This is a genomic window from Pseudomonas sp. Root71 (assembly GCF_001429045.1).
Lineage (GTDB): Bacteria > Pseudomonadota > Gammaproteobacteria > Pseudomonadales > Pseudomonadaceae > Aquipseudomonas > Aquipseudomonas monachiensis.
This window is the reverse complement of the sequence record NZ_LMHY01000025.1, coordinates 115344-173014: the sequence shown is the minus strand read 5'-3', so window position 1 is coordinate 173014 and position 57671 is coordinate 115344. Positions and strand designations below refer to the sequence as shown.

At 58.3% G+C, this 57671-nt stretch carries 54 protein-coding genes, 1 tRNA gene and 2 pseudogenes (1 of these 57 only partly in view); 30 read left to right on the top strand and 27 right to left on the bottom strand.

All coding sequences use genetic code 11. The features are described 5' to 3' along the window. Positions 1-59, bottom strand: the 5' portion of a protein-coding gene (locus ASD95_RS17045) for a DUF58 domain-containing protein (RefSeq protein ID WP_056726082.1). 1270 nt of this gene lie to the left of the window's left edge; only the first 59 of its 1329 coding nucleotides appear in the window; the start codon lies at positions 57-59; the stop codon falls past the left edge of the window. Continuing rightward, positions 56-1057 carry an AAA family ATPase gene (locus ASD95_RS17040; protein ID WP_056726081.1) on the bottom strand — a complete coding sequence of 334 codons (1002 nt, stop codon included), beginning with the start codon at positions 1055-1057 and terminating at the stop codon, positions 56-58. The genes ASD95_RS17045 and ASD95_RS17040 overlap by 4 nt, the downstream gene beginning before the upstream one ends. Positions 1058-2415: 1358 nt before the next feature. Here ASD95_RS17040 and ASD95_RS17035 point away from each other — a divergent pair. Further along, complete coding sequence (locus tag ASD95_RS17035) at positions 2416-4926, top strand: putative bifunctional diguanylate cyclase/phosphodiesterase (protein WP_056726080.1); 2511 nt, start codon at positions 2416-2418, stop codon at positions 4924-4926. A gap of 2 nt (positions 4927-4928) precedes the next feature. On the opposite strand, the pseudogene ASD95_RS28770 reads toward ASD95_RS17035, so the two are convergent. The 5 genes and pseudogenes from ASD95_RS28770 to ASD95_RS17015 all read right to left on the bottom strand — a co-directional run. After that, positions 4929-5135, bottom strand: a pseudogene (locus ASD95_RS28770) (isochorismatase family protein); the annotation flags it as partial. 72 nt (positions 5136-5207) lie between these two features. Then, positions 5208-6371, bottom strand: coding sequence for a DUF4350 domain-containing protein (locus ASD95_RS17030; RefSeq protein WP_056726079.1), 1164 nt, complete (start codon positions 6369-6371; stop codon positions 5208-5210). Further along, positions 6368-7912, bottom strand: coding sequence for a DUF4129 domain-containing protein (locus ASD95_RS17025; protein ID WP_056726078.1), 1545 nt, complete (start codon positions 7910-7912; stop codon positions 6368-6370). Before ASD95_RS17025 ends, ASD95_RS17030 begins: the two co-directional genes overlap by 4 nt. Continuing rightward, the gene (locus ASD95_RS17020; RefSeq protein ID WP_056726328.1) at positions 7899-8876 is read right to left on the bottom strand and encodes a stage II sporulation protein M; all 978 of its coding nucleotides are present in this window, start codon (positions 8874-8876) and stop codon (positions 7899-7901) included. The genes ASD95_RS17025 and ASD95_RS17020 overlap by 14 nt, the downstream gene beginning before the upstream one ends. Further along, a complete protein-coding gene (locus tag ASD95_RS17015; RefSeq protein ID WP_056726077.1) occupies positions 8873-9598 on the bottom strand; it encodes an RDD family protein in 726 nt (241 codons plus the stop codon). Before ASD95_RS17015 ends, ASD95_RS17020 begins: the two co-directional genes overlap by 4 nt. Positions 9599-9798: 200 nt before the next feature. Between ASD95_RS17015 and sbcB the strand changes: the two genes are divergently transcribed. Continuing rightward, positions 9799-11229, top strand: coding sequence for an exodeoxyribonuclease I (gene sbcB, locus ASD95_RS17010; RefSeq protein ID WP_056726076.1), 1431 nt, complete (start codon positions 9799-9801; stop codon positions 11227-11229). Positions 11230-11327: 98 nt separating this feature from the next. Here sbcB and mvaT read toward each other — a convergent pair whose 3' ends face one another. Further along, on the bottom strand, positions 11328-11705 hold the full coding sequence (mvaT, locus tag ASD95_RS17005; protein WP_007933316.1) for a histone-like nucleoid-structuring protein MvaT: 378 nt from the start codon (positions 11703-11705) through the stop codon (positions 11328-11330). A gap of 336 nt (positions 11706-12041) precedes the next feature. Between mvaT and purU the strand changes: the two genes are divergently transcribed. After that, positions 12042-12890: a formyltetrahydrofolate deformylase gene (purU, locus tag ASD95_RS17000; RefSeq protein WP_007993692.1), complete on the top strand. Its 849-nt coding sequence runs from the start codon at positions 12042-12044 to the stop codon at positions 12888-12890. A gap of 86 nt (positions 12891-12976) precedes the next feature. Continuing rightward, positions 12977-13153, top strand: coding sequence for a hypothetical protein (locus tag ASD95_RS29460; protein ID WP_177336478.1), 177 nt, complete (start codon positions 12977-12979; stop codon positions 13151-13153). On the opposite strand, the gene ASD95_RS16995 is transcribed toward ASD95_RS29460, so the two are convergent. From ASD95_RS16995 to ASD95_RS30365, 5 genes and pseudogenes are all read right to left on the bottom strand, one after another. Continuing rightward, entirely contained in the window at positions 13140-14135 is a 996-nt protein-coding gene (locus ASD95_RS16995) for a lysylphosphatidylglycerol synthase transmembrane domain-containing protein (protein WP_056726075.1), read from the bottom strand. The two genes, ASD95_RS29460 and ASD95_RS16995, sit on opposite strands and share 14 nt — an antisense overlap. Continuing rightward, the gene (locus ASD95_RS16990) at positions 14132-14908 is read right to left on the bottom strand and encodes a DUF2334 domain-containing protein (RefSeq protein WP_056726074.1); all 777 of its coding nucleotides are present in this window, start codon (positions 14906-14908) and stop codon (positions 14132-14134) included. Before ASD95_RS16990 ends, ASD95_RS16995 begins: the two co-directional genes overlap by 4 nt. Then, positions 14901-16013, bottom strand: coding sequence for a glycosyltransferase family 4 protein (locus ASD95_RS16985; RefSeq protein ID WP_056726073.1), 1113 nt, complete (start codon positions 16011-16013; stop codon positions 14901-14903). The genes ASD95_RS16990 and ASD95_RS16985 overlap by 8 nt, the downstream gene beginning before the upstream one ends. A gap of 160 nt (positions 16014-16173) precedes the next feature. Next, positions 16174-16938, bottom strand: a complete 765-nt coding sequence (locus ASD95_RS30370) for a methyl-accepting chemotaxis protein (protein WP_442965745.1) — start codon at positions 16936-16938, stop codon at positions 16174-16176. Positions 16939-17031: 93 nt separating this feature from the next. Next, positions 17032-18063: pseudogene (locus ASD95_RS30365) on the bottom strand (HAMP domain-containing protein); the annotation flags it as partial. Positions 18064-18251: 188 nt separating this feature from the next. On the opposite strand from ASD95_RS30365, the gene ASD95_RS16975 reads away from it, so the two are divergent. After that, positions 18252-19730, top strand: a complete 1479-nt coding sequence (locus tag ASD95_RS16975; RefSeq protein ID WP_056726327.1) for a helicase HerA-like domain-containing protein — start codon at positions 18252-18254, stop codon at positions 19728-19730. Positions 19731-19823: 93 nt separating this feature from the next. On the opposite strand, the gene ASD95_RS16970 is transcribed toward ASD95_RS16975, so the two are convergent. Next, on the bottom strand, positions 19824-20279 hold the full coding sequence (locus tag ASD95_RS16970; RefSeq protein ID WP_056726071.1) for a DUF721 domain-containing protein: 456 nt from the start codon (positions 20277-20279) through the stop codon (positions 19824-19826). A gap of 307 nt (positions 20280-20586) precedes the next feature. Between ASD95_RS16970 and secA the strand changes: the two genes are divergently transcribed. The 4 genes from secA (at position 20587) to ASD95_RS16950 (ending at position 26416) form a co-directional block, all read left to right on the top strand. After that, positions 20587-23322 (top strand): preprotein translocase subunit SecA, encoded by a 2736-nt coding sequence (gene secA / locus ASD95_RS16965; protein WP_056726070.1) that lies wholly within the window; start codon positions 20587-20589, stop codon positions 23320-23322. Positions 23323-23442: 120 nt separating this feature from the next. Next, entirely contained in the window at positions 23443-24660 is a 1218-nt protein-coding gene (gene argJ, locus ASD95_RS16960) for a bifunctional glutamate N-acetyltransferase/amino-acid acetyltransferase ArgJ (RefSeq protein WP_056726069.1), read from the top strand. 179 nt (positions 24661-24839) lie between these two features. Continuing rightward, entirely contained in the window at positions 24840-25466 is a 627-nt protein-coding gene (locus ASD95_RS16955) for a glutathione S-transferase family protein (protein ID WP_056726068.1), read from the top strand. A gap of 2 nt (positions 25467-25468) precedes the next feature. Then, positions 25469-26416: a Nudix family hydrolase gene (locus ASD95_RS16950; protein WP_056726066.1), complete on the top strand. Its 948-nt coding sequence runs from the start codon at positions 25469-25471 to the stop codon at positions 26414-26416. A 106-nt stretch (positions 26417-26522) separates the two neighbouring features. On the opposite strand, the gene ASD95_RS16945 is transcribed toward ASD95_RS16950, so the two are convergent. Genes ASD95_RS16945 through ASD95_RS16935 form a run of 3 tightly spaced genes read right to left on the bottom strand, consistent with a single transcriptional unit; the run spans position 26523 to position 30106 of the window. Continuing rightward, complete coding sequence (locus ASD95_RS16945; RefSeq protein WP_056726064.1) at positions 26523-27104, bottom strand: cob(I)yrinic acid a,c-diamide adenosyltransferase; 582 nt, start codon at positions 27102-27104, stop codon at positions 26523-26525. A gap of 2 nt (positions 27105-27106) precedes the next feature. Beyond that, complete coding sequence (locus ASD95_RS16940; RefSeq protein WP_056726062.1) at positions 27107-29143, bottom strand: sensor histidine kinase; 2037 nt, start codon at positions 29141-29143, stop codon at positions 27107-27109. 45 nt (positions 29144-29188) lie between these two features. Further along, positions 29189-30106, bottom strand: coding sequence for a putative 2-dehydropantoate 2-reductase (locus ASD95_RS16935; protein ID WP_056726060.1), 918 nt, complete (start codon positions 30104-30106; stop codon positions 29189-29191). A 135-nt stretch (positions 30107-30241) separates the two neighbouring features. On the opposite strand from ASD95_RS16935, the gene ASD95_RS16930 reads away from it, so the two are divergent. Both ASD95_RS16930 and ASD95_RS16925 read left to right on the top strand, forming a co-directional pair. After that, positions 30242-30727 carry a YajQ family cyclic di-GMP-binding protein gene (locus tag ASD95_RS16930; RefSeq protein WP_053155306.1) on the top strand — a complete coding sequence of 162 codons (486 nt, stop codon included), beginning with the start codon at positions 30242-30244 and terminating at the stop codon, positions 30725-30727. Between the two features lie 136 nt (positions 30728-30863). Beyond that, a complete protein-coding gene (locus ASD95_RS16925) occupies positions 30864-31706 on the top strand; it encodes a mechanosensitive ion channel family protein (protein ID WP_056726058.1) in 843 nt (280 codons plus the stop codon). Positions 31707-31846: 140 nt separating this feature from the next. Here the strand turns inward: ASD95_RS16925 and ASD95_RS16920 are convergent, their stop codons facing one another. Continuing rightward, positions 31847-33175: an OprD family porin gene (locus ASD95_RS16920; RefSeq protein WP_056726055.1), complete on the bottom strand. Its 1329-nt coding sequence runs from the start codon at positions 33173-33175 to the stop codon at positions 31847-31849. A gap of 909 nt (positions 33176-34084) precedes the next feature. Between ASD95_RS16920 and ASD95_RS16915 the strand changes: the two genes are divergently transcribed. Together ASD95_RS16915 and ASD95_RS16910 are read left to right on the top strand one after the other, a co-directional pair. Further along, entirely contained in the window at positions 34085-34510 is a 426-nt protein-coding gene (locus tag ASD95_RS16915) for an HIT domain-containing protein (protein ID WP_056726053.1), read from the top strand. 3 nt (positions 34511-34513) lie between these two features. Next, positions 34514-34720: a SlyX family protein gene (locus ASD95_RS16910; protein WP_008052459.1), complete on the top strand. Its 207-nt coding sequence runs from the start codon at positions 34514-34516 to the stop codon at positions 34718-34720. Positions 34721-34784: 64 nt separating this feature from the next. Here ASD95_RS16910 and ASD95_RS30155 read toward each other — a convergent pair whose 3' ends face one another. Further along, positions 34785-35387, bottom strand: coding sequence for a cold-shock protein (locus ASD95_RS30155; RefSeq protein WP_056726050.1), 603 nt, complete (start codon positions 35385-35387; stop codon positions 34785-34787). 538 nt (positions 35388-35925) lie between these two features. Here ASD95_RS30155 and ASD95_RS28765 point away from each other — a divergent pair. The 17 genes from ASD95_RS28765 to ASD95_RS16820 all read left to right on the top strand — a co-directional run bounded on the left by ASD95_RS28765 (position 35926) and on the right by ASD95_RS16820 (position 49031). After that, entirely contained in the window at positions 35926-36261 is a 336-nt protein-coding gene (locus tag ASD95_RS28765) for a ribbon-helix-helix domain-containing protein (protein WP_082562985.1), read from the top strand. 136 nt (positions 36262-36397) lie between these two features. Beyond that, positions 36398-36619: an FmdB family zinc ribbon protein gene (locus ASD95_RS16895; RefSeq protein WP_056726046.1), complete on the top strand. Its 222-nt coding sequence runs from the start codon at positions 36398-36400 to the stop codon at positions 36617-36619. A 121-nt stretch (positions 36620-36740) separates the two neighbouring features. Continuing rightward, the gene (aspS, locus tag ASD95_RS16890) at positions 36741-38516 is read left to right on the top strand and encodes an aspartate--tRNA ligase (RefSeq protein WP_007977331.1); all 1776 of its coding nucleotides are present in this window, start codon (positions 36741-36743) and stop codon (positions 38514-38516) included. A gap of 128 nt (positions 38517-38644) precedes the next feature. Beyond that, positions 38645-39391 carry a YebC/PmpR family DNA-binding transcriptional regulator gene (locus ASD95_RS16885; RefSeq protein WP_056726044.1) on the top strand — a complete coding sequence of 249 codons (747 nt, stop codon included), beginning with the start codon at positions 38645-38647 and terminating at the stop codon, positions 39389-39391. A gap of 154 nt (positions 39392-39545) precedes the next feature. Then, complete coding sequence (gene ruvC, locus ASD95_RS16880) at positions 39546-40070, top strand: crossover junction endodeoxyribonuclease RuvC (protein ID WP_046042207.1); 525 nt, start codon at positions 39546-39548, stop codon at positions 40068-40070. Between the two features lie 114 nt (positions 40071-40184). Then, a complete protein-coding gene (ruvA, locus tag ASD95_RS16875) occupies positions 40185-40793 on the top strand; it encodes a Holliday junction branch migration protein RuvA (protein WP_056726042.1) in 609 nt (202 codons plus the stop codon). Further along, positions 40794-41855 carry a Holliday junction branch migration DNA helicase RuvB gene (ruvB, locus tag ASD95_RS16870; RefSeq protein WP_056726040.1) on the top strand — a complete coding sequence of 354 codons (1062 nt, stop codon included), beginning with the start codon at positions 40794-40796 and terminating at the stop codon, positions 41853-41855. A gap of 127 nt (positions 41856-41982) precedes the next feature. Then, the gene (gene ybgC, locus ASD95_RS16865; RefSeq protein WP_056726038.1) at positions 41983-42450 is read left to right on the top strand and encodes a tol-pal system-associated acyl-CoA thioesterase; all 468 of its coding nucleotides are present in this window, start codon (positions 41983-41985) and stop codon (positions 42448-42450) included. Continuing rightward, entirely contained in the window at positions 42440-43135 is a 696-nt protein-coding gene (tolQ, locus tag ASD95_RS16860) for a protein TolQ (protein WP_007897030.1), read from the top strand. Before ybgC ends, tolQ begins: the two co-directional genes overlap by 11 nt. A gap of 23 nt (positions 43136-43158) precedes the next feature. Next, a complete protein-coding gene (gene tolR / locus ASD95_RS16855) occupies positions 43159-43611 on the top strand; it encodes a protein TolR (RefSeq protein ID WP_162135951.1) in 453 nt (150 codons plus the stop codon). Further along, complete coding sequence (gene tolA / locus ASD95_RS16850) at positions 43611-44690, top strand: cell envelope integrity protein TolA (RefSeq protein WP_056726036.1); 1080 nt, start codon at positions 43611-43613, stop codon at positions 44688-44690. Before tolR ends, tolA begins: the two co-directional genes overlap by 1 nt. A 17-nt stretch (positions 44691-44707) precedes the next feature. Continuing rightward, positions 44708-45988, top strand: a complete 1281-nt coding sequence (gene tolB / locus ASD95_RS16845) for a Tol-Pal system beta propeller repeat protein TolB (protein ID WP_167362903.1) — start codon at positions 44708-44710, stop codon at positions 45986-45988. Positions 45989-46040: 52 nt separating this feature from the next. Continuing rightward, positions 46041-46538, top strand: coding sequence for a peptidoglycan-associated lipoprotein Pal (pal, locus tag ASD95_RS16840; protein WP_003178634.1), 498 nt, complete (start codon positions 46041-46043; stop codon positions 46536-46538). Between the two features lie 6 nt (positions 46539-46544). Next, on the top strand, positions 46545-47384 hold the full coding sequence (gene ybgF / locus ASD95_RS16835) for a tol-pal system protein YbgF (protein WP_056726035.1): 840 nt from the start codon (positions 46545-46547) through the stop codon (positions 47382-47384). 166 nt (positions 47385-47550) lie between these two features. After that, positions 47551-48198: a 7-carboxy-7-deazaguanine synthase QueE gene (gene queE, locus ASD95_RS16830; protein WP_056726033.1), complete on the top strand. Its 648-nt coding sequence runs from the start codon at positions 47551-47553 to the stop codon at positions 48196-48198. A 1-nt stretch (position 48199) separates the two neighbouring features. Next, a complete protein-coding gene (gene queC / locus ASD95_RS16825; RefSeq protein ID WP_056726031.1) occupies positions 48200-48892 on the top strand; it encodes a 7-cyano-7-deazaguanine synthase QueC in 693 nt (230 codons plus the stop codon). Positions 48893-48955: 63 nt separating this feature from the next. Further along, positions 48956-49031, top strand: a tRNA-Lys gene (locus tag ASD95_RS16820). 128 nt (positions 49032-49159) lie between these two features. Here the strand turns inward: ASD95_RS16820 and ASD95_RS16815 are convergent. From ASD95_RS16815 to ASD95_RS16785, 8 genes are all read right to left on the bottom strand, one after another. After that, entirely contained in the window at positions 49160-50440 is a 1281-nt protein-coding gene (locus ASD95_RS16815) for an MFS transporter (RefSeq protein ID WP_056726029.1), read from the bottom strand. Then, positions 50437-52761 carry a lantibiotic dehydratase gene (locus ASD95_RS16810; protein WP_236709750.1) on the bottom strand — a complete coding sequence of 775 codons (2325 nt, stop codon included), beginning with the start codon at positions 52759-52761 and terminating at the stop codon, positions 50437-50439. The genes ASD95_RS16815 and ASD95_RS16810 overlap by 4 nt, the downstream gene beginning before the upstream one ends. Positions 52762-52884: 123 nt before the next feature. After that, entirely contained in the window at positions 52885-53691 is an 807-nt protein-coding gene (locus tag ASD95_RS16805) for a hypothetical protein (RefSeq protein WP_056726024.1), read from the bottom strand. Further along, positions 53681-54595, bottom strand: a complete 915-nt coding sequence (locus tag ASD95_RS16800) for a DUF692 domain-containing protein (protein WP_056726022.1) — start codon at positions 54593-54595, stop codon at positions 53681-53683. The genes ASD95_RS16805 and ASD95_RS16800 overlap by 11 nt, the downstream gene beginning before the upstream one ends. 64 nt (positions 54596-54659) lie before the next feature. Continuing rightward, positions 54660-54815, bottom strand: coding sequence for a 3-thiaglutamate biosynthesis pearlin carrier peptide TglA (gene tglA, locus ASD95_RS29205; protein ID WP_156385803.1), 156 nt, complete (start codon positions 54813-54815; stop codon positions 54660-54662). A 10-nt stretch (positions 54816-54825) separates the two neighbouring features. Further along, a complete protein-coding gene (locus ASD95_RS16795; protein ID WP_082562991.1) occupies positions 54826-55899 on the bottom strand; it encodes a M50 family metallopeptidase in 1074 nt (357 codons plus the stop codon). 68 nt (positions 55900-55967) lie between these two features. Further along, a complete protein-coding gene (locus ASD95_RS16790; protein ID WP_223541133.1) occupies positions 55968-56885 on the bottom strand; it encodes a class I SAM-dependent methyltransferase in 918 nt (305 codons plus the stop codon). Between the two features lie 13 nt (positions 56886-56898). Then, on the bottom strand, positions 56899-57645 hold the full coding sequence (locus ASD95_RS16785; protein ID WP_056726018.1) for a methyltransferase domain-containing protein: 747 nt from the start codon (positions 57643-57645) through the stop codon (positions 56899-56901). Between the last annotated feature and the right edge of the window lie 26 nt (positions 57646-57671).

Genomic DNA, 57671 nt, shown 5'->3' with positions numbered 1-57671 from the left:
ACAATGGTGCAAGCCAGCAGGATCAATAGCCAGGCGAGCATCAGGCGCGAGGGTTTCACAGGCGCGGCGCCGGCACTTGGTCGAGCATCTGCTGGAGCACCTGATCGACATCCAGGCCCTCGATGTCCAGCTCCGGCGCGATGCGCACCCGATGGCGCAGCACGGCCAGGGCACAGCCCTTGATGTCATCCGGAATCACGAACTCACCGCCGCGCAACAGCGCTCGGGCCCGGGCACATCGCACCAGCGCGATGGATGCGCGTGGGCCGGCGCCGAGGGTCAAGCCGGGCCAATTGCGGGTGGAGCGGGCCAGGCGCACGGCGTAATCGAGCACCTGGTCATCCAGGGCCAGATCGCTGGCGATGCGTTGCAGGGCCAGTACATCCCTGGCCTGGAGCAACGTGCGCATCGGCTGGACATCAAGCATATCGGCCCGGGTCGAGCGGCAGACCTGACGCACCATGTCCAGCTCTTGCCCGGCATCTGGGTAGTCCATGCGCACTTTGAGCATGAAGCGGTCCAGTTCAGCTTCCGGCAAGGGGTAAGTGCCTTCCTGTTCGATCGGGTTTTGCGTGGCGAGCACCATGAACGGTTGCGCAATCGGCAATGGCTGGCCTTCGAGGGTGACTTGCCGCTCCTGCATGGCTTCGAGCAGCGCGGCCTGGGTTTTCGCCGGGGCACGGTTGATCTCGTCCGCCAGTAGCAGGTTGGTGAACAATGGCCCCTTGCGCAGTTTGAATTGCTCGGTCTGCAGGTCATACACGGCATGCCCGGTGACGTCGCTGGGCATCAGGTCCGGGGTGAACTGGATTCGCGCGAACTCACCGCCGAAGCAGCGGGCGAGGGCGCGCACCAACAGGGTCTTGCCCAAGCCCGGTACGCCTTCGAGTAGCACGTGGCCACCGGCGATCAGCGCGGTCAGGACGTCGTCGATCACGCAGTCCTGGCCAATCACTGCTTTTTGCAATTCTTTGCGTACGGCCTGGGCCAGATGGCCGGCACGCTGGCGCTGTTGAGCGGCATGGCTCGGTGCGTCGGGCTCGATCGATTGGCTCATTACTTCCGGAGCCTTGTTAACAGTTATATGCGTTTTATCTTCCATAAATCAGTCACTTACCTAATTTAACTTTTTTCACGGTTTTTTTGCGTGGAATGAGTGAGTGACTGCCAATCTGCCTCGTTGCAATCCTATGGCAACTCCCTCATTTGAGCGTTCGTCAGAGTTGGAGGTTAGTCTATGACGGTCTGAGGCCACGCGATTTCAGAGTCGATTATGTAACCGAAGAAAATCCAGTTTCTGGTCAAGCTTTCGTTGTGTAATTGCGCTGATTTGACCACCTGTTTGCAGGGGATTTGATAAGGGTGTTTTGTCGCCATGATCAGCAGATAACGTTCGTTTTCTGCCCCTCGTGACAGGCAAGAATCGGCCGAGGTTGTGTAAAAACGGTTTAGAGCAGGTTTGAAAGTCAGAACCAGAACGAAAATAGCGTTTCTACGCAAATTCCAGGTCCGCTGATACACCAATCATTGGCAGATTTACGTAGCGACGCAGACTTCAAAACAGTGTCTGCGTTTTTACACAGCCTGGGCCGAAAGCTGCCGACCATCAAGGGCTGCTACCGACCTGGAGCAGTCGGCGAACAGAGTAATGGCAAATTAGTGGCTATGCTTGGTCTGCTGTCGAAACTGATCAGGCAGTCCGGCAGGCTGCGCGGAAATGACCCGCAACGTGCCCTATGTCACCCGACTATTCTGCGTGAAGCATCCAGTTCAGGGGCGCAAATCCGCAACTACACTCGGGAAGACATGGAGCAAACCCTACACCTGCAGGCGCAGGGTTTGGACTAGATCTGTCGGGATCACTCAGGATCGAATCGACTTTCGCTACGGTGCGGCTGGGCACTGCGAAAATGGGGATATGCTCACCCCAGACATGCAGGCCTTGGTCTGCACGCTCGCCAGAGGCGCAGAACGAGGCTGAGGAAATTGAAAGGAACAGAACATCTGGCAAAAGTGATTGCCGACGTTCAGTTCTACAATAGAGAGCGAGGAGAATCGTTACCTGAAACGATGATGTCAAACACAACAAATGAAGCTGATTTCGTTTTCTCGCCGAAATGTTAAGAGACTGCTTCCGAGAGTAAAAAATCTCACCATGAAATTAGCATCGCCAAATGCATTGCTTAGTGTCGAATAGCTGGTTGGCATGACACTCAAGACGTATAGCTTCGGTAGCTATTGCTTGTCTCGGGAGCTTCGCTCACGAAAACCAGCGTGAATCCAGAACAGAAAAAAATTTGGCTAATGCTACGTGCGGTGTGTTCTCAGGTTCAGGTGTCGGCACAAAAGGTTAATTGGTTTCCGAATACCGCTTCTATTGGTCAATTTAGAAGGATTATGTTTGGAGATTGTGAAATGGATTTTTTCAGGAATAAAAGCGCCGCAAAGCAAGCCATACCCACCAGTTCGAATAAGCCACGCTCGACCAAATGGCACCGCATGTACTTTTTTCTTGCTGGATTCGACGTGCTGGTTGTTGTGCTGAGCGTGCTATTGAATCACCTGATCGTCGATACCTATCACCGCTCCATCAAGGCAAACCAGTCGTGGGTCCAACAGCTGTCGAGCTATTCAACGCTGGGCAGCCTGGCTTCCACAGTCAATGCGCCGGGCAATAATGTGTTCGATACACATAATGTTGAAGCCGAATCGCGGAACATGAATGAAGCCTTGCGCGCCTTCAACGAGCATTTGGCAGTGGCCAAAAAACAGTTGGAAGTACGGATCGCCAATGAGGCTGAACACAGTGCAGATATACAAGCCTTTTCCCTTGCATTGAAGGATGAGGTGGGTGCAGTTGATGCCGCGATGGTCGAAATGGTGAACGAGGCCTTGCTGATCTTTTCCTACTTCAGGGAGGGGCAGTCGGATAATGCCGGCAAACGCATGGCAACGATGGACAGGAAGTTTGCCCTGTTGCTCGCCTCACTCAGTACTGTGCGGGATCGCGTTGGCCTGATTCAAAGCAAGCTCCTGGAGGAGGAGCTTGAGTCGGTCGAAGAACTGCGCCGGGTCGAATACGCGATCATGGTGTTCGTGCTACTGATGGTCAGTGCGGCCGTTATCTACGGGGGCAAGATCAGGCGCGAAATGGAGTCGCAAGCAGCCGAAAGGGAAGGTTATCTGGCAGTGCTGCGCGAAAGCGAGAAGCAGGCCCGCCAGCAAGCATCGCTGCTGGACAAGGCCCAGGACGCCATTGTCGTTCACGGGATGGATAATCGCATCCTGTACTGGAACAAAAGTGCCGAGCGTCTCTACGGTCTGTCAAAGGAAGAGGCACTCGGCAAATCGGCACAGGAGTTGATCTACCAGGGTAGCGCCGCTTTCAATGCGGCCACTAACAACCTGATAGATACGGGTGACTGGGCGGACGAAGTTACACTTCGACGCCGGGATGGTTGCACCATCACGCTCGAAAGTCATCGAACCCTGGTGCGAGACGATGATGGCCAGCCGCAATCCGTTCTCTCGATCAATACTGACATCACCCACCGTAAGACCGCTGAGCAAGAGGTCCAGCGTTTGGCTTTCTACGATCAGTTGACCGGGCTGGCCAACAGGCGGCTCATGTTGGACCGGTTACAGCATCTGCTGGCGGGCAGCTCCCGTAGCCTGTATACGAGCGCGATAATTCTCATTGACCTGGATAACTTCAAGGCACTGAACGACACGCTGGGGCATGACAGAGGCGACATGTTGCTGCAGCAAGTTGCTCTGCGCCTTTGCGGCTGCATACGCGAGAGCGACACCGTGGCTCGCCTGGGCGGAGACGAATTCGTCGTCCTGCTGGGTGGCCTTAATGAGAGTCCTCCAGAAGCAGCTATCCAGGCCAAGGCTATTGGCGAAAAGATTCTCAACTCTCTGAACATTTCCTACCAGTTGGATGGATATGAGCACCACAGCACCCCCAGCCTCGGCATTGCGCTGTTCCAGGGGCAGCTGAGCACCGTGGACGATATTATGAAGCGCGCTGACCTGGCGATGTATCGCGCCAAGGCGGCGGGCCGCAATACCATGCGCTTCTTCGATCCGGAAATGCAGGCGGTTGCCACGGCACGGGCCAGACTGGAAGTAGACTTGCGCCAAGGCTTGCGGGACAACGAATTCCTTCTTTATTACCAGCCGCAGGTGAATAGTGAGGGCCGTATCATAGGCGCAGAGGCACTGATGAGATGGCAGAATCCTGAGCGAGGAGTCGTGTTTCCAGGCGAGTTCATTCCATTGGCAGAGGAAACGGGGTTGATTCTGCCGTTAGGCCGTTGGGCGCTGCAGGCAGCCTGCACTCAGCTGGTTGCCTGGGCAAAGCATTCGGAAACCGCCCGACTGGGTATGGCTGTGAATGTCAGCGCCCGCCAGTTTCACCATCCGGACTTCGTCGAGGAGGTACTGCAAGTACTGAGATACACGGGGGCCGATCCGAAGAAATTGAAACTGGAACTGACCGAAGGCCTGCTGATAGAGGATATGGAAGGTACTGTCGCCAAAATGATCGAGTTGAAAGAGATTGGCATAGGCCTTTCGCTGGATGATTTCGGAACCGGCTACTCGTCACTGTCATACCTGAAGAGCCTTCCGCTGGATCAACTCAAGATCGACCAGTCCTTCATCAGAGATGTGTTGGTTGATCCCAACGACGCCGCCATCGCCTGCGCGATTGTGAGCCTGAGCCAGATATTGGGGCTTTCGGTGATTGCAGAAGGTGTGGAGACAGAAGCTCAGCGCACCTTTCTGGTCAAGCATGGCTGCCAGACCTACCAGGGCTTCCTGTTTTCCCCGCCACTGCCAGCCGAACAATTTGAGGAGTATGTTCACGATAGATCAATGGCGAGCACTGATTTCTCACGGACCACGACTAAATCGCCATAACTTCGCAGGGCGATATCATCCGCCATTACGCTAGGGGAACCGCCGCCATCAGCAACCACCTGTACTTCATATCCATCGCGCACCAGGCTCAGCGCCGGATAGACCGTGCAGACGTCATTGGTGACCCCGGCGATGATCAGTCTCTTGCGCCCCGTAGCCTTGACCGCTGAGGCGAAGTTCTCATCGTCCATGGCGTTGACGATAAACAACATCTCAGGCTATGAGCTCGTAAGGGGCTGTCTTCTAATACAATGGGAATCTAACGCTTGTTAGGTGCCAGATCATAGGGCGCTCCTCAAGGTTTGCAGGTGGGCGACCTGACGGCTGAATTCAACGCTGGAAAGCCGTTGTTTCGGCCGCGGGCTCATGGCCTGGCTGATGGCGCGTGTGGGTTGGCCGGTCAGGCGCGCGAGCACCAGCCATTGTTCGGCAACACCGAGCTGTTCAAAACCGGGGTGGCGACGCCGCACACGCCGCAGGATGTCTTGCTGCAAGGCTTGCAGCAGGCCGGCCTGACCGTTGCGGCGCAACAGGAAGTCGGCACTGGCGCGCAGGTGTTCCTGCAGTTGTCGGCGCGCTTTCGGCGCCGGTTCCAGCAATGGACCCTGACGCACGCCAAAGTGCCAGAAACCCAGGCCGATCAAGGCGAACAGCGCGACAAGCGCCTGGGGGAAATAACGCAGCAGCAAGGTCAGCAGGCTGTCGTGATCGGTGTTGAATATTAGTGTCACGCGGGTGTCGGCGGTCAGGTACCAGAGCAGCCAGGCGTTATCGTACCGGTCGATGGCCGGGGTTTTCCACAGGTCGGCATCGGTGACCACGATGATCGAACCGAGCCCGTGGTCGAGTTGCATCATGTGGGTGGCCCTGGCGCTGTTGGCCCAGGCCAGGGCGAGGTTTTTCGGGTCTTCGAGATGGAACGCGGTATCGAAACCGGCATAGGCCGGGGCGTCTTCGTCTTCCAGGTAGAGCTTGGTCAGTGGCGGGTACGGATCGTCACCGACACCCGGCGGTGGGGCCTTGAGGTCTTTGCTCAGGGATTGGTGCAGTTGCACCTTGTCGAGCAGCAGGTCATTGCTGTGGCCGAGCTTTTCATCCCACAGCGACTCGGCGACGAACAGAAGGCGCCCGCCGGCCCGGGTCCAGTTCATCAACTGGTCGATCTGCCGTGGACTCATGTTGTCGCGTTCCCCGAGCAACAGCAGGCTGTGTTGGCGAGGGTCGAGGCTGGGCAGGATGTCGAGGCCATTGGCGTGGTCGACGCTCAGGCCTTGTTTGCGCAGGAACAACTCTGCCGCCAGATAAGGGTTGGCATTGGCTTCGGGGGAGGGGCCGTGGTCGATTTCGGTCTGGTAGGGGGTAGCCTTGAGGTACAGATAAACGCTCAGTGCAGCCAGCAACACGGCAACCAACGCACCGGCTATCGAGCCCCAGCGCCGGCTCAACGGGCAGTCTCCGGGCCGAACAGAACACGCCAGCCATTACACAGTTCCTGCTGCACCTGAGCGGGCGGCAGGCGATGCCCGTAGGCCATGTTTTGCCAGTGCCCGGTCAGGTTTTGGCTGTAGGCCAGCAAGGCCGGTTGTTGCAGTAGTTCGACACGCCGAAGCACCTGGCCTTCGGTGTCGGCGGACTTGAGCGCGATGTTGAAGTCGTGCAGCAGACGGCTGAGCAGGGCGCGATAAAGCAAACCAAGCGCTTCGCGTGGATGAGTCTGCCAAAGACTTTCGGCGTGGGCGGCGATGTCGCTGGGCAGGGACTCGGGCTTGAGGTCCAGGCCGAACGCCTGCGGCGGTAACGGTCCCGTGGCTTTGTTGACGGGGATCGGTCGGCGGCTGACGAAGGCCTGTAACCAGTCGCGATAGCGCCAGATCAACAGGCCGACGGCCCCAATGACGATGCCCCACAGCATGATTTCAATCAGGGTCGCCAATGCCCCGAAGCCTTGTCCCTCGAACAGCTTCAGCAGGGTCTTCAACCATTTCGGTGTCTTGCCATCGTCCGTGGCGCCAGCACTCGATTGCTCTTCGCCAAAGCGGTAGCGCGTGACCGACTCCCGGTTCTTGAAGGGCGGCTGTTCGAGGATCGCCTTGATGCTGTCCCTGGAGGCCTGGCTGGTCAGGGGCTGGTCCAGCAGGCGCGGGCTGTCGGGTGAGAGGGCCGGTTCCGTGGCCCATGCGGTGTGGGTGGTCGGCATCAGTACAATCACGGCCATCAACAGGACAGCGCTTGCACCGACCAGACGCTGGCGCATTCGACGGAACACCAGTTCGATATCCCAGGCCTCCAGCACGGTGCGTCGGTTGAGGTACAGGCTGAAACCGCAGGCGACATAGATCGGTTCCCAGACCACCAGCACCAGCGCATAAAAGGCGTTGGTCAGGTGTTCCAGCCAGCGCCAGTCCTGGGTGGCCGCCGAGATCAGCGACTGCCAGCTCCAGTCGAGCGCGACCTGTTGTGGCAGCAATAGATAGAACAACACCATCAAGCCGGTCCACAACGTGCCTTCCAGGTGCGCGCCGATGATTGTCAGCCAGCGTGCGGCGCCGGCGTCTCGCTGCAACAGCACCTGTATCCGCTGTTGCCGTTGCTGCCCATCCAGTCCTTCGAGTTGCATCACCGGCATCAGGAAACTGCGGGGCAAGCTCAGGCGTCGCCAGGTCAGGCTGGCCAGCAATTGCGGTTTGAGCAGGCGTGGCCATTGGTGCAGGGCCTGCTTGAGCGTAGGCGTTTCACCGAACATGGCTTTGGACAGGATGTACAAGGGCAGGCGTTCGAACGCCGGCTTCAGCCACCAGAAAATGAACACCGCTAGAGAGGGCGAATCCCAGAGCCCCCAACTGAGCAGCGCGAAAACCGGCAAAGTAACCAGGGCCCAACTGGTCATTAACAGGCGTCGATGGCGTTGGCTCAGGAGCACCCCAAGATCCATGGCTTCCCAGTTCGAACGTGGGCGAATCACCACCGTGGCGTCACTCAGGCGCATGGCGGTGACGTCCGGCGAACACGAGATAAGCCACCACCAGCAGCCAGAGCGCCGCGCCGACCAGGTACTTGGTCTGGTGCGAAGGGCCGGTCTTCGACGACCAATAGGCTTCGATAAAGGCCGCGATCAACAGAAATAGCATGGCCCCGCAGATCAGCAGCACGCTCTTGCCCGCTGCCAATTGCAAGGCCTCGGCGCGTGGCAGGCGCCTGGGGGCGACCAAGGCCCAGCCCAGCTTCAGACCGGCGGCACCGGCCAGGGCGATGGCGCTGAGTTCGAAGGCGCCATGGCCGATCACGAATGACCAGAAGGTTTGCCCATAGCCGACGTAGGTCAGATGCCCGGCCACCGCCCCGATCATCAGGCCGTTGTAAATCAGGAAAAACACACTGCCCATACCAAACAGCAAACCGCTGGCGAAGGTCTGAAAGGCAATGCCGATGTTGTGCATGATGTAGTAGCCGAACATCGCCCAGTCCTCACTGGCGGCTCGCCCCGCCGTGCGCCCGAGGTGACCGGCAACGGGGTCGTACATGCTTTGCATCTCGCTGACCTGCGCGGCGGGGATCAGGTTGTAGACCAGCTCGGGGTACAGGTACACCAACAGCGCGAAGCCGGCCAGGCTGCCAAAGAACATCAGGCTGGCGGCGAGGACAAAACGCCATTGTTCGCGCACCAGTCGCGGAAAGTCAGCCATGATGAACGCCAGCACATTGGCCCCCAAACGGCTGCGATGACGGTAAAGCTGTTGGTGTCCGCGCAGCACTTGTTGCTGCAGGGAGTCGATCAGAAAACTGCTGTAGCCACGCTCCCGTGCCAGTGCCAGGTGTTGGCAGAGACGTCGGTAGTCCTTCGGGAAACTGCTGGCGTCGGTGCTCTTGCCGTCCCGTTCCAACTGCTCGAGCAGGTGGGCGAAATGCTCCCATTCAGCCTTGTGCCGGCTTTCAAAAAGGCTTTGCTTCATGTCGGCCCCAACAAGCCGCGGGCGATGCCGTTGAGCTCGGTCACCGCCTGTGGGGGCTGGACTTTCAAGGGTTGGGCGAGAATCGAAGCCAGTTCTTTGACCCGGGCTGCGGAGAGTTCACCCTGGCGCTCGGCAAACCCGAGAATGGCCCGTTGTTCGGTGAGTGTCAGGACAAAGGCCGGGCGACGCGACTGGGCTTCAGGGAGCTGGGGGCGGGTGTGCGGTCGTTCGCGGTAGATCACCAGGGTCCCGGCGGCGATATCGCCGAGGCGCTTGAAGTGGGGGTGTTGCAGGCAACTGACGGCCCCGAGGAAGTAACCGAATGGCAGCAGGTCGACAACGCGCAACAGGTTGCGCAGCAGCGACGCCGACCAGCCGACCGGGGTGCCATCGTCGTGCACCACCCGCAAGCCCATCCATTGTTTGCCCGGCGAGCGGCCGTGGTTCAGCACCTCGAACAGCACCATGTACCACCAACTCACCACGAACAGCAGGATCGAGCCGAGCCCGGCCCCCAGTTTGCCGAGCATCGCCAGCACAATGAACAGCACGCCCAGGACCAGGCCGCGCAAACCAAGATCGATGGAGAATGCCAGCGCACGGACCATCAACCCGGCCGGCCGCAGTGGCAGATCGATGCCTTCCGGCGTTTCGACCTGGTACCGCGTATCCAGTGGCGGTGACAGCGGCGCATTCCGTGGCTGTGCTGTTGTCTCGAGCATGGGCAACCTGACGATGTGGCCTTATTCGGGATTGTGTATCCATTCGATGCTAGCAGCCTATTCGAGGGGCGGGGGCGGGAGGAAACGACATAACTATGTATTGCATGGTGAGCCGCGCAAGGTGTTTGAATGACAAGACTACTGGCCGGGGCGGGAGGTGAACGCCTAGACTTTGTCGATCTTCAGTTCAGGAATCGCCCGTGACCTCCATCTTCTGGTACGACTACGAAACCACTGGCATCAACCCCCGTTGCGACCGTCCGTTGCAAATGGCCGGCTTGCGCACTGACTTCGATCTCAATGAAATCGACGAGCCGGTCAATCTTTACTGCCAGCCCAGTGATGACATCCTGCCGCATCCGGCTGCCTGCACGATCACGGGGATCACCCCCGGGCAACTGCAGGCGCAAGGCTTGAGCGAAGCCGATTTCATGACTCGTGTGCATGCCCAGCTCTCGGCGCCCGGTACCTGTGGCGCGGGGTATAACACCTTGCGTTTCGATGACGAGATGACCCGCTACAGCCTGTACCGAAACTTTTTCGACCCCTATGCGCGGGAGTGGCAGGGCGGTAATAGTCGCTGGGACCTGATCGATGTGGTGCGCGCCGCTTATGCCCTGCGCCCCGATGGCCTGGTCTGGCCGACCGATGACGAGGGGCGGGTCACGCTCAAGCTCGAACGCCTGACCGCTGCCAATGGCATCGATCATGGCAATGCCCACGAAGCGCTGTCGGATGTTCGCGCGACAATCGCCCTGGCGCGCCTGATACGGGAAAAACAACCGAAGTTATACGACTGGCTGTTTCAACTGCGCAGCAAACAGAAAGTCATGGACCAGATACGCCTGCTGCAACCTTTGGTACATGTTTCCGGACGTTTTTCGGCCGCGCGCAGCTATGTGGGTGTGGTGTTGCCGCTGGCCTGGCACCCGCGCAACAAGAACGCCCTGATTGTCTGTGATCTGCACCTCGATCCCCAGGGCCTGCTCGACCTGGATGCCGAAAGTTTGCGCCAGCGCTTGTATACCCGCCGCGACGAGCTGGCCGAGGGCGAGTTGCCGGTGCCATTGAAGCTGATTCACATCAACAAGTGCCCGGTAGTGGCTCCGTTGTCGGTACTTCGCCAGGAAGATCAGCAGCGTCTGGGATTGGATATGGCGCTGTATCAGCAGAGGGTGTCGCAGCTCAATGACGCCCGGAAAGTTTGGCAGGATAAAATCCTGGCGATTTATGCGCGCGAAGATTTTTCCCAGAGCCAGGATCCGGAGCAACAGTTATATGATGGATTTATCGGTGATCGGGATCGACGATTGTGTGAACAAGTCAGGACCGTTGACCCGATGCAATTGGCACAAGAGCAGTGGCCTTTCGATGACGAACGTTTGCCTGAATTGCTGTTTCGATATCGCGCACGCAACTTTCCCGACACGTTGAATTCCGAAGAGCAAGAACGCTGGCGAATATTCTGTCAGAAACGTTTGTCAGACCCAGAATGGGGTGCGCCAAATACCCTTGATAGTTTTGTGGACGCCGCGGCCCAATTGAGCGTTAGTGCTACTGCGTTTCAGCAGGGGGTGCTCGGTGAGTGGCAGGATTATGTCCAGGGACTGCGCAAGCGTTTGAGTCTTTGAAATCGAACATGCCGGGGCTTAAACACCGCGCATAAAAAACGCCAGCATTTGCTGGCGTTATTTTTTGTCACGGATCCATCTGCGACAAGCTCTGAGGCTTAGCCCAGCAGGGTAGCCCAGCCTTCCACCACGTCACCGCCCCACTTGGCTTTCCACTCTTTCAGAGTCTTGTGGTTGCCACCTTTGGTTTCGATGACTTCACCGTTGTGCGGGTTTTTGTATTGTTTAACTTTGCGAGCACGCTTGGTGCCAGTAGTTTTCACTGCACCGCCGCGTGGTGCCTTGGTTTTGGATTCTGGATCCAGCAGCGCGATGATGTCACGCAGGGACTTGGAGTATTCGCCCATCAGGGTGCGCAGTTTGCCTTCGAATTCCAGCTCGGTTTGCAGTTTGTCGTCTTGGGACAGGTTCTTCAAACGGGCTTGCAGCTCTTTGATAGCTTCTTCGGTGGCGCGATATTCGTTGATCAAGGACATGGTGACTACCTTATGTTGTACGCTGGATGGCAGGTGACAGTGCGGCAATAATAGTCACCGTGTTTCATCAAGTAAACATTTAAGGCAAGTTTATTTAATTTAATTGCCGGGGTTTTGGCTCGCATTGGTAATGCAGTTTTTAGTGTGGTCCCGGTCTGTCAGATATACATAAATTAACAATTGCTCGGCGACGCAAGAGCATCTGTGCAAGCAGGCACTGCGGGTGTCCGCCCTGGCGCACTGACCTTCCGGCAGGGCGAAACGTCAACAATACTGCAGTTTTGCTGCGCAATCGCTAGAATGGCGGCCTTTGCGAAGTTCTGGAGTTTCCCCCTCATGCGCACTTTTCGTCTGGTGATTTCTTGCCCGGACCGTGTTGGCATCGTTGCCAAAGTCAGTAACTTTCTGGCATCACACAACGGCTGGATCACTGAAGCGAGCCATCACTCGGACAATCTCAGTGGCTGGTTCTTCATGCGTCACGAAATCCGTGCCGACTCCCTGCCATTTGGTATCGAAGCGTTTCGTGAAGCCTTTGCCCCGATCGCCGAAGAGTTCTCGATGGACTGGCGCATCACCGATACCGAGCAAAAGAAGCGCGTGGTCCTGATGGCCAGCCGCGAGTCGCACTGTCTGGCCGACTTGCTGCACCGCTGGCACAGCGATGAGCTGGACTGCGAAATTTCCTGTGTGATTTCCAACCATGATGACTTGCGCAGCATGGTGGAGTGGCACGGTATTCCGTACTACCACGTCCCGGTCAATCCGCAGGACAAGCAGCCAGCCTTCGCCGAGGTTTCGCGCCTGGTCAAGCAGCACGACGCCGAAGTGGTGGTGCTTGCCCGCTACATGCAGATCCTGCCGCCCGAGTTGTGCAGCGAATACGCGCACAAGGTCATCAACATTCACCACAGCTTCCTGCCGTCGTTCGTCGGTGCCAAGCCTTACCACCAGGCCTCCCTGCGCGGCGTTAAGCTGATCGGCGCGACCTGCCACTATGTGACCGAAGAGCTGGATGCCGGCCCGATCATCGAGCAGGACGTAGTGCGTGTCAGCCACAGCGACAGCATCGAAGACATGGTGCGTTTCGGCCGTGATGTCGAGAAAATGGTGCTGGCCCGTGGCTTGCGTTATCACCTGGAAGACCGGGTACTGGTGCACGGCAACAAGACTGTCGTCTTCTGACAGACGTACGTCACAGTTGAAACTCGAAGGGCCTGGGCGTTCAATCGCTTCAGGCCCTTCGCCGTTTCTGCACCGAGGACATGACCATGGCCGATCCACTGGACAAAGCCACCTCCAAGGCTCCCGCCACGCTGGGCGAGGGTTGCCTGAGCCGCTACGACCCGGATGACATGGGGCCTGAAACCGGTACGGAGTTTCCTGACGCCGCGCAGCTGTGGGAGCAGATGCAGCAAGAGCCCGAGGACAAACCTAAGCCTGCCTGAGTTTCATCAACTTCATCAGCAGTGGCCGACCCAGCATCAGCAAAAATACCGGCCCACCGACCAGTAAATAGAAGTAATAGGTCACCGCCCGCCAAATCAGAATCGCCGCGGCTGCCGTGGATTTCCCGACCATGGGCGCCAGCAGCGCAGCGGACGTCAGTTCGGCCGCCCCGGCTCCCCCCGGCAGCAGGCTGAATTGACCGGCGCTCAGGGCAAGCATCTGGACCAGAAAACTCCAGGCCCACTGCAAGTCCGCGCCGAGCCCTCGTAGCGCCAGGTACAGCACGCTGTAGCGCAGGACCCAGTGCATGCAGGTCAGGGCGAATACCTTGATCAAGGTCTGCACGGGCAACTTCAACGTGTCGGTAAACGCCGCCAGAAACTGCAGGAGTTTGCGCGCCCAGCGCATTCGCGTGGCCGCCTTGACATTGAGTCGGGCGAGCCAACGGCCACTCAGGCGAATCAATAAGCGGTGATAGCGGGCCACCATGACGCAACTGATCAGGCCGCCGAACAGCGAAACGGTGCTGACCATCAGCATCCATTCCATGCGCTGGCTGAGGTGCTGGAACAGGGCGTAAATCAGAATCCCGCTCAGGGCACAGAGGAAAAACAGCAAGTCGCTCAGTTGATCCATGGCAAACACTGCACTGCCCCTGGCGGGACGCACGCCGCGACGCGCCAGTAAGGCCATGATCGTCAGAGGTCCGCCACTGCCGCCGGGCGTGGCGCAGTAGGCGAATTCGGCGGCCATCACCACGCCGAGGCTCCTGAGTCGGCCGACCTTGTCGCACTGATCCCCCAGCAACAGGCGCAAACGCAGAGTGTTCACTCCCCAGCACAGCAGGATCATGCCGAACATGATCAGCAACCACGGCAGCGGAAATGCGCTCAGCCGAGACCAGGTTTCGCTGCCGCCCAACAATAATGGAATCAGCACTGCCGCGAGCAAACCGACGAACAACAGCAGTGCGCGACTCATGCGGCAAGGCCCATTCGGTCGTTTTGCAGCGCCAGCCAGCGGGCCTTGGTCATCGGAACTCTTCCGATGTCGAGCAGGTGCTCCAGGGTTTGTAGCCAGTATCGGCGTGAGAACTCATGGCGCATGTCCACCGGGTGCAGGCCCAGGCGAATCACCGGGGCGTGCTGCCAACGCTGTTCTCGCCAGTCGCTGACGAGCTTCGAAACACCCCGGCGCAAGGCGCTGCGCGCGCTCCAGACCAGCCCCGGCGCCTCTATCGCGATGAAATCCGGTAGCCGGTATAAATGTTGCGAGTCGCTGGTGTAACTCAACGGCAATTGGCGCAACGCCTGGCGAGTGCCCTGGCTCATCAGCCAGGCCGGGGCGACGAACCCCTCGAGCGGCCAGTCATGGCGGTGGAACATATCGATACCCGAACGCAACCGGGCGAGGGCGTCTTCCTGCGACAAACGGTAAAACTCGCCTTCGTGGGTGTAGACCCGACGCATGAACCAGTCGTGGGGATTGATGGTCATCGGCCCGTCGTCACAATGGAAATAGCCATGCAGTGCCAGTTCGTCGCCCCGGGCGACCCTGGCACTGAGCTGGCGACAAAATTGCGGATGGGCGTCCAGATTGTTGTGTTTGTGCAAATCCGGGACCACCAGCCAGGTGATCGGCACGTCACCCAAGGCGTCGACGGTTTCGACGAACGACTGGTAATCGGCCCAGGTGGGCGGTGCCACGTCGTGCAGTACCAGCAGTAAAGCGGGACAGTTCATGGACTCAACCATTGGCTGCCTGCGGCCATTGGCTGCCGAGCACGGCGTGGTAGTGGCGCAGCAGGCTGTTGACCACCGTATCCCAGGCGTAATGCCGTTCGACATGCAATCGCGCTTGCCGGCCCAGGGTTACGCTGCCCGAGCCGAACAGTTCTCGAACGGCGGTGGCCATCGCGGCGGGATTGTTCGGCGCACAGAGCAGGCCGCAGTCCTCGGTGACGATTTCCTCGAAGGCCCCGGCCGCCACGGCTACCACTGGAATGCCGCTGGCCATGGCCTCCAGAATGACCAGGCCGAAGGTTTCCTGATCACCGGCGTGGAGCAATGCGTCGGCGCTGGCCATCAGGCGGGCCACCTGCGCCGCCGGGCAGAACTCGTCGATCACCGTCACGTTGGACGGCACGGCCGTGGGCATCGACGAGCCAACCAGCAGCAGGTGATAGCGTCGGCCCAGGCGTTTCATGCAGTCGAGTAGCACCGGCAGGTTTTTTTCCTTGGACCCGCGCCCGGCGAAGATCAAGAGGCGGGTGTTTTCGTCCAGGCCCAGCTCGGCCCGCAGCCCGGGGTCTCTGGCATCGGGATTGAAGGTTTGCAGGTCGACGCCGAGCGGCTGCACGAAGACATTCCTGACCCCAAGCCCGGTGAGCTTGTCGGCCATGACCCGGCTGGGCGCCAGGACCCGGTCGAAGTTGCCATAGAGCTTGCTGACATAGGCCTCGACGTTGTTGGTCACCCAGCTTCCCATGCGGTTGCTGACCAGCAGCGGCAGGTCCGAGTGATAGAAGCCGATGACCGGCACATCGAGTTGGCGCCGCGCATCCAGCGCCGCCCATGCGGTGAGATAGGGGTCGCCGACTTCGATCAGATCGGGTTGCAAGTCTTGCAGCACATTGCGCCAAGGCGCCAGACGCAGAGGAAAGCGATAACCCTTGCCGAAGGGCAGGGCAGGGGCGGGAACCGTGAAGATGCCATCCTGCTCGCCCAAGGACGATCCGGGGATCAGCAAACTGTGGCGAATGCCTGGCTTGATGCCCAGGCGACGGTGCTTTGCATCCAGATAAGTGCGCACGCCTCCACTGGCGGGGGCGTAGAACATGGTGATGTCCGCGATATGCACGATGAACGATCCTCCGGTCCTGTTACTCCTTTGGTTGACCTATATGAAGGATAGATGTTCGGTCGGGGTTTGTTGCAAGGCGCTGGATGAAGGCTGTGAGGGAGCTTGTCGGATCGCCGCACCGTCCCGACAAGCTCCCTCGCCACATGGGGTTGCTGCATCAGATACGGAAACTGCCTACCAACTGCTTCAACCGTGCCGCCTGCTGCTCAAGGTCCGAGCACGCGCGCAATGTCGATTGCAGGTTCTCCACGCCTTCCTGGTTCAGTGTGTTGATCTCGGTGATGTCGACGTTGATCGACTCCACCACGGCGGTCTGTTCCTCCGTCGCGGTAGCCACCGACTGGTTCATGCCGTCGATTTCACCGATACGCAGCGTCACGCTGTTCAGGCGTTCGCCCGCGAGGTTGGCGATTTCCACGCTGTCCTGACTGTGGCGCTGGCTGTCGCTCATGGTGCTGACCGATTCCCGGGCGCCGACCTGCAACTCCTCGATCATGGTTTGCACCTGTTGTGCCGATTCCTGTGTGCGATGTGCCAGGTTGCGCACTTCGTCCGCCACCACGGCAAATCCACGACCGGCTTCACCGGCGCGGGCGGCTTCAATGGCGGCGTTGAGTGCCAGCAAATTGGTTTGCTGGGAAATGCTGGTGATCACTTCGAGAATCTGCCCGATGTTCACCGTTTTGCTGTTCAGCGATTCGATGTTGGAGCTCGATGCACTGAGCATGCTCGACAGTTGATTCATCGCCGCGATGCTGCGGTCCACCACTTGCTGGCCGTCTTCGGCCAGGTTGCGGGCATCGCTGGCCTGGCTCGAAGCCTGAGCGGCGTTACGGGCAATTTCCTGGGCTGCGGCACCGAGCTGGTTGATCGCGGCCGCGACGCTGCTGGTGCGCGAGGCTTGCTGGTCGGAGTTGAACATCGACGAGTTGGAAGCGGCCACTACGCGCAATGCCACTTCGTTGACTTGCCCGGTGGCTGAGGACACTTCGCGGATCGAGCCGTGAATGCGCTCGACGAAACGGTTGAACGCGGTGCCGAGTGTGCCGAATTCGTCATTGTTCTGGATGGTCAGGCGCTTGGTCAGGTCGCCTTCGCCGTCGGCGATGTCGGCCATGGCACGGGTCATGACGTGCAGCGGCTGGATCAGGATGCGAATCAGCATGCCGAGCAGGGCGATGATGATGGCCACGGCAATAATGGTCGCAACCACAGCCGAGGCGCGGAATTCGCTGAGCATCGAGTAGGCTTTTTCTTTGTCGACCGACACACCGATGTACCAGTTGACCGATGACAAGCCTTTGATCGGGGTGAAGGTCACGATGCGGGTTTTGCCATCGACCTGGATTTCGCTCATTGCGCTGCTGATAGCCGGCGTGTCTTGCGGGTAGACATCCTTGAGCGCCTTCATCGCCAGCGCTTTGTCGGGATGTACCAGGATCTTGCCATCGGAGCTGACCAGGAAGGCATAACCCATGCCGTCGAAATCCAGCGTGCCAAGGCTGTCGGCGATCACTTGCAGACTCAGGTCACCACCGACCACGCCGATGTTCTGGCCGTCCTTGATGACGCTGTCGACAATGGAGATCACCAGTTGGCCGGAAGCCAGATCAATATAAGGCTCGGTCAATGCCGAACCGCTGCTGCCTTGCGCGCTTTTGTACCAAGGGCGTGCACGTGGATCATAGCCATCGGGCATCTTGCTGTCCGGGCGAATGATGAACGAGCCATCCTTGTTGCCGAGGTAGGCACCCATGAAGGTCGAGGTCACGGCTTTTTGTACAAGCAGGCTGGAAACGTTGTCGGCATCGGGGTTGAGCGCAACAGTTTGTGACAGGTTTTCAATCAACAGGCTGCGCCCGTTCAACCAGGTCTGGATATTGTTGGCGGTTACCGCGCCCATTTCCTGCAGATAATTTTCCAGGTTTTCGCGAATGGCATTGCGCTGCAAATAGTCGCTGTACAGCGTGAATGAGGCGAAGGCGGCAATCACAATGAGGGCGGCGGCAAGCAGGATTTTATGGCTGAAACGCAGATTTTTGTTCATGGCTTGGGGTTCCGCTAAGGTCTTAATGTCCAGCGCGTGCTTTTATAAAGGGACGCACGACGGGCAAGGTTGAAAGCAAGTGAATTTTCCGACTCTCCTTAGGGAAATTTCCGACCAGATCGTGTCTGACTGCTTTGTCGTTATCTCTATCGGCCGTGCAGGACCAAAGATTAATCATGGGTGACCAAATGCCTGACTCATTGCAACTCGTTATCGGCGCAGATCTCGAAGGGCAGCCGATTGCCCAGGCCATGCGCCTGGCGAACCGCCACGGATTGATCGCGGGCGCGACCGGCACCGGCAAGACCGTCACTTTGCAACGAATGGCCGAAGCCTTCAGCAATGCCGGCGTAGCGGTGTTCGCCGCCGACATCAAGGGTGACCTGTGCGGCCTTGGCGCCGCCGGCAACCCCCAGGGCAAGATCGCTGAGCGGATTGCCGGGATGCCCTGGCTCAACCACAAGCCTCAGGCTTATCCGGTGACGTTGTGGGACATACACGGTCAGTCCGGTCATCCTTTACGCACAACCTTGAGTGAAATGGGGCCGCTGCTGCTGGGCAGCCTGCTGGAGTTGACCGACAGTCAGCAATCGGCACTCTACGCCGCGTTCAAGGTGGCGGACCGCGAAGGCCTGTTGTTGCTCGATCTCAAGGACCTGAAGGCGTTGCTCAATCACCTGCGGGACAACCCCCAGTTGCTGGGCGACGATGCGGCATTGATGACCACCGGCTCCAGCCAGGCATTGCTGCGACGTCTGGCGACCCTGGAGCAACAGGGCGCCGAAGCCCTGTTCGGCGAGCCGGCGCTGCAACTCGAAGACATCCTGCAACCCACGGCGGATGGCCGTGGGCGCATTCATTTGCTGGACGCCAGCCGCCTGGTGCATGAGGCGCCGAAAGTCTATGCGACGTTCCTGCTGTGGCTGTTGGCCGAACTGTTCGAGCAACTGCCGGAGCGTGGCGATGCCGAAAAACCCTTGCTGGCATTGTTCTTCGACGAAGCTCACTTGTTGTTCAACGGTACGCCCCAGGCATTGCGTGATCGTCTGGAACAGGTTGTAAGGCTGATTCGTTCGAAAGGCGTGGGCGTGTATTTCGTCACCCAGTCGCCGGGTGACCTGCCGGATGATGTGCTGGCGCAGTTGGGTTTGCGCGTCCAGCACGGTCTGCGTGCGTTCACGGCCAAGGAGCAGAAGTCCCTGCGCGCGGTGGCCGAAGGATTCCGGCCGAATCCTGCGTTCGACGCGTTGTCGGTGCTGACCGAGCTCGGGATCGGTGAGGCGCTGGTCGGCACCCTGCAGGAAAAGGGCACGCCGGAAATGGTCCAGCGGGTATTGGTGGCACCACCGCAATCGCGGATCGGGCCTTTGACTGAAACCGAGCGCACGATGTTGATCGCAGGCTCACCGTTCAAAGGGCGTTATGACCAACCGATCGATCGCGAATCAGCCTATGAGGTGCTGGTGGGACGCAAGGGACTGGCACCTGAGCCCGAAGCGGAGCAGGGCAAACAGGAACCGAGTTTCACCGAACAGGCCGGAGAGTTCCTCGGCACAGCGGCTGGGAAGGCGCTGAAATCGGCGATGCAACAGGCGGCGAACCAGATTGGCCGACAGTTGGTGCGCGGCTTGATGGGCTCGTTGCTGGGCAGCAAAAAACGCCGCTGAAAGCAAAGGATCGCAGCCTTCGGCAGCTCCTACGGGTTGCTCGCAAATTTAAATGTAGGAGCTGCCGGAGGCTGCGATCTTTTGATCTTGTCTTTAACCTTTGGTTTTGGCATGCGCCGCCAACCGCTCCAGCGCTGCCCGCAGATTCGGGTCGCTGATCCCGTCGGCCGTGGCCTGAATGGTCGCTGCCGCGTCGTTGGACAAGTCCATGGTATGCCCGGTCGCACCTTGCTGAACGGTCGGCGGTTGAACTTTGAACAGGATCCGGGTCAGATTGGCAAACTCGTCGAACATTTGCAGTTGCCGTTGCAGGCGCTTCTGCTGGTAGCGCAGGCGGGTTGCCCAATGACCGTCGGTGACAATCAGCAACAAACTGCCTTCGCGCCAGGAAGCCACGTGGCAATGCTCGCGAGCGGCGGGTTGCAATTGGCTTTCGAGCAAGCGTTGCAGGTGACCCAGGCGTTGAGCGTGGCCGAGAATGGCCTTCAGCGGCTTGGCTTCGCGTAGTAGAACGGCAGGTACTTTGGCCGTAAGTGGGCGAAATGCCATGATCAGACACCTGAAGTAACAGAGGCGCCATGGTAGCAGAAAGCGCCGGATGCACCCGCCCATTGCTTTTGTGGGCGCTTTACCCATTAAATCAACAACTAACTTCTGTCTTGAACGGCTTGAAGTTGAGCAAAACGCCCTTATTTTAAGTGAGCCCCGTCAAAGCGCTGTGCCAGCATCGTGGAATATCGCCACTTTCCTCTCCATCGTTTCCGGGTAGAATGCTCGTTCGCATGCGGCCATGAGGGCTGCACGGGCGACTCACGGGGCCGCCCTCCATCCCTTTAGTGTGGAAGATCCTGCCGATATGTTTGCGCCTTTGTTAAAGAAACTTTTTGGAAGCAAGAACGAGCGTGAAGTCAAGCGCATGCTCAAGACGGTGCAACTCGTCAATGCCTTCGAAGAGCAAATGGTGGCCCTTTCGGACGATCAATTGCGTGCCAAGACAAGCGAGTTCAAGGCCCGCATCGCCAAAGGGGAATCCCTCGACAATCTGCTGCCAGAAGCCTTTGCGGTCGCCCGCGAAGCCGGCAAGCGTGTCATGGGCATGCGCCACTTCGATGTCCAGCTGATCGGCGGCATGACCTTGCATGAAGGCATGATCGCGGAAATGCGTACCGGTGAAGGCAAGACCCTGGTGGCAACACTGGGCGTTTACCTCAACGCGCTGTCCGGCAACGGCGTGCACGTTGTGACGGTGAACGACTACCTGGCCCGCCGTGACGCCAACTGGATGCGCCCGCTGTATGAATTCCTCGGCCTGACGGTCGGCGTTGTCACGCCATTCCAGCCGCCGGAAGAGAAGCGCGCTGCCTACGCCGCCGACATCACCTACGGCACCAACAACGAATTCGGTTTCGATTACCTGCGCGACAACATGGCGTTCAGCATGGAAGAAAAATTCCAGCGCGAACTCAATTTTGCCGTGATCGACGAAGTCGACTCCATCCTCATCGACGAAGCCCGTACGCCGCTGATCATCTCCGGTCAGGCCGAAGACAGCTCCAAGCTGTACATCGAGGTCAACAAGCTGATCCCGCAGCTCAAGCTGCACGTTGAAGAAGTCGAAGGCGAGGTCACCCAGGCCGGTCACTACACCGTCGACGAGAAGACCCGTCAGGTCGAACTCAACGAAGCCGGTCACCAGTACGTCGAAGAAACGCTGACCCGCATCGGCCTGCTGGCTGAAGGCGAGAGCCTGTACTCGGCGCACAACCTGAGCCTGCTGACTCACGTCTACGCCGGCCTGCGCGCGCACAAGCTGTTCCATCGCAACGTCGAATACATCGTGCAGGACGGTCAGGTCGTACTGGTCGACGAGCACACCGGCCGGACCATGCCGGGCCGCCGCTTGTCCGAAGGCCTGCACCAGGCCATCGAAGCCAAGGAAAACCTGAACATCCAGGCCGAAAGCCAGACACTGGCGTCGACCACCTTCCAGAACTACTTCCGTCTGTACAACAAGCTGTCCGGCATGACCGGCACGGCCGACACCGAAGCGTTCGAGTTCCACCAGATCTATGGCCTGCAGGTCATGGTGATTCCACCGAACAAGCCGCTGGCCCGTAAAGACTACAACGACCTGGTGTTCCTGACCGCCGACGAGAAATACGCGGCAATCGTTGCCGACATCAAGGAAAGCATGGCCGCGGGCCGTCCGGTTCTGGTCGGTACCGCCACCATCGAAACCTCCGAGCACATGTCCAGCCTGCTCGTGAAGGAAGGCATCGAACACAAGGTCCTGAACGCCAAGTTCCACGAAAAGGAAGCCGAGATCATTGCCCAGGCCGGTCGTCCGGGCGCACTGACCATCGCCACCAACATGGCCGGTCGTGGTACCGACATCCTGTTGGGCGGTAACTGGGAAGTGGAAGTGGCTTCCCTGGAAAACCCGACCCCTGAGCAGATTGCCCAGATCAAGGCCGACTGGCAGAAGCGTCACCAGCAAGTGCTCGAATCGGGCGGTTTGCAGGTGATTGCCTCTGAGCGTCACGAATCGCGCCGTATCGACAACCAGCTGCGTGGTCGTGCCGGTCGTCAGGGTGACGCCGGTTCCAGCCGTTTCTACCTGTCGCTGGAAGACAGCCTGATGCGCATCTTCGCCTCTGACCGGGTGAAGAACTTCATGAAGGCCCTGGGCATGCAGCCTGGCGAAGCGATCGAGCACCGCATGGTGACCAACGCCATCGAAAAGGCCCAGCGCAAGGTTGAAGGCCGCAACTTCGACATTCGCAAGCAGCTGCTCGAGTTCGACGACGTCAACAACGAACAGCGTAAAGTGATCTATCACATGCGTAACACGTTGCTGGCCGCCGACAACATCGGTGAGACCATCGCTGACTTCCGTCAGGACGTGCTCGACGCCACCGTCAGTGCGCACATTCCTCCGCAGTCGTTGCCTGAACAGTGGGACGTGGCTGGTCTGGAAGCTGCATTGCAGAGCGATTTCGGTGTCACGCTGCCGATCCAGCAATGGCTCGACGAAGACGATCACCTGTACGAAGAAACCCTGCGCGAGAAACTGATGCAGGAACTGATCGCGGCGTACAACGAGAAAGAAGACCAGGCGGGCGCCGAAGCGCTGCGCAGCTTCGAGAAGCAAATCGTTCTGCGCGTGCTGGACGACCTGTGGAAAGACCACCTGTCGACCATGGATCACCTGCGTCACGGTATCCACTTGCGTGGTTATGCCCAGAAGAACCCGAAGCAGGAATACAAGCGCGAGTCGTTTACCCTGTTCTCCGAATTGCTGGATTCGATCAAGCGCGATTCGATCCGTGTGCTGTCCCACGTTCAGGTTCGCCGCGAAGACCCGATCGAAGAAGAGCAGCGTCTGCGTCAGGAAGCCGAGGCATTGGCCGCTCGCATGCAGTTCCTGCATGAAGAGGCGCCAGGCCTTGAACAGCCGGAAGTGTTGGGCGAAGAGGTCGATGTTGCCCTCGCGGCCGCACCGGTTCGCAACGAGCAGAAACTGGGTCGCAACGAGTTGTGCTACTGCGGTTCGGGCAAGAAGTTCAAGCATTGCCACGGGCAGATCCAGTAAAACCCGTTTCAAACGCTGAAATACCCGCGCCGCGACCGGCTTCTGCCGTCGCGGCGTTTTACCATTCGAACCACCGTTCTGCTGAAACGGTGCTGACATCATTTATAAAGGAGCGCATTCATGGCTGTTGGTCTTGGTCCTTTGCCAACGTTGCACCCGGTTGCCGGTTTTGAACTCGGTATCGCCTCGGCCGGCATCAAGCGCCCGGGGCGCAAGGATGTTGTGGTCATGCGCTGTGTTGAAGGCTCCACGGTTGCTGGCGTGTTCACCCTGAACGCCTTTTGCGCCGCGCCGGTGATCCTGGCCAAGCAACGCGTGCAAGGCCCTGTGCGTTACCTGCTGACCAACACCGGCAATGCCAACGCCGGTACCGGCGAGCCAGGCCTGGCCGCCGCCGAGCGCACTTGCGCCAAGCTGGCCGAACTGACCGGTGTCGATGCCAGCCAGGTGCTGCCGTATTCCACCGGTGTGATCGGCGAGCCGTTGCCGGTCGAGAAAATCGAAGGCGCGCTGCAAGCGGCCCTCGACGACCTGTCGATCCATAACTGGGAAGCTGCCGCCACCGGCATCATGACCACCGACACCCTGCCAAAAGGTGCCAGTCGTCAGTTCCAGCACGACGGCGTGACCATCACCGTAACCGGCATCAGCAAAGGCGCCGGCATGATTCGCCCGAACATGGCGACCATGCTCGGCTACATCGCCACCGACGCCAAAGTCTCCCGCGATGTGCTGCAAAACCTGATGCTCGATGGCGCCAACAAGTCGTTCAACCGTATCACCATCGATGGCGATACCTCGACCAACGACTGCTGCATGCTGATTGCCACCGGTCAGGCGGCACTGCCGGAAATCACCCGTGCCGAAGGCGAACTGTTCGCCAAGCTCAAGCAAGCGGTGTTCGAAGTGTGCATGGACGTGGCCCAGGCCATCGTTCGCGACGGTGAAGGCGCGACCAAGTTCGTCACTGTTGAAGTCAACGGCGGCGGCAATCACCAGGAGTGCCTGGACGTCGGTTACACCGTGGCTCATTCGCCGCTGATCAAGACCGCGTTGTTCGCTTCCGACCCGAACTGGGGCCGTATCCTGGCGGCTGTAGGCCGTGCCGGAGTGCCGAACCTGGACGTGAGCAAGATCGACGTGTTCCTCGGCGACGTGTGCATCGCCAGCCGTGGCGCGCGCGCGGCGACCTACACCGAAGCCCAGGGCGCGGCGGTGATGCAGCAGGAAGAAATCACCATCCGTATCGAGTTGGGTCGTGGCGATTGCAGCGAAACCATCTGGACCACCGACCTGTCCCACGAATACGTGAAGATCAACGCCGAGTACCGTACTTAATACACGGTTCAAGACCGAGTCGTCCCATTCGCGAGCAAGCCCGCTCCCACAAGAGATCTTCAGTGAACACAAAGTGTGCGTACTGCCCGATCAACTGTGGGAGCGGGCTTGCTCGCGAAGGCTGACGACCAGACGCTAGATATTCTGGCTTGTTACCCTGACGAGAAGGCACCCCGAACATGAGCCTGCACCTGATCATCGGCGACAAACTGCATTCCTCCTGGTCCCTGCGTGGCGCCCTGGCCCTCGATCTGACTGGCGCTTCCTACACCGAAGAACTGATCAAGCTGAACCAGCCGGACACCCGTGAGCGTCTGCTCAAGCATTCGCCAACCTGTAAAGTCCCGCTGCTGAAAACCGGACACGGCACCATCGCCGACTCCCTGGCGATTGCCGAATACCTGGCAGAACAATTTCCCGACGCGAACCTGTGGCCCAAAGACATTGCCGCCCGTGCCCAGGCGCGTTCGGCGTGCGCGCAGATGCACAGTGGCTTTTTCGCCATGCGCGGCAACATGCCGTTCGACCTGAGCCATGACGCAGCGCTATCGCCGGTCCCGGCCGATGTCCAGGCGGACATCGAACGCATGTCTGCGTTGTGGGCCGAGTGTCGTGCCGCTGCGACCGAGAGCGGTCCGTACCTGTTTGGCCGCATCACGTTGACCGATGCGTTTTTTGCACCCATCGCCGTGCGCCTGCGCACCTATCGGGTGAAACTGTCCGCGGCTGACGAAGCCTATGTTGAAACCCTCTACCAATGGCCAGCGTTCAAGGCCTGGCAGAAGGCCGGACTGGAGGAGTCGTAAAGGTGAAACGAGTCCATGTCGCCGCCGCCGTCATCCGTGATGGCAGTGGCCAAATTCTGATCGCCCGTCGTGCGGATTCACAGCACCAGGGTGGCTTGTGGGAATTTCCCGGGGGCAAGGTCGAGGCCGACGAGTCGGTCGAAACCGCACTGGCCCGCGAACTTCATGAGGAACTGGGCATCGTGGTCGGCGCGGCGCGCCCGCTCATTCAGGTCCGGCACGATTACCCGGACAAGCAGGTGTTGCTGGATGTCTGGGAAGTCTCGGCGTTTACCGGCGAGCCCCACGGCGCCGAAGGCCAACCGCTGGCCTGGGTGTCGCCCCGGGATCTGTCGGATTACGAGTTTCCGGCGGCCAATCAGCCGATCGTCGCGGCCGCGAAATTGCCCGCTCAGTACCTGATTACCCCGGAAGACCTGGAAACCCCGGCGTTGCTGCGCGGCATCCAGAAGGCCATTGCTGGCGGCATCAAGCTGATCCAGTTGCGCGCACCGAACGGTTACGACCCGAAATACCGGGACCTGGCCGTGGATGCGGTGGGGCTGTGTGCCGGCAAGGCGCAATTGATGATCAAGGGGCCGTTCGAATGGCTGGGCGACTTCCCGTCCGCCGGTTGGCACATTACCTCGGCGCAGCTGCGCAAATACGCAGCGGCTGGCCGACCGCTACCGGCATCGCGCTGGCTGGCGGCGTCGTGCCATAACGCTGAAGAGCTGGCGCTGGCCGAGCAGATGGGGGTGGACTTCGTGACCCTGTCGCCGGTACAGCCGACCCAGACTCACCCTGGCGCCGAGCCGTTGGGTTGGGAGCAGGCGTCGAGCTTGATCGAGGGCTTCAGCAAGCCGGTGTTCCTGCTTGGTGGGGTTGGCCCGGCTGAGGTCGAGAAAGCCTGGGCGACGGGTGCGCAGGGTGTGGCGGGAATACGGGCGTTTTGGCCTGATTCCGAGTGATGCAAATGGCCTCATCGCGAGCAAGCTCGCTCCCACAGTGGATTTGCGGCGATCACAAAACCTGTGGGAGCGAGCTTGCTCGCGATGAGGGCTTGGCAGGCGCCGGCTAAACCTCAGGTTTCGCCGCAGGCTGCCAAAGAATCTCCGCCACTCCCTGACGCTTGGCAATCAGCCGCGCCATCACAAACAACAAATCCGACAACCGATTGATGTACGCCAGGCCAACTCCGGCCAACGGCTCAATCGCATTGAGCTGCTGACAGCGCCGCTCTGCGCTGCGCGCCAGGCTACGGCAGACATGAGCCTGGGCAATCAGCGTCGAGCCACCGGGCAAGATGAAGTTTTCCAGGGGCCCCAACTCTTCATTCCACACATCGATCGCCGCTTCCAGTCGTTCGATTTCTGCTGCATTCAACGCCTGGTACACCGGCATCGCCAGTTCGCCACCCAGATCAAATAACCGATGCTGGCAGGGGGCCAATACCTCGATCACTTCGTTCAAGCCTGGAAACTCACCCGTTTGCGCCGCCAGCCCGGCCAGCAACACGCCCACCTGACTGTTCAGCGTATCGACTTCGCCAATGGCCTCGATCCGCGGGTGATCCTTGGGTACGCGACGACCGTCGCCCAGCCCGGTCTCGCCTTTGTCGCCAGTGCGGGTGTAAATCTTCGACAAACGAAAGCCCATGGTTACCTCGATAGCAGATTGAGTTCTTGCGAGACAGGTGGGGTACTCGCCAGGGGCAGGCGCAAGGTGAAGCAGGTGCCTTGGCCAAGAGTCGATTGCACTTCCATCTGCCCCTTGTGGTTATTGGTGATGATGAAGTACGACACCGACAGGCCAAGCCCGGTGCCCTGGCCGATTTCCTTGGTGGTGAAGAACGGCTCGAAGGTCCGTTTGCGCACGTTTTCGCTCATGCCGATCCCGTTGTCCTCGACCTGGATTTCCGCCCATGGCGGATTCAGTCTGGTGCGTAGGATGATCCGCCCCGGTTCGCTGTCGTCTTCGCGCTGATGGATGGCTTGTGCAGCATTCTTCAACAGGTTGAGCAGCACTTGCTCCAGTTCGTTGGCGGTGCCGGGGACCGGTCCCAGGGCCGGATCGAACTGGCGAATGATGGCCTGGCCCTTGAAGTCGAAGCCGATCGCCAGGTCGAAGTCGTTACCGGCGATCTCCACCGCCTGGTCGATCAGGGCAGGCAGATCGCACGGGGCCATCTGGCGGGTGCTGCGACGGCTGAAGCTGAGCATGTGGGTGACGATTTTCGCCGCCCGGGCACCGGCCTGCTGGATGCCGTCGAGTAACTGTGGCACTTCGCGGATTTTCAGGTACTGGTTGACCGTCGCCAGTTCGATGCCGGCCTGTTCGGCCACTTCGAGGTTCTTCGGCAAATCGGACGACAGGCGTCGGCGAATGTTTTGCACGTTGTGCAGGATTGCGCCCAGCGGGTTGTTGATCTCGTGGGCCATGCCGGCGGCCAGGCCACCCACCGACAGCATTTTCTCCGACTGCACCATCATCTCTTCCAGGGACAGGCGCTGGGTGATGTCGTCGATCCGGATCACCACGCCACGCCCGGCACCGCCCATCAACGGATAGAAAGTCAGGGCGTAGTGGCGGGGCTCGTCATCCTTGAGCCAGGTGACACGCTCGATCTTGGCCACCGTATGCTGCTCGACCGTTTGCTTGAGTTGCGGCAGGAACGGCTTGAGCGGTTCGAAGGCGAGGAAGATAGGCTGGTTCAGGGCTTCATCGAGGCGCGTGCCGGACAGGGCGCTGGCCTCCTGGTTCCATTGCGTCACGTAGAGTTGTTCGTCGAGGGCGATCAGCGCCGATGGCATGGAGTCGATGATGCTGTTGAGGTAGTTCTGGAAACCGGTGAGCTTTTTCTCGATCTTGCTGCGCACCTGGACTTCGAGCTCCAGTTTGCGGTTGGTATGGCGGGTTTCTTCCGCCAGACCCTGGGCCTGGTCATAGGCTGCCTGGGAGTCGTCCCTGGCCCGCTTGAGTTGCTGCTCCCTGGCCTCGATCCGCGAGAGCATGGTGTTGAACGCTTCGGCGAGGCTGCCGATTTCATCGTGGTTTCCGCGCGAAGCACGCAGTGCGTAGTTCTCTTCGCGGGTGACCTGCCGGGACAACTCTTCGAGCTGGTGGATCGGCCGGGTAATCAGGCGCTTGATCTGGCGGGCAATGATCAGCCACAGCAATACGCTGAAGATCAGAATCCCCAGGCTGGCCGTCAGGGTCCCGGTGTAGAACGCCACTGGCAGTTCGCTCGAAGCTACCAACAGCAGGTGTCCTGGTGCCGCGCCAGTGCGGGGCAGGGGGATGACTTGGTTGGTACGAAACTCGGTGGCCTGCCAGTCTTCGATATGCCGGAAACGCTTCGGTAGCTCCAGGTTGTCGCCATGCTGCAATTGCGCCAGTCGCTCACCCTTTCCGTCATACAGGGCTGCCGCGCGCAAGGGCGAATAGCTGTTGAGTTCATTCAGCAGGCGCTCGGCGCTTTGGGGGGACGCCAGGGCTTCGGAGGCCAGGCTCGGGTTGGATACCAGCCGGCCGATGGTCTGCAGGGCCTGGGGCGCCATGCTTTCCTGGGAGATGTAGTAGGCGGCGCTGATAAAGGTCAGGTTGGCAACCAGCAGGACGGTGACCATCAGTACCAGCAGGGCGGCCAGCAGTTTCTGGCCGACGGGCAGGTTTTCAAGGCGCTGGCGCAATGGCATCGGATTCATCGCAGACAAGGAACAAGTGGCCAGCGTAGCCGCTGCTCAGTCGCTGGGCAATCCAAGGCGTTGCAGGCGAGCGATCAACCTTGCCTCAAGTTGATTGAGGTGAGGCAGGTTCAGTTGATGGCGCCCGGCCACTTTGCAGGCATAACCGAGCAGGTAGCTGATTTCCGTGCGGCGCTGGCTCGTGACGTCCTGATGCATCGAGGAGTAGTTGGCGGCGGTGGCGTGAATCACCCGTTCGACTTCCTGCTGCAGGTTTTCGGCCGCTGCCGGCTGACCACAACGCTCGAGCAACTCCACCAGTTCACCGCACAGGGTGGCGACCTCACATTGATGTTGCTGCAAACCGCCATTACGGCAATCGTGTAGCACCGTCAGCGGATTGATCGCACAGTTGAGGGCGAGTTTGCGCCACAGCCGGGTCAGGATCTCGGTGCTCCACTCGTGGGGGATGCCGGCAGCGCTCAGGTCATCGAGCCAGATCGGTGCCACCGGATGGCTCGCATCCCCCAGCCAGGTGAAGCCATGTCCGGCAAACACCACGCGCCAATCACCATCGCGGAAGGCGCCTTCGGTGCTCGAGGCATAGATGCAGCGTGCCTGGGGAACCTGGGCGGCGACCGCGTCCTGGCTGCCCAGGCCATTTTGCAGCAGGATCAGTTCGGCGCCTGGGGCCAGGCGTGGCGCCAATCGAGCCACCGCACTTTCGGTATCGTAGGCTTTACACGCCACCAGCAGGCGGTGGATCGGTTGGGGGTTGTCGGCTGTCTCTGCGGGCACGGCATAGTGTTGCGCCTCGCCGTGTTCCACCAGTGTCAATCCACCGGCCACCTCATAGGCCTGCAGTCTCGTGGTGTCCCGCAGGATCAGCCGGACCGGCATTCCAGCCCGTGTCAGGCGTGTCGCCCATAAAGTGCCGAGGCTGCCGGCGCCCAGTACATGCCAGGTGGTGGACATCAGCTTTTTGCTCTGTTTAAGGCGTGCATCGGCAGCTCGCAGTGAATGATGGGAAAGACCCGTTATAATCAGCGCGGATTTTAACCGCAAGCCAGGCGTGCTCCATCAGTGCGCCTTTAATTTTGGAGAGATTACATGCCGTCGTTCGACGTGGTATCCGAACTGGACAAACACGAAGTCACCAACGCGGTCGAGAACGCCGTCAAGGAACTCGATCGTCGTTATGACCTGAAAGGCAAAGGCAGCTTCGAGTTCAAGGAAAAAGACCTCACCGTCAACCTGACCGCCGAAGCGGATTTTCAGCTCGAAGCGATGATTGAGATCCTCAAGCTGGCGCTGGTCAAGCGCAAAATCGACGTGCAGTGCCTTGAAGTCAAGGACGCGTTCGCGTCGGGCAAGCTGATGAAGCAGGAAGCCGTCCTCAAGGAAGGCATTGACAAGGAGCTGGCGAAGAAAATCGTCGCTCATGTCAAAGACGCCAAGCTCAAGGTTCAGGCGGCCATTCAGGGTGAGCAGGTTCGCATCACCGGCAAAAAGCGTGATGACCTGCAAGAAGCCATTGCAGCGCTGCGGGCCAAGGAATTCGGTATGCCGCTGCAGTTCAACAACTTCCGCGACTGAGCCTCGAAGCGGGAACCTCTTGGCGTTTGCGACGTCGGAGGCCAAGCAGCGGCAGAAACGATTGAGCCCGTCGCGGTTCGGTCTTTCTGCCGCTTTTTTTACGCATGCCGGGTAGCCGGAAAACAGGAGAGTGTAGATGGACTTAAATGCCGAGGTAGACAATCTGGTCAAGGTATCCCAAACCTGGATCCCGATGATCATGGAGTACGGCAGCCGTGTACTGCTGGCGGTTATCACCCTGGCCATCGGCTGGTGGTTGATCAACAAGGTCACGAAAAAGCTCGGCGGCCTGATTGCATTGCGTAATGCCGATCTGGCGCTGCAAGGCTTTATCAGCAGCCTGGCGAATATCATTCTCAAGATTCTGCTGATCGTCAGCGTGGCCTCGATGATCGGTGTGGAAACCACTTCGTTTGTGGCAGCGATTGGTGCGGCAGGCCTGGCCATTGGCCTGGCCTTGCAGGGCAGCCTGGCGAACTTCGCCGGTGGCGTGCTGATTTTGCTGTTCCGTCCGTTTCGCATCGGTGACTGGATCGAGGCTCAGGGTATCGCCGGTACTGTCGACAGCATCCAGATTTTCCATACCGTGCTGCGTACTGGTGACAACAAGACCATCATCGTACCTAACGGCAATCTGTCGAATGGCATCATCACCAACACAAACCGTCAGCCGACCCGCAAGGTCGTGTTTGATGTAGGCGTTGATTATGAAGCGGACCTGCAGAAAGCCCGTGAAGTTTTGCTGGAATTGGCCAAGGACCCGCGAGTATTGGCAGATCCGGAACCACAGGCCGTTGTTTCTACCCTGGGTGACAGTGCGATCACACTTTCGCTTCGTGTCTGGGTAAAGACTGCCGATTACTGGGACGTGATGTTCATGTTCAACGAACTATCCCGGGATCGTCTGCGAGAGGCCGGTATCGATATTCCATTTCCACAGCGGGTTATTCGTGTGGTTCAGGAATCTGCGGTGCAGTGACCGGTCTTGCCATACACGGCTGACTTTTCGGTCAGGCATGGATAGCGATTGTTCAATAATTGAACAGTTTGCATAGACAACAAAAAAGGCCCATCCGAAGATGGGCCTTTTTTTTGTTACCGCAAACTAACTGGATGCGATTACAAAACCGACAGCGGGTAGTCGACGATGAAACGGAACTCTTTCACGTCGCCTTCACCTTCGTCAGCGTTAGCGAAGTGCCATGCTTGACGAATACGGAAGGACAGGTCTTTTGCCGGGCCAGTCTGAACAACGTACTTGGCTTCGAAGTTGGTCTCGTTGTGCTTGCCGTCTGCACCATACAGGCCTTCGTAAGCGCTGCCTGCTGGAGTTTTGGTGCCGTCGATGTCCCAGCCTTTAACGTAACGGGTCATGAAGCTCAGACCTGGAACGCCGTACTCAGCCATTTTCAGGTCGTAACGAACCTGGGCAGACTTCTCGCCAGGGGCGTTGAAGTCAGAGTACTGGATGGAGTTGGCGAGGAAGATCGAGTCGCCGCCGCGGTTGTTCTTGCCCACGCCGATGTAGTCGAACGGAGTGTCACCGTTAACCTTCTGGAAGGCCAGGGTGATGGTGTGTGCTTTCATGAACGAGAAAGCTGCTGCCAGGGAGTAAGCGGTGTTGCTGATCTCGCCCGCTTTGGCGTCACCGGTATCTTTGGTGTTGTAGATGTTACCGTCCAGGTTCAGCGACTCATCGCCACCCAGCGGAATGGTGTAGTTCAGGTTGGCGTAGTACTGGTTCCAGATGTCTTCCAGCTTGGCGCCATACAGCGATGCCGACAGGTTGTCGGTGATGCCGTATTTACCACCGAAATAGTCGATGCTGTTGGCTTCTACGCCAGCGTAGGTTGCATACAGGCCACCGTCACGGGCGTTGCGGTCCTGGCTGGTCGCCGAGTAGAAGTGACCGGCTTCGAGGTCAAGGTCTTTGACTTCGCTGCTCTGCAGCTGGATGCCGCTGGCAGTTTGAGGAAGGATGCGGGAACCGCCAACTGCAAACACTGGAGCAGTGCTTGGCTGCATGTCGCCGACTTTCAGCTCGGTCTTGGATACGCGGAATTTAACTGCGCCGCCTGCTTTGCCCTGGCTGTCATTGACTTCGCCATCGGCGTCGCGGCTCATGTTGCCGGTGCCGCCGGTGCCATCACCGCCGTCCAGTTTGATTGCCAGGTAGCCGAATGCATCAACACCAACACCGATCAGGCCTTGGGTGTAACCGGAGCTGAAATTGCCCCAGATGCCTTGGGTCCAGTCTTTCTGGTCGTTGGCGCCATCTTTGTTATCACGGTTGAAGTAGTAGTTGCGAACCAGCAAGTTCAGCGTGCTGTCTTCAACAATACCTTTGGCTTCAGCCTGGTCACTTACGAAAGGGGCGGCCGTAGCCAATTGGGTACTGGCGGCTGCTGCAACTGCCAGTGCGATCATGCTCCACTTCATCACGCGCATCGTGATTTGCTCCTTTGGTTTTAGAAGAGTACTGCCGTCCCACCTGATTTATTATCTGGGCGGCTCTTTCTTTTTGTGTCGGCGCAAACTTATATCACGCCGACAATGTTGGCGATACTTGCGCATCTAACCTTTCGCCTTCTTTACGACCCTGTCGCAAACAGCATGGTAGATGTCGCAAATTTCCAGCTCCGACGCAACAGGGCGGACAACTTTAATGCTGTTTTCTGCGCCTTGTCGTCGCTAAAAAGAGTCCTGGTGAAACGTTTGAATCTCCATCGGGCTACCTTGCCACTATTTTTTTTGCCTGAGGGGCTCCGCTTCCCGCGGGTGCCACTCGGGTGATATTGGGTATGAATGCAACAAGCGTGCACAAAATCGTGTTTTGTTACGCTTTTTTTCTAATTGACTGCCAAGTGCTGTAAAAACCTCATGAAACCGGGGGGTTCAAGCGCTTTCGGTTTGGGCTTGACGCCTTGCCTTACATCATGTTGCACCCTTCTGGTCGACAGCCTGGCAACCGGAAATGTTACCGGTTCACCCCGCCACTGAGTAAATGGCGGATGTCGAAGCACCCAGCGTAGACCCACTGTGCGGTTTTGGTGCAAAAAATTTTAGCCTTGTATTGAATTCACCTCTTTCGAGCCCTTGGCTGAAGCGAACTTTTCCTTGTTGCTCAGTCATTTCGGCGTGTTTTGCCTGTCGTTCGGTTCTGTAATGGTGCACGGTGGAAAAAATAGTCCTGTCCGGGGGCGGCTATCAGTTTTTGCTGGCGCTCGTGGCCTCGAGGCAAGGTTCGCCGTGAAGCCTGCGTCGTTCGCAGGTATGCTGCCATCCGGTCGCTTGGTGCGCTGTCCCGTCAGGATGGGCGCTAAGCTGAAAAATGATGCCCCGGCGGGAGTACGCGCAGTGTTCGCTTTAGATCCACGACTTCAACAAGACACGTTACCGATCGGGGACTTTCCGCTCTGCCGGTTGTTGCTGTCCAACGATTCGAACTATCCCTGGTTCATCCTGGTACCTCGTCGTGAGGCTATCAGCGAGATATTTCAGTTGGATGTCGCAGACCAGCAACAGCTTTGGCAGGAAACCACTGCGCTGTCGCAAGGACTCAAGGACGCGTTCGATGCGGACAAGTTGAATGTGGCGGCGCTGGGCAATGTCGTCAGTCAGTTGCACATGCATGTAATCGTGCGCAAGCGCGAAGATGCCGCCTGGCCGGCGCCGGTTTGGGGTAAACATCCGGCAAAACCTTACGGTTCGGAGCAGATCGCCGCGATTCGCGAGCGTTTGCGCTTGATTTTGACCGATGATTTTACGTTTCTGGAGGGCTGAATCATGAGCCTGGAAGAACGCGTTACCGAGCTTGAAAGCCGTCTGGCGTTTCAGGATGACACCATCCAGGCGTTGAACGATGTGCTGGTGGCGCAGCAGCGGGTGGTGGAGCGCCTGCAGTTGCAAATGGCCGCGCTGCTCAAGCGACAGGAGGAAATGGTCGGGCAGTTCGAGTCATTTGAAGAAGAAGCGCCTCCGCCGCACTATTAAGCAAGTCACAGGCATGAAAAAACCGCGGACAGCTCGGCTGTGCGCGGTTTTTTTTAGCCTTGAGTCAGCGGCGCGGCAGTGCGGCGATCACATCTTCGGCTTGCAGGCCTTTGTCACGATTCATGACGGAGAACTCCACGCGCTGGCCTTCGACCAGGACACGGTGGCCTTCACCGCGAATGGCCCGGAAGTGGACGAAGATATCGTCGCCGGAGTCGCGGGAGATGAAGCCGAAGCCTTTGGATGTGTTGAACCACTTGACGGTGCCGGTATCACGGTTGCTCATGTCGTAGCTTGGCGAGGCAGCGGCTGGTGACGACTTGTAAAAGCTGATGCCGAGGTGCAGGGCAACGGCGATCAGGGTTGCGACCAGGCTGAACAGTACGGCGGGTTGACCGGCGATGACGGGCATCGGTGCGATCAGCGTCAGGGTTTGCAGGACCACGCTCAGCACCAGCAGGGCGCTGACCAGGTTTTGCAGTTGGTGACGCGGGCCTTTGTTCCAGTAAGGGATGACTGGTGCAAGCGTAAGGTTGAGCAGGCCGAAAAAGGCCAGGTACAGTGCGTCGGGTTGTTGCAGGTAAGGTAAGGCTTCGGATTGCAGGCTAGGGATGAAGGACAGCAGCAAGGCCGCTGCGCCTATCAACAGATGGACGATTTTCAACATTTTGATTAACTCACGTTAAGACAGCTCACAAGGAAGAGCTGATGGCGCACGGTTCGCTTCAAGATAATAAAGAGGCGTTGGACACGTACCCGGTATCAGCCTATGCGCCGTGCCCGGAAAAAATAGGCACTGGCAACACACTGTCTATTTAACAGCAAAGCCGCAGGCTACTCAAATCAGGGCGTCCGGCGGCTCTTTTCGGGGTGAATTGACGCAGGTTGCCCCAAGTTACGGGGTAGCGGTACCTTCCTGCGACCGACTTGCTGACCTCGCGGATGCCGGTGCATGAAAAGCGGCGTGGATGCTCCGCGATCTTCTTTGCTGCACCATTCCATAGGGTGTTTCTGAAGGGCGCATCGCTTCGTTGCGTGGGAAAATGTCTGGAGTAGGACGCTCTCCAGGGTCTGCCAAAAGTTGTTGGCTTATCCTACGTCGAGGGTCATAAAGTCGGCTGGAAAATACCTTTGCACCTGAGTTTTTATAAGTCGACACACAGTTGCGCTTTAAAGAAACCAGATGGCAAAGGAGTGTCAGCGTTATGGTTTATGAAAGGCAAGAAGAGGGGCGATACGGTTCGCACAAGGATGTAAGGGTTGATCCGTTTGTTCGCGAGTTCGATATGGGGCTGGCCCAGCCCTTCTCCCGCTCCGTACGATTGAATGGCTTCGCCACCTGTTTGCGGCTCGAGCAGGTTTATTGGGATATTTTGGGGGCGATGGCCCGGGTCAATGGTTGCTCGGTCAATAACCTGTTGTCTCATGTGGATCGCGAAGTTCACTTGCGTCATGGCGGGGTAAGGAACTTCAGTGGATTGGTGCGGGTTGTCTGCGTCGTACACAGTCTCAAGGAAGGGGGGGGCATCGCCATGGCCTAGTCTGGACGGCGAAAACAGCAGAGTGTCGGTCCGTGCAGTCTTACGGCTGCACAGGCCGCATTTAATGGATATAATCCCGCTCTTTGCCGCAAAACCCTGCGTGTGCGGTAGCAATCTGATCGCCGAGACAACCTCCATGCCGATGTACGATTATCAATGTGCTTCCTGTGGTCATCAGTTGGAAGCCATTCAAAAGATCAGCGATGCACCGCTGGTCGACTGCCCTGTCTGTCAGGCGCCAGAGCTTAAAAAGTTGCTGTCCATGCCGGGCTTCCGCCTCAGCGGCACGGGTTGGTACGAAACCGATTTCAAGACCGGTTCCAAGAAGAACCTGGCCGGCGGCGACAAAGCTGACTAAGGCCCGGCCCCTGAGTTGTGACCTGAGTTGAACGACACGCGTGGGTTCTTGCATCATCCCATAGTGGATGTGCCCAAGGCCTCCAACCGAATTTCGAATTACGAGAAGTGAAACCACGACCATGATGCGCAGCCATTATTGCGGCCAACTGAACGAAAGCCTGGACGGCCAGGAAATTACCCTTTGCGGATGGGTCCACCGTCGCCGTGACCACGGTGGGGTGATTTTCCTCGATATCCGTGATCGTGATGGTCTGGCCCAGGTCGTGTTCGATCCGGATCGCGCTGAAACCTTCGCTGCTGCCGATCGCGTGCGCAGCGAGTACGTCGTGAAGATCACCGGCAAGGTTCGCCTGCGTCCGGCCGGGGCGACCAACGCCAACATGGCGTCGGGCATGATCGAAGTCCTGGGTTACGAGCTGGAAGTGCTGAACGAATCGGAAACCCCGCCGTTCCCGCTGAACGAGTTCTCCGACGTTGGTGAAGAAACCCGCCTGCGCTATCGCTTCCTCGACCTGCGTCGCCCGGAAATGGCCGAGAAGCTGCGTCTGCGTTCACGCATGACCACCAGCATCCGCCGCTTCCTGGACGAGAACGGCTTCCTCGACGTCGAGACGCCGATCCTGACCCGTGCCACCCCGGAAGGCGCGCGCGACTACCTGGTGCCGAGCCGTACTCACGCAGGTTCATTCTTTGCCTTGCCGCAATCGCCACAGCTGTTCAAACAGCTGCTGATGGTGGCCGGCTTCGACCGTTACTACCAGATCGCCAAGTGCTTCCGTGACGAAGACCTGCGGGCCGACCGCCAGCCGGAATTCACCCAGATCGACATCGAGACCAGCTTCCTCGATGAAAAAGAGATCATGGGCCTGACCGAGCAAATGATCCGCAACCTGTTCAAGGAAGTGCTGGGCCTGGAGTTTGGCGAGTTCCCGCACATGACCTTCGAAGAAGCCATGCGCCGCTACGGTTCCGACAAGCCAGACCTGCGTAACCCGCTGGAACTGGTGGACGTTGCCGATCAGCTCAAGGAAGTCGACTTCAAGGTGTTCAGCGGCCCGGCCAACGACCCGAAATGCCGCATCGCCGCCCTGCGCGTGCCTGGCGGCGCGAGCATGCCGCGCAAGCAGATCGACGACTACACCAAGTTTGTCGGCATCTACGGTGCCAAGGGCCTGGCGTACATCAAGGTCAACGAGCGCGCCAATGGCGTTGACGGTCTGCAATCGCCGATCGTGAAGAACATCCCTGAAGCCAACCTCAACGTGATCCTGGATCGTGTTGGTGCAGTTGATGGCGATATCGTGTTCTTCGGCGCCGACAAGGCCAAGATCGTCAGCGAAGCGTTGGGCGCATTGCGCATCAAGCTCGGCCACGACCTGAGCCTGCTGACCTGCGAATGGGCTCCGATGTGGGTCGTTGACTTCCCGATGTTCGAAGAGAACGACGACGGCAGCTTCAGCGCCTTGCACCACCCGTTCACCGCGCCGAAGTGCTCCCCGGCGGAGCTGGAAGCCAACCCGGCGGGCGCTTTGTCCCGTGCCTACGACATGGTGTTGAACGGCACCGAGCTGGGTGGCGGTTCGATTCGTATCCACCGCAAAGAGATGCAACAAGCGGTCTTCCGCCTGCTGGGCATCAACGAAGTGGAGCAGGAGGAGAAATTCGGCTTCCTGCTCGACGCCCTGAAGTACGGCGCGCCGCCGCACGGTGGCCTGGCCTTCGGTCTGGACCGTCTGGTGATGCTGATGACCGGCGCCCAGTCGATCCGTGAAGTGATCGCCTTCCCGAAAACCCAGAGCGCGGCAGATGTCATGACTCAGGCACCGGGCCAGGTGGATGCCAAGGCATTGCGCGAATTGCATATTCGTCTGCGCGAAACGCCTAAGGCCGAGTAAGGCTGACCTGAAGGGCGCATCTGTGGATGCGCCCTTTCTGTATAGATAGAGCTGTTCAAGATTTTTGTTTGCCGGCCGGCGCAATGCGGCGTAGCGGGCAATGTTTCAAAGAGAATTCGGAGCGAGTTATGGCAGGTCATTCCAAGTGGGCGAACATCAAGCACCGCAAAGAACGTCAGGATGCCAAAAAAGGCAAGATTTTCACCAAGTGGATTCGTGAGCTGACTGTTGCTGCTCGCCAGGGTGGCGGTGATCCAGGTTCCAATCCGCGTCTGCGCCTGGCGTTGGACAAGGCACTTGGCGCGAATATGAGTCGCGACATCATCGACCGGGCAGTTGCCCGTGGTGCCGGTGCCGCCGATACCGACGACATGGTCGAGCTGACCTACGAAGGTTATGGTCCGGGTGGTGTCGCGGTGATGGTCGAATGCATGACCGACAACCGTAATCGCACTGCAGCCGCTGTTCGTCACGCGTTCAGCAAATGTGGCGGCAACCTGGGGACTGATGGTTCGGTGGCCTATCTGTTCGAGCGCAAGGGGCAGATCTCCTTCGCTGCCGGCGTTGACGAAGACGCACTGATGGAAGCCGCCATGGAAGCCGACGCCGATGACGTGGTGACCAACGAAGACGGTTCGATCGATGTGTTCACCTCGTTTGCCGGGTTCTATTCCGTGCGTAACGCACTGGAAGCGGCGGGTTTCAAAGGTGACGACGCGGAAATCGTCATGTTGCCGACCACCAGCGCCGAACTCGATCTGGAAGGCGCCGAGAAAGTCCTCAAGCTGATCGACATGCTCGAAGACCTGGACGACGTGCAAAACGTCTACTCTAACGCGGAAATTCCGGAGTCGGTGGCCGCGCAGCTCGGTTGAGGCATCGATAAAGATCGCAGTTTTCACCAGCCTCTGTAGGAGCTGGCGAAGCCTGCGATCTTTTGATTTTTGGCTTTTTATTTAAATGATCGCAGCCTTTGGCAGCTCCTACACGGTTATCCTCCGTTAACCGCGATCTCTTTCTGCAGGCGTTATGACTTTAATTCTTGGTATCGACCCCGGTTCGCGCATCACCGGTTACGGTGTGGTTCGTGATACCGGTCGCGGCTGTGAGTACGTCGCCTCCGGTTGTATCCGCACCGGTGCCGGCGAGCTGCATGAGCGACTGCAGATTGTCTATCGCGGGGTGCGGGAGATCATTCAGACGTACCATCCGGTGACCATGGGGATCGAAAAGGTGTTCATGGCCCGTAACGCCGATTCCGCCCTGAAACTGGGGCAGGCCCGTGGCGCAGCGATTGTGGCAGGCGCCGAGGAAAACCTGGAAATTGCCGAGTACTCCGCAACCCAGGTCAAACAAGCGGTGGTTGGCACTGGTGCTGCTAATAAAGAGCAAGTGCAGATGATGGTCATGCACATGCTGAAATTGACCAGCAAACCCCAGATCGATGCCTCGGACGCCCTGGCTATTGCCATCTGCCACGCTCACACCCGTTCCAGTCTGCTGCCCCATGGGCTGGGAGCTGCACGCAGTCGTGGCGGGCGCCTGCGTCTCTGATAGCATCAGCAATCATTTTCATGGAGTGAGGGCGTTCCGCCTGGGTTGTCGGCGATGCTCCCTCGCTCTATCAGTCGCTGGCCAAGAGCTGGCCAACGCTCAAGGATTTGTAACGTGATTGGACGTTTGCGCGGCACCCTGGCTGAGAAGCAGCCTCCTCATCTGATTCTGGATGTAAATGGCCTGGGCTATGAACTTGAAGTGCCCATGACGACCCTTTACCGCTTGCCGTCGGTCGGTGAGCCGCTAACCTTGCATACCCATTTGGTCGTGCGCGAAGACGCACAGTTACTCTATGGTTTTGTCGGCAAGCGTGAGCGCGACTTTTTTCGCGAATTGATCCGCCTCAACGGCGTCGGGCCGAAACTGGCACTGGCGTTGATGTCGAGCCTGGAAGTCGACGAACTGGTTCGTTGCGTACAGTCCCAGGACACTTCGGCGCTGACCAAGGTCCCGGGCGTCGGCAAGAAAACCGCCGAACGCTTGCTGGTGGAACTCAAGGATCGCTTCAAGGCCTGGGAAACCGTACCGGCCATGTTCGCCCTGGTGCCGAACCAGCCGGATGGACCGACCCCGGTGAACACTGCCGAGACTGACGCCGTCAGCGCCTTGATTTCCCTGGGCTACAAACCCCAGGAAGCGAGCAAGGCGGTGTCTGCGATCAAGGAGAAAGATTTGAGCAGTGAAGACATGATCCGCCGCGCCTTGAAGGGAATGATCTAAGTGATTGAAGCTGATCGTCTGATCGCTGCCACGCACAGCCCGCGTGAGCGCGAAGAAGTCCAGGACCGCGCCATTCGCCCGGTCAGCCTGGCCGAATACATTGGCCAGCCGACCGTTCGCGAGCAGATGGAGTTGTTCATTCAGGCCGCTCGCGGTCGTAACGAATCCCTGGATCACACGCTGATCTTCGGGCCGCCCGGCCTGGGCAAGACCACCCTCGCCAACATCATCGCCCAGGAAATGGGGGTGTCGATCAAGAGCACCTCGGGGCCGGTGCTGGAGCGCCCTGGTGACCTGGCGGCGTTGTTGACCAACCTTGAACCTCACGATGTGCTGTTTATCGACGAAATCCATCGCCTGTCGCCCATCGTCGAAGAGGTGCTGTACCCGGCCATGGAGGATTTCCAGCTCGACATCATGATCGGTGAGGGGCCGGCCGCACGTTCGATCAAGCTGGATCTGCCGCCGTTCACCCTGGTTGGCGCAACGACACGGGCGGGGATGCTCACCAACCCGTTGCGTGACCGTTTCGGCATCGTTCAGCGTCTTGAGTTCTACAATACCGCCGACCTGTCGACGATTGTCAGTCGTTCGGCGAGCATCCTCGGTTTGCCGCTGGACCCGGAAGGCGCCTTCGAAATCGCCCGCCGTGCCCGTGGCACGCCGCGCATCGCCAATAGGCTGCTGCGCCGGGTGCGTGATTTCGCCGAAGTTCGCGCCAAGGGGCATATCACCAAGCCGATTGCCGACCTGGCGCTGAACCTGCTGGACGTCGACGAGCGTGGCTTCGATCACCAGGACCGGCGTCTGTTGCTGACCATGATCGAGAAATTCGACGGTGGACCGGTCGGGGTCGACAGCCTGGCCGCAGCCATCAGCGAAGAGCGTCACACCATCGAAGACGTGCTGGAGCCTTACCTGATCCAGCAGGGTTACATCATGCGTACGCCTCGGGGGCGGGTGGTGACGCGGCATGCTTACCTGCATTTCGGTTTAAACATTCCGTCACGATTGGGCGAAATGCCCGTGGTAGACGAGTTTCTCAATGCCGCTGACGATTAATTAACATTGCGTGCTGATTTTTTCGGGCAATGTAGGGTCCCAGGACCGTACTTTCACGAGAAAGCCGCAGAACAATGAAAAACAGTTGCCATGCCGGATTGGCAACCTGAGGAGTAAGCACTAGAGTATGCGCGCGCAAAACGGGCTTGAGCCTTTCGCACATCGTTGTCGCGTTTATTACGAGGACACCGATGCGGGCGGCATCGTGTATTACGTTAATTACCTCAAGTTTATGGAACGGGCTCGAACCGAGCGGCTACGAGATCTGGGCTTTGCCCAATCGCAGCTTGTCGGGGAGGACCTGTTGTTCGTCGTGCATTCCAGCGAAGCGCGCTACCACGCGCCGGCGCGACTGGATGACGAACTGCTGGTAAGCGCCGAGGTAATCGAATTGAACCGTGCCAGCCTGCGCTTCAAACAGCAGGTCAGGCGGGCAACGGATAATGCACTGCTCTGCGAAGGGCAGTTTCTGGTGGCCTGTGTGCGCACTGAAAGTTTGAAACCCCGGGCCATTCCCGAAGCTCTACGAGCGGCCTTTGCCGACGTGAGCGGCGCGGGTACACACTCAAAGCAGGAGATAAAGCGTGGAAGCTAACGTCGTCGACCATTCCTCCATGTGGAGCCTGGTCAGCAATGCCAGTATCGTGGTGCAACTGGTAATGCTGATCCTGGTAGCCGCATCGGTGACCTCGTGGATCATGATCTTTCAGCGCAGCAACCTGCTGCGCGCCGGTCGACGTGCCCTGGAGAGCTTTGAAGAGCGCTTCTGGTCGGGTATCGACCTGTCCAAGCTGTACCGTCAGGCCGGCAGCAATCCGGACCCTGATTCGGGTGTCGAGCAAATCTTCCGTGCCGGTTTCAAGGAATTCTCCCGTCTGCGCCAGCAGTCAGGCGTTGACCCGGAAGCGGTCATGGAAGGTGTGGCCCGTGCCATGCGCGTTGCCATTTCCCGCGAAGAAGAAAAGCTCGAGCAGAGCCTGCCTTTCCTGGCCACCGTTGGTTCCGTCAGCCCGTACATCGGTCTGTTCGGTACCGTCTGGGGGATCATGAACTCCTTCCGTGGCCTGGCCACCGCCCAGCAAGCGACCCTGGCCACTGTGGCCCCGGGTATCGCCGAAGCACTGATCGCCACCGCGATCGGTCTGTTCGCTGCCATTCCAGCCGTTATCGCTTACAACCGTTTTGCTGCTCGCAGCGAAACCCTGCTGGGCCGCTACTACACCTTCGCCGACGAGTTCCAGGCGATCCTGCACCGCAAAGTGCACACCAGCGAAGAATAAGCAGGTAATTTCCAATGGCTTTAATCGCTCGAGCTCGCAAAAAGCGCAAGCCGGTCGCCGAGATGAACGTGGTGCCTTACATCGACGTGATGTTGGTGCTGCTGGTCATCTTCATGGTGACCGCTCCGATGCTCAATCAGGGCGTGAAAGTTGATCTGCCCAAGGTTTCCAGTGAAGCCTTGCCGCAGGACAACAACACCCAGGTCCTGACCATTTCCATCAAATCCGACAAGACCTACTACTGGAACCTTGGCAGCGAAGTCGACACCGAAAAGCAGCAGGATCGGGCCATGACCCTGCCGCAGATGACTGACGCGGTGACCAAGATCATTCGTGTCGGCAACGAAGGCGGCAAGCGTACCCAGGTCTTCATTCGCGGCGACAAATCCGTCGATTACGGCTCCGTCATGGGCGCGATGGGCGGGTTGCAGAAAGCCGGGGTCGGTAATGTTGGCTTGATTACCGAGGCGCCCTGATGCAGCAACAGCGAGAGCCGTCCGCCTCGGAAAGCTACTTCTGGCCTAGTGTCTGGGCGATTGGCTTGCACGTGCTGGTGTTCGGCATGCTGTTCGTCAGTTTTGCCTTTACCCCGGAACTGCCGCCTGCCAAGCCGATTGTCCAGGCGACCTTGTACCAGCTGAAATCGAAAAGTCGGGCGACCACCCAGACCAATCAGAAGATTGCCGGTGAAGCGCAGAAATCCGCTGCGCGTCAGACCGAAGTCGAGCAGATGGAACAGAAAAAGGTCGAGCAGGAAGCGGTGAAGGCTGCGGAACAAAAGAAAGAAGAGGCGGCTCAAAAGGCCGAAGAAGCCAAGAAGGCCGACGAGGCGAAGAAAGCGGACGAGGCGAAAAAGGCTGACGAAGCCAAGAAAGCCGACGATGCGAAGAAAACCGCGGAAGCCAAGAAGGCAGAAGAGAAACAATTGGCTGATATAGCCAAGAAGAAAGCCGAAGAAGAAGCCAAGAAAGCCGCGGAAGAAGAGGCCAAGAAAGCGGCCGCTGAAGAAGCCAAGAAAAAGATCGTCGAAGACGCGAAGAAGAAAGCCGCGGAAGACGCCAAGAAGAAAGCTGAAGCTGAAGAGGCGAAGAAGAAAGTCGCCGAGGAAGCGAAGAAGAAAGCTGCCGCCGATGCTGCGAAGAAGAAATCGCAGGATGCGGCGCGTAAATCCGCCGAAGACAAAAAGGCCCAGGCCCTGGCAGATTTGCTTTCCGATACGCCGCAGCGTCAGCAGGCCTTGGCCGATGAGCAGGGCGACGAAGTCGCCGGCAGTTTCGATGACCTGATTCGTGCGCGTGCAGCGGAAGGCTGGGCTCGTCCACCTTCGGCACGCAAAGGCATGACGGTCGTGTTGCAAATCGGCATGTTGCCGGACGGTACGGTGACTTCGGTCAGCGTCTCCAAGTCCAGTGGCGACGGTCCGTTTGACGCATCGGCTGTTGCAGCAGTGAAGAATATTGGACGTTTGACAGAAATGCAGGGAATGAAGCCGAGTGATTTCGCTCCGTATCGTTCATTCAAGATGACATTCACACCTGAGGATCTAGCCTTGTGAGAAACCTTCTTCGAGGAATGCTGGTCGTTATCTGCTGCATGGCAGGGATGGCGATGGCAGATGAGAAAAACATTCTGGTTACCAGCGGCAGCGATCGGGCGACCCCGATCGCAGTCGTGCCGTTCGGCTTCCAGGGCGGTAGCGTGCTGCCGGACGACATGGCGGAAATAATCGGTAATGACCTGCGCAACTCGGGTTACTACTCGCCGCTTCCAAAGCAGAACATGATCAGCCAGCCGAGCCAGGCCAGCGAAATCATCTTCCGTGACTTCAAGGCCCTGGGTGCCCAGTATGTCATGGTCGGCAGCATTGTGCCGGCGGGCGGTCGCCTGCAGGTGCAATACGCACTGTTCAACGTGGCCACCGAGCAGCAAGTGCTGACCGGCAGCGTGTCCGGCGGCGTCGATCAGCTGCGCGACATGGCGCACTACATCTCCGACCAGTCGTTCGAAAAACTCACGGGTATCAAGGGTGCCTTCTCGACTCGCCTGCTGTACGTAACGGCCGAGCGTTTCTCCGAGAACAACACTCGCTATACCCTGCAACGGTCGGACTATGACGGTGCTCGCGCCGTGACCCTGCTGCAGTCGCGCGAGCCGATCCTGTCGCCTCGTTTCGCACCGGATGGCAAGCGCATCGCTTATGTCTCCTTCGAGCAGAAGCGCCCACGCATCTTCATGCAGAACATCGACACCGGTCGTCGTGAGCAGATCACCAACTTCGAAGGCCTGAACGGTGCGCCAGCCTGGTCGCCGGATGGCAATCGCCTGGCGTTCGTGCTGTCCAAAGACGGCAACCCGGACATCTATGTGATGAACCTGGGTTCGCGTCAGATCAGCCGCGTTACCAACGGTCCCGGCATCAACACCGAACCGTTCTGGGGCAAGGATGGCTCGACCATCTACTTCACGTCCGACCGCGGCGGCAAACCGCAGATCTACAAGACCAGTGCCGGTGGTGGCGGTGCCGAACGCGTGACTTTCGTCGGTAACTACAATGCCAACCCTAAACTGTCAGCTGATGAAAAGACGCTTGTCATGATTCACCGTCAGGATGGCTTCACCAATTTCAAGGTGGCAGCCCAGGATTTGCAGCGCGGTAGTGTAAAAATCCTCACTGATAGCACTCTGGACGAGTCGCCTACTGTCGCGCCCAACGGCACCATGGTAATCTACGCCACCCGCCAGCAGGGCCGGGGAGTCTTGATGCTCGTGTCCATCAATGGACGCGTAAGGCTCCCGCTTCCTACCGCACAAGGCGAAGTCAGAGAACCTTCCTGGTCCCCTTACCTGAACTGACGCGGCGCTATACGTTGTACTTAACACACTGGGGTTCATTAGGAGTTTCACGATGGAAATGCTGAAGTTTGGTAAATTTGCTGCGCTGGCACTGGCCATGGCTGTAGCTGTAGGTTGCTCGTCCAAAGGCGGCGACAATGCCGGTGAAGGCGCGGTAGATCCAAACGCTGGTTACGGCGCAAACACTGGTGCAGTTGACGGCTCCCTGAGCGAAGAAGCTGCACTGCGCGCTATCACCACTTTCTACTTCGAATACGACAGTTCGGACCTGAAGCCAGAAGCCATGCGCGCTCTGGACGTTCACGCCAAAGACCTGAAAGCAAACGGCGCTCGCGTTGTTCTGGAAGGCAACACCGACGAACGTGGTACTCGTGAGTACAACATGGCACTGGGCGAGCGTCGTGCGAAAGCCGTTCAGCGCTACCTGGTACTGCAAGGTGTTTCCCCAGCTCAGCTGGAACTGGTTTCCTACGGCGAAGAGCGTCCAGTTGCTACCGGCAACGACGAGCAGTCCTGGGCTCAAAACCGTCGCGTCGAACTGCGTAAGTAATTCGTCATGCGAACGTGCCGTCGTGCTGTAACTGTCCTGGCTCTCAGCCTCGCGCCGCTAGCGGTGTGGGCTGCGGTTCCTGTGGTCGATAATGACTCCGGCTATAACACTAGCGGGAGCAGTTATCCGCCTGCAGGTTACGGTACGAACGGCGCCTATGCCGGGGGAGGGGTTTCGGCCCCTGTCTCTGCACAGGGCGAGCTGTTCAACCAACTGCAATCAATGCAGCAACAGATCGAGCGCCAGCAAGGTGCGATCGAGGTTCTGCAAAATGATGTAGCGCGCATGAAGCAGGAAAACCTGGAGCGATACCAGGATCTTGATCGGCGCATAGGAACCGGCGTTGCACCAGCCGCGACTCCTGAAAATTCTTCCACCGGTGGTGATATGAATGCCGCTGGTGCAGCAACAGGTGCGGCAGCAGGCGCAGCCGCCGCTCAAGCACCTGCCGCGGGTAGCGAGCCAGCGGATCCGGCGAAGGAAAAGCTCTATTACGATGCTGCCTTCGACCTGATCAAGGCCAAGGATTTCGACAAGGCCAGCCAGGCTTTTGCCGCTTTCCTGCGCAAATACCCGAACAGCCAGTACGCGGGCAACGCCCAATACTGGTTGGGCGAAGTGAACCTGGCCAAAGGCGATCTGCAAGGCGCGGGTCAGGCATTTGCCAAGGTTTCGCAGCTGTACCCCAAGCACGCCAAAGTGCCGGACTCGCTGTACAAGCTTGCTGATGTAGAGCGTCGCCTGGGTCATACCGACCGGGTCAAAGGCATTCTGCAGCAGGTGGTGTCCCAATATCCGGGCACTTCCGCCGCTCAGCTGGCCCAGCGCGATCTGCAAAAAATGTAAGCATGCTTGACCCGTTTCAAAGAAACCCGCGCTTGTCGCGGGTTTTTTCGTTAGAATTCACGCCCTTTTTATGAAACACGCTTTTAGGGGCCTGCGCTTTGCCGGGGTTCCTTGAAGTGCCTGACGGAGGCGGACAGCCTGTTTAGCTGTTACGCCCGTGGCGACTATGCAAGACACATTGAGAATCACCGAAGTTTTCTACTCGTTGCAGGGTGAAACGCGGACTGCCGGGCTGCCCACTGTTTTTGTGCGCCTGACCGGTTGCCCTCTGCGTTGCCAATACTGCGACAGCGCCTACGCGTTCACCGGCGGAACCATTCGCACCCTCGACGACATCCTCGAGCAGGTCGCCGGTTTCCGTCCGCGATACGTCTGCGTCACGGGCGGCGAGCCCCTGGCGCAACCCAACGCCATTCCCTTGCTCAAGCGCTTGTGTGACGCCGGTTACGAAGTGTCACTGGAAACCAGTGGTTCTATTGATATCTCGGCAGTAGATTCCCGGGTCAGTCGCGTTGTCGACCTGAAAACCCCGGGTTCGAAGGAAGCACACCGCAATCGCTACGAAAACATTGAGCTGCTCACGCCCAACGATCAGGTGAAGTTTGTCATCTGCTCGCGGGAGGACTATGACTGGTCCGTTTCCAAACTGATCCAGTACGGTCTGGACAAGCGCGCCGGCGAAGTCCTGTTCTCCCCAAGTCACCATGATCTCAATGCTCGGGACCTGGCGGACTGGGTGGTGGCGGACAACCTGCCAGTGCGTTTGCAATTGCAGCTGCATAAATATCTATGGAATGACGAGCCGGGGCGCTGAAATGACTGAACAACTCAATACTGCTGAAAAACGTGCGGTCATCCTGCTGTCCGGTGGCCTGGATTCGGCGACCGTCGTGGCCATGGCCCGTGCCGAAGGCTATAGCTGCTACACCATGAGCTTCGACTACGGTCAGCGCTCTCACGCCGAACTGTACGCCGCCGAGCGTGTGGCACGGGACTTGGGTGTGGTCGAGCACAAGGTGATCGGCCTGAACCTGAACGGCATGGGTGGCTCGGCGCTGACTGACCGCAGCATCGATATTCCGGAAGAGTTGGGTGAGGGCATTCCGGTGACTTACGTGCCTGCGCGTAACACGGTGTTTCTGTCCCTGGCCCTGGGCTGGGCAGAAGTGCTCGGCGCACGGGACATCTTCATCGGCGTCAATGCGGTGGATTACTCCGGTTACCCAGACTGCCGTCCCGAGTTCATCGAGTCGTTCGAGCGCATGGCCAACCTGGCAACCAAAGCCGGCGTGGAAGGCAATGGCTTCCGCATCCAGGCACCGCTGCAAAACCTCAGCAAGGCGCAGATCGTCCAGGCCGGCGTGAAGCTTGGCGTGAACTACGGACTGACCGTTTCCTGCTATCAGGCCGACGATAACGGTCGTGCATGTGGCAAGTGCGACAGCTGCCGACTGCGTGCAGAAGGCTTTGCGGCGGCCGGAATCAGCGATCCAACCCCTTATTTTTGATTTATTTCAAAATAGGTGTTGAATAGTCCTTAAAAATCAGTATTATACGCGCCACCACACAGCGGGTCGTTAGCTCAGTTGGTAGAGCAGTTGGCTTTTAACCAATTGGTCGTAGGTTCGAATCCCACACGACCCACCATTTTTGGCGGTTTAGAAAATCCGGAAGGCCCACGCAAGTGAGGATTTCCGGGTTTTTTTTTGCCTGGAATTCAGCGGGGTGCTGTCTGGAGGGTGGGGCTTTCGTTAAGGTAGTAGTGGTTGCCTGGTTTACCGCGTCGCCGCGGTTTTCAATTCCCACGGTTTAAAGCTCAGCCACAACATCACCCCCGGTACCTGCAACGCAATCATCACACCCAGCGACCACTGATAAGCCTCCACCGGATACCCTTGCCCGGATGCTGGCCACAGGTTCAGAATTTCTCCCATCAACCACTGCAAGACAAACGCCAACACGAACACTACCAGGTTGAACGACGAACTGACCCGCCCGGCCAGTTCAGGGGATACCGACTGAGCCACGATCGCGTAGTTCATGGTGGTGGAGGTACCGAAAAAGCTGAAACCCATAGCAATCAGTAACGGCGATACGGGTAGTCCGCTGATCATCAGTGATTGAAATGCGATGAAGATTGAAACCCCGGCGCCGCACACCATGATCGGCTGTACGCCAAAGCGCCGCAGGTAATCGGTGGTCGAGCCGAACGCCAGCGAGCCTGCCACCATCGCCACGGCGGCCCAGAGCAAGATATTAGCCATGTTGGACTCGTTCAACTGGGCGACATCGCGTAGCCACGGCCCCATCCACAGCGACAGCACCGACATGTAGATCGCATGAGCAAACACCGAGTACAACGCCAGTCGCCAAAATATCCAGGAGGAGTAAAGCGTTCCTACGGCTTTGGACATTTCGGCGAGAGTTGTGTGTTTGGGGGGGTAGGTGCGGGGCACGCTCCGATGAATGACTATGCAGACGAACAAAGTCAGCAGCGCCAGAATCAAGAATGCTTCACGCCATGAGATCCACTTGAGCAGTTCATGCAACGGCGTGGTGGACGCCATTGCGCCCAAGCCGCCCACAGATAACAGGCATGCTGTACTCAGCGGCAGGCGTTCAGCAGGTAGCCAGATCGCGCACGCCTTGATCGCACTCATCAGCGAGCCAGCAACACCTAGGCCGATCAGGCCGCGACCAATGATCAGGCCCAATTCCGTATGGGAGAAGCTGAAAATCAGTGAGCCCAACACAGCGAACAGCAGCATGGGGGCCTGCACGCTACGCGGGCCGTAGCGGTCGAGCATGACCCCCAGTGGAATCTGCGCTGCGGCGAAAGTCAGAAAGTACACACCGGTAAGCAGGCCCAGGCTGCTGGCGGGCAGGTGCAGTTCCCGCTCCAGATCCACATAGATCAAGGCGTTGACCGTGCGAAACAGGTAGGACACAAAATGCCCGAGGCCAAAGGGGATGAATATGGTCAAAAACAAGTACAAAAACGAGTGTTTGGCTTCCTGATCGGCTTTGGTGCAAGAGCCTACGTTCTCATTGCTCATGTCGGAAGTGCCTCGCATGTGGAGAAAGTTGTGCGTATTTCACAGCAGAAGCGCCCCCGCTCTTCTTCAAGCCAAAGCTCATCGGGGCACGGTCGCATTTCCGAGAACTTTGCGTGACCAGCCTTCTTCAGGGCGTTGTTGATGCCGTCGAAGGACAACGGGTTATTGAAGTCGAGGAACAGCGGTTTGGGTTCGGTATCGATCTTGATGAAGGCATAACGGGGCAAGCCATGATCGGCGGCCCAGGCACGCCATTGCAGAGTGTGTTCAAGCTCGTCGACCGAGCCCTTTGGCTCTGGCAGGCGATCTCTGGTGAATAGCCAGGAAGCGCGCTTGTAGAGGGTACGGCCCAACCAGATACGTCGGTGTTCGTGTTTGGCCACGGTGCTGCCGGCCAGGGCGAAGCCCAGCCGGTGCATGGGGGTGGAATACACGCACAGCAAGTCTTCGCTGAACTGCCCTAGGGCGTCGACCACTTGCAGGCGTCCATTCGCCCGCAGTACTTTTGCCCTACCGGCGGCAAACTGCTGATCCGCCGCGACACAACCGCCACCAGAAGGCAGTACCAGTTGCAAGTAAGTGGGCTGCAATGGCCAGTCTATGTGCGAGCGTTGATAACTGTCGGGCGAGTCCGCCAGTATCAGGCGAGGGCGTTGGAAAATCGCCTCTACCTGTTGGTTTATCTGCGTATTGAACGGTCCGAACGGCGCGGCAACGGGCTGACTCAGCGTATGGACTGCCGGATGCACTTCACCCACGATGATTTCGTAATCGCCACGATTGAACGCCGCCACCGACGCGCTGGAAAGCAGGATATCCGGAGAGTGAAAGTCACTGCCAAAGACCTCGAAGCCGGCGACCTCCAGATCGGCGTTCAACAGGGCGATCAGGCGTTCGATGTCTGCCACACACAGATGCACCTCAGGATGCGCTGGGAAGTCCTGCAGTAGATGCGTCCAGGCCGTTTCCAGGCGCTGATCGAGGTCAAGGATGATGCGTGCTTCCAGTGCCGGAAACAGAGGAGCAAGCGTGCTGATCAGGTCGAGAAAATCAACCGGCTGCCCGGGGTTATCAGCATGGCGCTGTTCCCAGACCTCAATGAAAGCCTCATTGAGTTGATGCGCGATGGCTTTGATCAGCCACTGATTGATGCGCATCAGCGGCGTCAGCTCCTCGTTGACTTGACTGAGCACGGCTTGGCCGAGGCTGATGTCCATGTTTCTCGAACAATCCTCGTACACCGGGTAACGGCCGACATACATGGCGCCGGTTTCTCGGCTGAGGTCGACCCCTGCCTCGCCCATCAGTTGGTTCAAGCCCTCCAGGCATTCGGTCCGGCGCAGCAGGTCACCGTGGGCATAGTCGCGGCGCAAACCTTCCAGTACTTCAAGGCGCGATTGCCAGACCTGGCTGAACCTTTCGGATACCCCTGCGTTGGCCAGGCAGTGTTGTAGTCGCACGATTGGATTACGCTCACGAGGGGACATTTGCCAGCCTCGGTGCACGATCCGTTTGCTCACAAGATGTTCCAGTAGATCGTGCAATGTGCTGGCCGCGACTTCCGAACAGGCGCTCAACACCCCGGCAAACGTCGGCTCTCGACACTGTTGGTCGCTGATGTAATGAAGTACCTGCGCGGTTTGCGGGTTGAGGCGCTGGCTTTTGCATATCGGCATGAACAGGGTCTGTTCGTGCAGGTAGCAACCGGTATTGAGCTGCAAGGGCATGCGGTCGGTGTCGGGACATTGCTGGTTGATCTGTTCGACTAACCGCTGGACCACCCAATTCTCGAAGAAGGTGTGGCGATCCTTGATCCACGCCATGTCACCCTGGGTCAGCTGCACATTGTCGGTCTGGTGGGCATCGAACCGCCCCCAGGCCAAAGGTCCGAAAAAACTCGAGGTATCGTTCTTGGCGCAGAAACGTTGCGCGTAGCTCCAGCCCAAACGCAGCTTCTGCTTTTTGCGGGTGTCGTTTCTGTTGTGCCGGTCCCTGACCAGCTCACGTATGCGTGTCATCGCGGACGGGTTGGATATGAACAAGGCCTCGGCCACCGCTTCGTCATCCAGGAAGTCGATCAGCCCTTGGCGGGCGCTTTCCAGATAAGCGTCGTATTCCTGGGCGGCCTCTTCACGCGCCGAAGTTCGCTCCAACAAACCGTTCCAGCGCTGCAAAGCCTCGGCCAGAGATTCGCGCAACACTTCCGGCAGGTCGGAGGACTGCAGGACTTGGTCCTCGTTGAGTTTGCGGATGAGTTTTCGGCAGGCCTGGGGTGAATGCGAGTTGGCCTCTTCAAGTAACGTTGCCTTCTGCGCTTGCAATGAGCGGAAGTCTTGTTCAAAGGCGCGGCACAATGGCAGCTCAGCGAATCGGCCCAAATCCGTCAAGTGATGAATGGGGAAACCGGTCGATCGCAGCCAAAAGTACTGTGAGCTTTCCATGTTCTAGACCGGCATCCTGATTGCGTTGAGTTGATGCAGTTTACCGAGCAGTGCCAGGTCTTCGCCGCTGGGTTGCGCGGCGGCAGTAGAACTCAGCATCTGCATCAAGGTGTTTTGTGACTGCGGTTGCTCCAGGCATCGGTAGAGGTGCGCCGCGCGCGGGCCTATCAGCGTAAATTTGTGGCGGGCCTCAGGGTTGGGCAAATACACCAGGATGTGTTGGCTGGTTTCCTCAGGGCTGCTACGCCCCAGCAGGCTTTTATCACGCAACCAGTGCGACAGCGCATAATGGCTCTGGTAAAAGCGTGCACTGTCAGTGCGCTGATAATATCCCGGCACTACGTCGCTGGCTTCTATCAGTCCGGTGTAGAGGCGCACACATTCGCGCTCAAGCCCCATCAGGTCGCGAATCTGCGGGTAGTCAGCGAGTTCCTGGCGTTCGAGCAAAAAGCCCAGCGCCGAATCGCAATAGCCATAAACCCTTGGCCCGAAGTCGAACCACTCTTGTTGACGCAGGAATGCCTTGGACAGTGTCGGTAGATCCAGTCCGATGTTGAGCAGTGCACGCAAAGTCAATGGGGCGCCGGTTTCCAGCGCATTGATAAAGGAGTTGACCAGGCGGAACTGATAGTTTTCGATGAACCATTTCACCCCCTCAAACTGACTGGCGTAGGCGTGCAGAATCGCCCGCTCGTCATCGGGAAAGTGTTGCAGCCATTGAGTCGCGCCCTGAGCCTCATACAACTGCTTCTGCAGTGTTTCATCGCGTAGCAGGCGTCGCCATAGCTTCCAGACCAGCTCAGCCTCCATGCATCAGCTCCTGTATCGGTTTTGTATAGTGGTTCCAGATTTTCTGTGCGCGCCGCACATCGGTGACGATCATGTGTTCGTCGTTAGCGTCCATCACTCGTGTCAGTGCGTGGTGAGCCTGCCCCTGGTATTCCAGGATGATTCCCGAGGGTTGGGTGCGGGACATGAGTTCCTGGTACAGGTCCCAAACAGGTTCGGGGACACACGAGTCATGCCAGTCGTGGTAAAGCCCCTCGTGCCAACTGCCGCCGGCCAGATGCACCGAGATCACCTTGTCCAATGGCAAGGTGTCGAGGTAGTCGCGTAAGTCGAAGTTTTTCAGGTTCAGGTGATTGGTGTAGATGTTGTGCAAATCCAGGTGCAAAAAGGTACCGGACTGCTGCACGAGTCGGGCCAGGAACTCGGCTTCACGCATTTCCGCGCCCGGACATTGCAGATAATAGGCGGCGTTTTCATGGGCTAGCGGCGTCCCGTAATGCGCCTGCAACGTCTTCGCGCGTTCGGCGCAGCGCAGCACCTCGGCATTGGAAAACTGCAGCGGGCTGCTCCAGATATCCAGCCAGGAGTTGTCGCCATAAAAGCAATGGTTGGCGACCCATGGGCTGTTCAGCATCTTGGCCAGGGGCACGTGGCGTTGCACGGCGGCGGTTTCTTCAAGAGGGCTGAAACCAAAGTCGCAACCGTAATTGGAATGCGCCAGCAGTGTGAATTTCTCAGCCAGCCGATTGATCATCGCCAGGGCCGCGGGCCTGATAATCTGCGGGCCATCCATGGGAGCCATGATGTTGTCGAGCAGGATTTCCAGCACATCGATTTCGATGTCCTCAAATGGAAACCAGTCGAGAATCTCGGGGTTGTACTGGATACCCACACCAATCGGTTCGGGCTTAACGAAATTAGCCATGTGGTTGCCCAGTCAGAGGAAGAAGGCGGCTCCCTCGACGTAACGCCGAGGAAGCGTGGAGCGATCAGGCGAAAACTTTGCTTTCGATGATTTCGATATCGTCGAGGTCGAACTCCTCAAACGCCGTATCGTTGAGGACTTGCGGTGCGACGCTGCTAGCGGATTCGGTGGTGAGTTCATCTGTGTTGGCAATAGCTGGGGTCACTGTAGATTGAGTCATGACACTGTCCTTATGGGTGGTTGAAAAGGCGAATTAGGGTGGCTGCGGTGAAACACCAGGCGATTACCCAGCCCAGGCAGGTCAACAGGAATGTGCTCCAGTAGAGCCTGCGCAATGCAGGGGAAACCGCTTCCAGCGGCGCGGTGCGCCAATGCCGCTTTACATAGTTGAATGCACGCTGGCGCAGGCGCGGTTGCCCGAGCGCTTCGGTAATCGCCAGGTAAGTATCGCCATTGAAGATAGGTAGCAGCGTCGGGGCGAGGGAAATGAGCGAAGCCACGACCATCACCACAAAAAACGCCGGTAAAACCCCTTGGGTGTCACGGAACATCGCCCACAGGGTAATGCCCACGCCGGCGTATAGAAGGCTGATCAAAGGGCCTGCCAGAATGGTGATCACCCGTTGGTTCAGCGGCAGCTGCGACCATTGTTTCTGCACCGGACGTACCCAACCGGTGGCCAGCAACACGTAGATGCCGATTCCGAAATCGTTGACCTTGACCCCATAGTGACGACAGGCCATTGCGTGCCCCAGTTCGTGAAGGGCAATGGAAGTCAAAATGACCGGGAAGTGCCAGAGCAACCAGCGGTAGCTGTGGATATAGGTCTCGCCAGCATCGGCCATGAACGTGCCGAAGTGCGCGCCCAGGTATACGAAGCTCGCCAGGGCCAATGCCAGCAGCGGCAAGATAAATGCCGCGCGGCAGCACCAGGGCGCCAAGCGGTAAATATGATCGAGCAGTGGCTGCGGGTTGGTTTTCACCAGATTAATCAGCAGATGCTCTTTCAGCGGGCCGTAGGTGATGCCCGTGGCGGGGTCGCGCAGGTCCTTTTTATGCGCGGTTTGCTTGCTGCTCAGCAGTTTCAGGTTGAGCAACTTGCGCTCGAACTGCGCAAGCTTCTCAGGGCTGACCTTGATTCGATGCTGCGCAAGGGCGGCGTCGGCAATATCGTGCAGGCATCGCTGGCCATTGAAGAGCAAAGCAAGTGAGTACTCGGCCCTGCCCAGTTCAAAGCCAATATCATTATGGGGGTCGTAGAGATTGTAGCGCCACGTGACCGAATCGGCTGGCGGCGGGGTCACGACCAGGTCATCCCTGAAGCAGGAATGGATGTGGGCTCTCGACTTTTCGAGGACACAGGCCGAGGCACTCATGCGCGGGCTCGCAATGCGTGCAGGCTGGGCATGTAAGTCTCCCGAAGTGCCTTGCGACCCTGGGCCTTGATGCTTTCGAGGTGTTCGGAGACCGTCTGGGCACAGATGCGCCCTAGCACGAACACCGCTCCCGGCCGAGTCGGCCCGCACACGGGCTCATGGGTGGTCCGTATCGGTTCCCAACCATGTTGGCACATCAAGTACTCGATGCTGCTGGCACTCAAGTAACGGCGATGGTTATGGGTTAGAAACCCTTGTTCGATGCCGTAACCCAGCGCGCGACCTTCAATCAACAACAACCCGTCCTCGGCACTGGCCTGCCGGCAAAGTTGCATGACTTGATTGGCGTCATGAATATGTTCCAGTGAACCATTGATGATGATCAGGTTGTAATCACCACTGGGGCTCATGCGTTCGGCACCTATCAGGTCGATTTCCAGGCCGATGTTTTTGCCGTATTCCACGTAGGCCCGGTCAGGGTCATTGCCTCTTACTGTCCAGCCCCGTTTAGCGAAAGGAATCATCAGGCCGCCGGCGGAACAACCGACATCAAGCATTTTACCTCTGGCGGGAAGCACATCTTGCAAGTATCGACACAAGTATTCGCCGCGGCGTATCTGGTCAAGAAAGAAGGCACGCTCCGGTTCCGTATTGCCGAACAAACTTAAGCGGTAGAATTTGTCGTAGTACGCGCTGTAGAAAGCTTCCTCGAAGCGGTATTTTTGGAAAATATGTCCACAACCCTGGCAGCCTAACACCGGCAATGCCACTGCTTGGTTATCGGGACCCCGGATATTTTCCAGCAAAACCCAATGTTCTTTTGAATTGCACAACTCACAACTCATTTTCTGCACGCGAAACGTGTCTGGCATCTGCAAAAGTTGCAAGTACTGTTGTTCTATAGTTGTGCTCACGATCACATCCCGGTCACTTGATGCAGAAGAAGCCTTCAAAGCAAATATACTTGAAAATACTGGTTATATCTTTGAAGCCGGCGCGAGATAACATGTCGATATTGCCGGCCGTGGAAAAAGGCTCAAGTACACCTTTCAAGCTTCTGGTTTTCGCCAGGATTTCATCGGCGTTATAACCTTGGTCCCGCTTATAATCTATATACAGGCTGCTGAGGATGTCTTGAAAGCGTGCGTCTGGGCCGCGTACTTTTTCAAACATGATAAAAGCACCACCCCAGTTCAAGGACTCGTAGATACGATCGAACAAGGCTTGGCGAATGCGCGGGTGCACGAACTGGATAGTATAATACGCAACTATCAGATCGCTTTTTTCATAGGGAAAGTTCAGAATGTCGTCGGTAATGAAACTCACGTTTTGCTGCGGCGATGCGCTCAAAAGCTCGTTTGCCTTGCGGGTCATGGCTTCTTCTACATCAATGCCCACCCACTTCGCCGAGGCGCAATGGCGCTGTGAAAGTTGCCGAGTTAGGGTGCCGGTGGAACTGCCAAGTTCGTAGCAGGTGCTATCGTTCTTTACAAAAAAGTCGCTGAGCGACAGCACGATATCGTGTCCATCCTTGTATTTGGGTACGGATTTCGATACATGGGAGTCAAAGTGCTCAGGGGTCGTACCTCCGAAGCTCCATGAGGCATTGCTGGACTCTACACCATCGCCGACGGATTCGTAGACAGAATCAGGGGAGGTAATAAGGGAAGACATATATGTCGCATCCTTGCCCGATAATA

Bases quoted from the DNA above. Each gene is read 5' to 3' on its own strand.
- ASD95_RS16895 (WP_056726046.1), top strand. From the start codon at position 36,398: ATGCCGATGTACGATTATCAATGTGCTTCCTGTGGTCATCAGTTGGAA.
- ASD95_RS16805 (WP_056726024.1), bottom strand. From the start codon at position 53,691: ATGGAGGCTGAGCTGGTCTGGAAGCTATGGCGACGCCTGCTACGCGAT.
- ASD95_RS17040 (WP_056726081.1), bottom strand. From the start codon at position 1,057: ATGAGCCAATCGATCGAGCCCGACGCACCGAGCCATGCCGCTCAACAG.
- tolB (WP_167362903.1), top strand. From the start codon at position 44,708: ATGCTGGTCGTTATCTGCTGCATGGCAGGGATGGCGATGGCAGATGAG.
- ASD95_RS16925 (WP_056726058.1), top strand. From the start codon at position 30,864: ATGGACTTAAATGCCGAGGTAGACAATCTGGTCAAGGTATCCCAAACC.
- ASD95_RS16910 (WP_008052459.1), top strand. From the start codon at position 34,514: ATGAGCCTGGAAGAACGCGTTACCGAGCTTGAAAGCCGTCTGGCGTTT.
- ASD95_RS16815 (WP_056726029.1), bottom strand. From the start codon at position 50,440: ATGAGCAATGAGAACGTAGGCTCTTGCACCAAAGCCGATCAGGAAGCC.
- ASD95_RS16970 (WP_056726071.1), bottom strand. From the start codon at position 20,279: ATGGCATTTCGCCCACTTACGGCCAAAGTACCTGCCGTTCTACTACGC.
- ASD95_RS17025 (WP_056726078.1), bottom strand. From the start codon at position 7,912: ATGCGCCTGAGTGACGCCACGGTGGTGATTCGCCCACGTTCGAACTGG.
- mvaT (WP_007933316.1), bottom strand. From the start codon at position 11,705: ATGTCCTTGATCAACGAATATCGCGCCACCGAAGAAGCTATCAAAGAG.
- ASD95_RS16800 (WP_056726022.1), bottom strand. From the start codon at position 54,595: ATGGCTAATTTCGTTAAGCCCGAACCGATTGGTGTGGGTATCCAGTAC.
- ASD95_RS16995 (WP_056726075.1), bottom strand. From the start codon at position 14,135: ATGAGTCGCGCACTGCTGTTGTTCGTCGGTTTGCTCGCGGCAGTGCTG.
- ybgF (WP_056726035.1), top strand. From the start codon at position 46,545: ATGCGAACGTGCCGTCGTGCTGTAACTGTCCTGGCTCTCAGCCTCGCG.
- ASD95_RS17020 (WP_056726328.1), bottom strand. From the start codon at position 8,876: ATGAAGCAAAGCCTTTTTGAAAGCCGGCACAAGGCTGAATGGGAGCAT.
- ASD95_RS30370 (WP_442965745.1), bottom strand. From the start codon at position 16,938: ATGTTCAACTCCGACCAGCAAGCCTCGCGCACCAGCAGCGTCGCGGCC.
- secA (WP_056726070.1), top strand. From the start codon at position 20,587: ATGTTTGCGCCTTTGTTAAAGAAACTTTTTGGAAGCAAGAACGAGCGT.
- argJ (WP_056726069.1), top strand. From the start codon at position 23,443: ATGGCTGTTGGTCTTGGTCCTTTGCCAACGTTGCACCCGGTTGCCGGT.
- tolA (WP_056726036.1), top strand. From the start codon at position 43,611: ATGCAGCAACAGCGAGAGCCGTCCGCCTCGGAAAGCTACTTCTGGCCT.
- ASD95_RS29460 (WP_177336478.1), top strand. From the start codon at position 12,977: ATGGCCGATCCACTGGACAAAGCCACCTCCAAGGCTCCCGCCACGCTG.
- pal (WP_003178634.1), top strand. From the start codon at position 46,041: ATGGAAATGCTGAAGTTTGGTAAATTTGCTGCGCTGGCACTGGCCATG.
- ruvC (WP_046042207.1), top strand. From the start codon at position 39,546: ATGACTTTAATTCTTGGTATCGACCCCGGTTCGCGCATCACCGGTTAC.
- queE (WP_056726033.1), top strand. From the start codon at position 47,551: ATGCAAGACACATTGAGAATCACCGAAGTTTTCTACTCGTTGCAGGGT.
- ASD95_RS16975 (WP_056726327.1), top strand. From the start codon at position 18,252: ATGCCTGACTCATTGCAACTCGTTATCGGCGCAGATCTCGAAGGGCAG.
- ASD95_RS16945 (WP_056726064.1), bottom strand. From the start codon at position 27,104: ATGGGCTTTCGTTTGTCGAAGATTTACACCCGCACTGGCGACAAAGGC.
- ASD95_RS16785 (WP_056726018.1), bottom strand. From the start codon at position 57,645: ATGTCTTCCCTTATTACCTCCCCTGATTCTGTCTACGAATCCGTCGGC.
- ASD95_RS16930 (WP_053155306.1), top strand. From the start codon at position 30,242: ATGCCGTCGTTCGACGTGGTATCCGAACTGGACAAACACGAAGTCACC.
- ASD95_RS16990 (WP_056726074.1), bottom strand. From the start codon at position 14,908: ATGGTTGAGTCCATGAACTGTCCCGCTTTACTGCTGGTACTGCACGAC.
- tglA (WP_156385803.1), bottom strand. From the start codon at position 54,815: ATGACTCAATCTACAGTGACCCCAGCTATTGCCAACACAGATGAACTC.
- ASD95_RS30155 (WP_056726050.1), bottom strand. From the start codon at position 35,387: ATGTTGAAAATCGTCCATCTGTTGATAGGCGCAGCGGCCTTGCTGCTG.
- ASD95_RS16940 (WP_056726062.1), bottom strand. From the start codon at position 29,143: ATGCCATTGCGCCAGCGCCTTGAAAACCTGCCCGTCGGCCAGAAACTG.
- queC (WP_056726031.1), top strand. From the start codon at position 48,200: ATGACTGAACAACTCAATACTGCTGAAAAACGTGCGGTCATCCTGCTG.
- ASD95_RS16955 (WP_056726068.1), top strand. From the start codon at position 24,840: ATGAGCCTGCACCTGATCATCGGCGACAAACTGCATTCCTCCTGGTCC.
- ASD95_RS16935 (WP_056726060.1), bottom strand. From the start codon at position 30,106: ATGTCCACCACCTGGCATGTACTGGGCGCCGGCAGCCTCGGCACTTTA.
- ASD95_RS17035 (WP_056726080.1), top strand. From the start codon at position 2,416: ATGGATTTTTTCAGGAATAAAAGCGCCGCAAAGCAAGCCATACCCACC.
- ASD95_RS28765 (WP_082562985.1), top strand. From the start codon at position 35,926: ATGGTTTATGAAAGGCAAGAAGAGGGGCGATACGGTTCGCACAAGGAT.
- ASD95_RS16885 (WP_056726044.1), top strand. From the start codon at position 38,645: ATGGCAGGTCATTCCAAGTGGGCGAACATCAAGCACCGCAAAGAACGT.
- ASD95_RS17015 (WP_056726077.1), bottom strand. From the start codon at position 9,598: ATGCTCGAGACAACAGCACAGCCACGGAATGCGCCGCTGTCACCGCCA.
- ASD95_RS16920 (WP_056726055.1), bottom strand. From the start codon at position 33,175: ATGCGCGTGATGAAGTGGAGCATGATCGCACTGGCAGTTGCAGCAGCC.
- purU (WP_007993692.1), top strand. From the start codon at position 12,042: ATGCGCACTTTTCGTCTGGTGATTTCTTGCCCGGACCGTGTTGGCATC.
- aspS (WP_007977331.1), top strand. From the start codon at position 36,741: ATGATGCGCAGCCATTATTGCGGCCAACTGAACGAAAGCCTGGACGGC.
- ybgC (WP_056726038.1), top strand. From the start codon at position 41,983: ATGCGCGCGCAAAACGGGCTTGAGCCTTTCGCACATCGTTGTCGCGTT.